A 53482-nucleotide genomic window follows, 5' to 3' on the forward strand; every position below is an offset into this window, starting at 1 on the left:
CCGAACGGTGCCGAACTCGACCGCCATGGCCTGCGGGGTCCGCTCCGCCTGGCGCGCAACCAGCGGCCCGAGCCCGTCGTCGCGCGGATACGGCCTCGCGCTGTCGTTCCAGCCGGCGAGCTGGCGGCGCTCGGCCTCGGTGAGCATCGGCAGCGCCGCGATGGGCGTCTGCGCAGCGGCCGCGGCCGCTTCGAGCAGCACCCGGAAATGGTCGAGCATTCGCGCCGCGGTGGCGGCGTCGAAGCGTTCGGTCGCGTACTCCAGTTCGCCGTCGAGTCCCGCCTCGGCTTCGCGCACCAGCAGCGCCAGATCGAATTTCGCCGAGCGGCGCTCGACAGGAAGCGGCTCCAGCGTCAGATCGTCGAGAGCGAGTGGGCCCCCGGGCGCGTTCTGCAGCGCGAAAACGACGCGCACCAGCGGCAGGTGCAAGGTGTTGCGTTCGGGGTGCAGCGCCTGGACGACGCGCTCGAACGGCGCGTCCTGGTGCGAGAACGCTTCCGACACCGCGGCGCGGGTGCGCTCCAGTAGTTCGGAGAATGTCGGCTCGCCGCCGAGGTGCGCGCGCAGCGCCAGCGTATTGACGAAGAACCCGATCGTCTGCTCGACCTCGGGCCGCCCGCGGTTGGCGACCGGAATGCCGAGCGCGAAGTCGTCCTGCCCGCTGTAGCGGGACAGCAGCGTTTCGAACCCCGCGAGCAGCGCCATGAAGAGCGTCGCGCCGTGGCGTCGTGCGACTCGGCGCAGTGCCTCGGTGGTGGCGCTCGGCAAGGCGAACGGCAGGGAGGCGCCCGCAAACGATGGCAGCGCGGCCGGCGGTCGGTCGGCGACGAGCTCGAGATCGGGAACACCAGCGAGCGTGCGCCGCCAGTAGTCGATCTGCGGCGCGAAGTCCTGCTGCCGCTCCCATGCCACATGGTCGGCGAACTGCAGCGCCACCGGCGGCAAGGCGGGCTGCTCGCCGCGCGCTGCCGCGCGATACAGCGCTGCCAGCTCGGCGACGAAGAGGCCCATCGACCAGCCGTCGAAGACGATGTGGTGCGCCGAGATCAGCAGCAGGTGTTCGTCTGCGGCGAGCCGCAGCGCGCGCAGCCGAAGGGCCGGCCCGCGTTCCAGGTCGAAAGGCCGGTCGGTCTCCTCGGCCACGCAGCGCCGGACTTCGGCGTCGCGTTCGGCCGGCGGGAGCGGCACGAGATCGTCCAGCGGCAGCGGCACCCGATGCGGCGGGTGGATGCGCTGCAACGGCTCGTCGGGCCCGCGATGAAAGGTGGTGCGCAGGATCGCGTGTCGCGCGACCACGCCGGAGACTGCTTCGCCGAAGGCGTCGACGCGCAGCGGCCCGCGGGTGCGCAGCACACTGGTGAGGTTGTAGGCCGGGCTTTGCGGCGCCAGTTCGTGCAGCAGCCACAGCCGCCGCTGGCCCGATGACAGCGGCGCGCGCGCGGCGTCCTCGCCGGTGAACGACGGTGCGAGCGGTCGCGACGCCGCTTCCGCCGCGGCCGCTTCCTCCTCGGCCAGCAGCAGTTCGAGCAGGGCGTCGCGGTCTTGCTGCAGCGCGTCGTGCGACAGGCTCATGTCGGCCTCCCTGGCGCAGCCGCTGCCACGCGGGTCGGACCCCGCTTGCGTTGCAGCCAGTCGCGCACTTCGGCCGCGTCCATTTGCCCGATCTGCGCACGCAGCCGATCGGCCGCGACGTCCCGGGCGAGCGCCCTCGCCTCGTCGACGGCGCACGACAGCGATGCGACCGTCGCGCCCTCGAACAGCAGTTGCGGACTCAGCTCGACGCCGAACGCCTGGCGGATGCGCCCGATGACGCGGATCGCGGCCAGCGAGTGGCCGCCCAGATCGAGGAAGTCGTCGTCGACCCCGACGAGTTCGCGCCCGAGCAGCTCGGCCCAGATCGGCGCGAGCGCGGCCTCGGTCGGCGTGCGCGCAGGCGCTGGTTCGCGGGCCGTCGGGCGCGGCGTCGGCAGCGCCGCGAGGGCCTGCCGGTCCACCTTGCCGCTGGACGTCGTCGGCAAGGCCGGCAACGCCACGAAGGCCGCAGGCAGGGCCGCGTCGGGCAGTCGCGCGCGCAGGTACGCGCGCAGTTCGGCGGCATCGGGCGCCGGGTCGCCGACGACGCAGGCGACGAGCATGGGGCCCTCGGTCGTCGCCTGCAGCGTAACCGCCGCCTGGGCGACCGCCGGATGCAGCGCCAGCACCGCCTCGACCTCGTCGAGCTCGATGCGCACGCCCTGGAGCTTGACCTGCCGATCGGTGCGGCCGAGCAGTTCGAGTTGGCCGTCGGCGAGGCGGCGGACGCGGTCGCCGGTGCGGTACATGCGCGCATCGGCAGGGGCCGGTGTCGAAAAAGGATCGCGGACGAAGCGCTCGGCGGTCCGCTCCGGACGGTTCAGGTAGCCGAGCGCGAGGCCCAAGCCCGCCAGGCACAACTCGCCCGCGACGCCGGTGGGCACCGGCTCGCCTGCGGCGTCGAGCACGTAGGCGCGCATGTTGGCGATCGGCGTGCCGATCGGCACGTTCGCGGCGGACGTGGCAGCGGAGCCCTGCCAGCGGCAGTACGTCGCGTCGATCGTGGCCTCGGTGGGCCCGTACAGGTTGTAGACCTCGGCGCCGGTCGCGGCGGCGCGCCGCGCCAGGTCCGCACTGAGCGTTTCGCCGCCACTCAGGATGCGCCTGAGCGAGGGGCACCGCGCGAAGTCCGGGTGGTCGACCAGCAGATGCAGCAGCGTCGGCACCATTTGCAGCACCGTGACCGCCTGCTCGCGCACGACCCGCAGCAGGTAGGCCGGATCGGCGTGGCGCCGCGGCGCGGCGAGCACCAGCCGCGCGCCGGCGATCAGCGGCGCGTAGAACTCCCACACCGACGCGTCGAAGCCGCACGGCGTCTTCTGCAGCACCGCGTCGCCAGGCCCGAGCGGCAGGCGCTGGGCCATCCATCGCATGTGGTTGCCGATCGCGCGGTGCGGGATCATCACGCCCTTGGGGACGCCGGTCGATCCCGACGTGTAGATGACATACGCGAGGTTCTCGCCGCGCAGTTCGACAGGCGCGAGTCCCTCGCCCCCGTCGCCGCCGGCGTCGCTGTCGACGCAGAGCACCTGCGCGCCACCGGCGCGCAGGCGTGCGGCGAGCGCCGAATGCGTCAGGAGCACCGAGGGGTGGGCGTCTTCGATCATCAGCGCCAGCCGCTCCTGCGGATGGTCCGGATCGAGCGGCACGTACCCGCCGCCGGCCTTCAGCACCGCCAGCAGCCCGGCGACCAGGTCGAACGAGCGTTCGAGGTACACGCCCACCAGGACGTCCGGCCCGACGCCCAGGCGCCGCAGCCGGCGGGCAAGACGGTCGGCGCGGGCGTCGAGCGCGGCGTAGCGCCAGTGGCGGTCGTCCGCGCTCACCGCCACCGCCTCGGGCGTGCGCCGAACCTGCGCCTCGAACAGCCTGTGGACGAAAAGGCCGCCGTCGTCGGCGAGGCCCCAGCCGACTGCCGTGTCGTTGCCGGCCTCGAGCGCGGCCTGGCGTTCGTCGGCATCGAGCATCGCCAGCGTCGCGACCGGGCGTGCGGGATCGGCAAGCGCGGCGTCGAGCAGGTTGCGCAGGTGCCGCGCCATGCGTTGCACCGAGTCGCGGTCGAACAGGGCGGTGGCGTAGATCCAGTACAGGTCGATGGCAGCTTCACCGTCGTAGATCTCGATCGACAGGTCGTAGCGCGCGGTCGGGTTGTCGAGCTCGAACGGCTCGGCGTCGATGCCGGGCAGGCGAGGCGCCGCGTGGCGCGCGTCGAGCATCGCAACGCTGACCTGGACCAGTGGCGCATGGCCGGCATGGCGCGCGATACCGAGCGCCTCGACGACCTGATCGAAGGTCGCTCGCTGATGGTGGAAGCCCTCGGCGACCGCGGTGCGGGTGCGCGCGAGCAGTTCGAGAAACGACAGGGGCTCGCCGGGGTCCGACAGGTCGATGCGCAGCGCGAGCGTGTCGACGAAGAAGCCGACCAGCCGCTCGAGTTCCGGGCGGTCGCGGTGGGTGACGGGGCATCCGATCGCGAGGTCATCGCAGTCGCAGTAGCGCGCGAGCAGCAGGGCGACACCGGCGAGCAGCACGACGTACGGCGTCGCGCCGGCCTCGCGCGCGAGACGCCGCAGCCGCCCGGTCAGCGTGGCGTCGAATGTCCAGTGCACGGCCGCGCCGGCCGTCGAGGGAACCGGCGGCCGCGGCCGATCGGTGGGCAGCGCGAGCAGCGGCGACAAGCCCGCGAGCCGACGCTGCCAGTAGCCGAGCGACTCGCCGAGCGCTGCGGCGTCGGCCGACTCGCGTTGGTGCCATGCGAAATCGGCGAACTGCAGCGCCAGCGCCGGGAGCCCGTCCGCCTGCCCGGCGAGCCGAGCGGCGTAACAGGCGCCGAGCTCGTCGGCGAGCACCTCGATCGATCGACCGTCGGCGACGATGTGGTGCACGACGAGGAGCAGCACGTGGTCGTCGTCGCCCAGCTGCCAGAGCACGCTGCGCAGCAACGGGGCGCTGCCGAGGTCGAACGGCTGCGCGGCCTGGGTGGCGGCTTGGCGGCGCGCCTCGTCGACGCGCTGTCGCGGCGCGAGAGCGCGCAGATCGACCTGCCGCCAGGGCAGCGGCGCTGCGGCGTCGATCCGCTGGTACACCTGGTCGCCCTCCTCGTGGAACGCAGTGCGCAGCGGTTCGTGGCGGCGCAGCAGCGCTTCCAGGCCCGCGCGCAGCGCGTCGCGGTCGAGCGCGCCACGCAGCCGCAGGGCGAGCGCGATGTTGTAGGCGGCGTCCTGGCCGTACACGCGGTCATGCAGCCACAGCCGCTGCTGCGCGAGGGAGATCGGCAGGCGCATGTCGTCACCGCGCGGTTGCGGCAGCAGCGGTGGGCGCGGCGCGAGGGAGCGCGCGCCGCGGCCGCAGAATGCGAGGATCTCGGCCTTGCGCGTGCGCATTTCGTCGAGCAGCCCCGGCGTCAGCGCGCCGCGCGGCGCCTGATACCGCAGGCGCCCGCCGTCGTCCCAGACGTGGGCCTGGAGGCGCTGCAGTTCCACGAACAATTCACCGATCGGTCTCACAGCGCGCCCTCCTCTTCGTGCGCCGCGGCCTCGTGGCGCTCGCCCGCCACCCAGCGCATCGCCGCCACGTGCGCGGCGAGCGCGCTGACCGAGGGCGCCTCGTACAGCACCCGCGCGTCCAGCGGCACCGCCAGGGCCTGGCGCAACCGCGCGGTGAGCCGGATGGCCATCAGCGAATCGCCCCCGAGCATGAAGAAGTCGTCGTGGGCCCCGACCCGATCGATTCCGAACTCGCGCCGCCACAGGTCCGCGATCAGCCGTTGGCTGTCGCCTTCGGGCTCCACGTAGTCGCCGGCACCGTCGGGGCGCGCCGGTGGCGTGGCGGCCTGCGCGCGCTGGCCGGCCGACCCGAGCTGGAATCCGCACGAGCGCGCGCGCTCGGCCATCGGGTCGCGCACCGAGACGACGATCCGCGCCTGCAGCGCCGGCATGGCAGCGATCACGCGTCCGAGCGCCTCGGTCGCCTCGCCGGCCTGCATGCCCGCAGGCAACTCGGCACCGGTCAGCTCGGTGAAGCGGGCCTGCGCGCCGCGGGCCATGCCCACGTTGTCCCAGCGATCCCAGTCGATCGCGACGACGCGCCCGCACGCGCCCTGCGCTGCGCGCGCCTGCGCCCAGGCGTCCTGGAACGCGCAGGCGCCGGCGTAGGCGGCCTGCCCGGCGCCGCCGAGCGTCGAGGTCAGCGACGAGCAGACGATGAAAAAATCGAGCGCCTCGCTCCCCAGCAGGGCATCGAGGTGCAGCGTGCCATCGACCTTGGCCTCGAACTGATGCTCGGCATCCTCGCGCCCGGCCAGCGCCATGACGCGGCCGCCCGGAATGCCCGCGGCATGGATCACGCCGTGGAGCGCGCCGAAGCGCTGGCGGACCTCGGCCAGCGCGACGCGCAGCTGCGCTGGGTCGGCCAGATCGGCACGGACCTGGAGCACCTGGGCGCCCGCTCGTTCGAGCCGCTCGACGTCGCCCGGTGCCGCATCGCCGCGTGCGAGCAGCGCGAGCTTCACGTTGGCCGCGGCACCCGCGAGCCACTCGGCCATCGCGAGCCCGACGCCGCCGGTGCCCCCGGCGACCAGGTACGCGCCTTCCGGCCGCACCGCCGACGCGGCCGCCGGCAGCGGTGCCGGCACGAAGCTCTGCGTCCAGCGGTAGCCACCCCGGTAGGCGATCGGCAGGTCGCTCGTGGCGAGCGAGGCATCGGCGATGAGCAATGCGACGTGCCGCTCGCGGTGCGCCGGGGCCAGGTCGATGTCGAGGCTGGTGCACGCGAGGCGCGCGTATTCCTGCGGAATCACCGTCACGGGCCCGAGCAGCAGCGCCTTCGCGGCTTCGATGGGCGCGTCGCCCGCGACGTCGTGCAGCCGGTTGGAGACCACTGCGATGTGACAGGGCGACGCGTCGGCTGCGCCGCCGAGCGCCTGGGCCAGCGCGACCAGGCTGTGGTAGCTGCGATCCCGGCTCGCGCCGTCCACGGCATCGACGCTCTCGGCGGTGACGTTCCACAGGTGGAGAACGACGCAGGGCGGCGGCGCGGCGGCGGCGCGCAGCGCGTCGAGCACGGCCTCGTGGTCGGCACGCTCGGCCGCACGGACCACGTAGTGCGACGCGTCGCGGCGCGCAAACGCCGCCCCCGCGCTCACCTGCGTGACGCGCACGCCGCAGGCGTCGAGCCGCGCGGCGATCGCCGTGCCGAGGCCGCAGTCGTCGGTCAGCACGAGCCAGTGCGTGCCGGCGCCAGGGGCGGCGGGCGTGGGCGGCGTGCGCTGCCACGACGCGATGTGGAACCAGGCGTCGAGTCCGCGCTGGGCCCCGGGCGTGGCCTTGCCGGGGTCCGGACGCACCACCTCGATCCAGTGTCGGCGGCGCTCGAACGGATAGGTCGGCAGCGGCACGCGGCGCCGACGCTGGCCGGCATGAAACGCGCCCCAGTCGATCGGCCCGCCGGCGAGCCAGACCCGCGCGGCCGCCTCGGCCAGATGCGCCGCTTCAGGCCGCGGATCGTGCGCCGTGCGCAGCGACGCGACGATCCGGCTCGCCAGGCGCCGCGGGTGGCGCCGCGCAAGGCCGCACAGCGTATCGCCCGGGCCGACCTCGATCAGCCAGCGCGGTGCCTCGGCGAGCAATGCGTCGAGGCCGTCGGCGAAGCGCACCGGCTGCATCAGGTGGCGCGCCCAATAGTCGGGGTCGGTCGCCTGCGCCGGCTCGATCCAGGTGCCAGTGACGTTCGAGACAAAGGGGATCGACGGCGCCCGGCAGGCGGTCGCGCGCAAGCGCGCGCGCAGCGGCTCGACCACGGGCGCCATCATCGGCGAGTGGAACGCGTGCGAGGTGGCGAGCGCCCGGCAGGCGATGTCCTGCGCAGCGAGCCGTTCGGCCAGCGCCGCGACCGCCCCGCAGGGCCCGGAGACGACGCAGAGCCCCGGTGCGTTGACTGCCGCGAGCGCGAGCTCGTCGCCGATCCAGGACTGCACCTCGTCCTGGGCGAGCGAGACGGCCAGCATCGCGCCGGCGGGCTGGCGCTGCATCAGCTCGCCGCGCAACGCCACCAGGCCGAGGGCATCGTCGAGCGACCAGACACCGGCCAGGCAGGCGGCCACGTACTCCCCGAGGCTGTGGCCGATCAGCGCCTGGGGCTGCGTGCCCCACGACATCCACAGCCGGGCCAATGCGTACTCGACGGCGAACAGCGCCGGCTGCGCAACGGCGGTCTGCCTGAGCTGCTCGTCGTTGGACGACGGTGAAAAAAGCAGGCCGTGCAGGTCCAGGTCGGCGTGCCGACGCAGCGCGTCGGCGCAGCCATCGAGTTGGTCGCGGAACACCGGCTCGGTGCGGTACAACTCCCGCGCCATCCCTGCGTGCTGCGCGCCCTGCCCCGGAAACATGAACGCCACCGTGCCGGGCTCGGCGTCAGCCACCTCATCGACGGTGGCCCCGCCTCCTTCGAGCGCCGCGATGGCCTCGTCGAGGCTGCCGCAGACGAGCATGCGCCGGTGGTCGAACGCGCGGCGGCCGCAGGCCAGGGTGTAGGCCACGTCGGCCAGCTCGAGCTGTGGCTGGCGCCGCAAGTGATCGGCGAGCCGCGCGGCGGCGGCGTCGAGCGCGTCGGGCCGGCGCGCCGACAGCAGCAACGGATGCACCGTTCGCCGCGCTGGGCCGGGGTCGGCTGGCGCAGCCTGCTCCAGCACGACGTGGGCGTTGGTGCCGCCGATCCCGAACGAGCTGACGCCGGCGCGCCGCGGCACCCCGTCGGGCGTCGGCCAGGGCTGCAGCTCGGTCGGCACGAAGAATGGCGTGCGCGACAGGTCGAGTGCCGGATTCGGGGCGTGGAAATGCAGGCTCGGCGGAATCACGCCATGCTCGACCGCGAGCGCCGCCTTGATCAGCCCGGCGACGCCCGCCGCGCTGTCCAGGTGCCCGACATTGGTCTTCACCGACCCGAGCGCGCAGTAGCCGGTGCGGTCGGTGCCGTCGGTGCGCGTGGCCGCCGCCCGAAATGCCCGCGCCAGCGCGGCCACCTCGATCGGGTCGCCGAGCGGCGTCGCGGTGCCGTGCGCCTCGATGTAACCGATGGTCTGCGGGTCGATTCCGGCCGCGGCGAGCGCGGCGCCGATCACGGCGGCCTGGCCGGCGACGCTGGGCGCCGTGTAGCCGGCTTTCGCGGCCCCGTCGTTGTTCAGCGCCGAGCCCTTGATCACGGCGTGGACGTGGTCGCCCTCGGCGATCGCGTCGTCGAGGCGCTTGAGCACCACGATGGCGACACCGTTTCCCCCGACCGTGCCGCCTGCGTCGGCGTCGAAGGCGCGGCAGTGGCCGTCCGGCGACAGGATCATCCCCTCCTGGTGCAGGTAGCCGCGGTCCTGCGGCAGGGTCACCGAGCACCCGCCGGCGAGCGCGGTGTCGCATTCGCCGCCGAGCAGGCTGCGGCACGCCAGGTGCACCGCGACCAGCGAGGTGGAGCAGGCGGTCTGCACGCTGACGCTCGGCCCGGTCAGTCCGAGCTTGTACGACGCCCGGGTCGGCGCGAAATCCTTGTCATTGCCGATCATCAGCCGGTACAGCTCCGAGGCGTCGAGCGAGTCGGCGAATCCCGGCTGACCCAGCAGGTGGCCCAGCAGGTAGCGGTTCATCCCGACGCCGGCGTAGAGGCCATAGCGGTGTTGCTCGGCCTGCGGGTCATGGCCGGCACTCTCGATCGCGGCCCACGCGCATTCGAGCAGCAGCCGGTGCTGCACGTCCATCAGCTCGGCCTCGCGCGGCGGAAAGCCGAAGAACGCTGCGTCGAACATCTCGACGCCGTCGAGTGCCCCGAACGCCTTCACATAGCGCGGGTCGGCCAGCTGCGATGGCGGGACACCCGCTGCGGCGAGTTCGGCATCGTCGAAGACGCGGATCGACTCGACGCCGGCACACAGGTTGCGCCAGAACGTTCCGACGTCGGCGGCGCCCGGGAATCGCCCGGCCATGCCGATGATCGCGACGTCGCCCTGCGCGCGCGCGGCGGCCGCCGGCGCGGCACGCGTCGCCTGCGCCGCCGGCGTCCCGGCATAGAACGCGGCGAGCTGGCGCACCGTCGGGAACTGGAACATCTCGACCATCGACGGTGCTCGACCGAACGCCTCGGCCAGGCGCGTCTGCACGGTCGCGAGCAGCAGCGAATGACCGCCGGCGTCGTAGAAGTTGTGGCTTGCGCCGACCGTGTCGATGCGCAGCACGCTGCACCAGATCGCGGCGATGCGGTGTTCGATCTCGCTGGTGCCCGCTGCGGCGGGCTGCTGCGCGGGTGCCGCGGTGCGGCGCGGCAGCGCGGCGCGATCGAGCTTGCCGTTGGGGGTCAGCGGCAGCGCTTCGAGGGCGACGAACGCGGCCGGCACCATGGCCTCGGGCAGGCGCTCGCGCAGGAAGCGTCGCAGCTCGGTGGCATCCGGCACGCCGCCGGTGCCGTTTCGGGGCACGAACCAGGCGAGCAGCCGCGCGTCGTCGCCGTGACGCTCGACATCGACCGCGGCATCGCCGACCTGCGGGTGCGCGCGGAGCGTCGCCTGGACCTCGCCGAGCTCGATCCTCTGGCCGCGCAGCTTGACTTGCGTGTCGATGCGACCCAGGTAGTCGATGTTGCCGTCGGGCCGCCACCGGCACAGGTCCCCGGTGCGGTACATGCGCGCGCCGGGCGCATCGGCCCACGGGTCCGGCACGAACTTCTCGGCCGTCAGGTCGAGCCGGTTGCGATAGCCGCGGGCGACCGCGACGCCGCCGATGTGCAGCTGCGCAGGCAGGCCGATCGGCACCGGCTGGCCGTTGCGGTCGAGCAGGTGAATGCGGGTGTTGGCGATCGGCCGGCCGATCGGCACCGTCTGCAGCGCAGTGTCGCGCCGGCATCTCCAGTGGGTCACGTCGACCGCGGCTTCGGTCGGGCCATACAGATTGTGAAGCTCGACATCGAGGCGCTCGAAGACGCGCTGCTGCAACTCGAACGGCAGCGCCTCGCCGCTGCAGAACACGCGCCGCAGCGTCGCCCGGCAACGGGCGAGATCGCGCGCCTCGAGGAACTGGCGCAGCATCGACGGCACGAAGTGCAGCGTCGTGATGCCATGAACGGCGATCGTGTGGACCAGCGCGTCGCGGTCGCGATGGCCGCCGGGGCGCCCCATCACCAGCGTCGCACCGGTCATCAGGGGCCAGAAGAACTCCCACACCGAGACATCGAAGCCGATCGGCGTCTTCTGCAGCACGCGGTCGGCGGGCTCGAGCCGGTACTCGTCCTGCATCCAGAGCAGGCGGTTGCAGATGCCGCGGTGCGTGTTCTCGACGCCCTTCGGCTCGCCGGTCGACCCGGAGGTGTAGATCACATAGGCCAGGTCGTCGGCGGAGACCGGCGAGGCGGCCCGCCGCGCGTCGGCGGCATCGGCATCGGCATCGGCATCGGCGGCTTCGCCGATTTCGAGGTGGATCACCTGCGAGGCGGCCTCGACCACGTCGTTCGCCTCGCCGCCCACCCTGCCATGCGTCAGCAGCACCCTCGCGCCAGCGTCGCTGACCATCCGCGCGAGGCGCCGTGGCGGATGGTCGGGGTCGAGCGGCAGGTAGGCGCCACCCGACTTCAGGATGCCGAGCAAACCGACCACCAGTTCGAGCGAGCGCTCAGCGAGGACACCGACCACTTCGCCCGGACCGACGCCGAGGCGCAGGAGGCGGTGCGCGAGCCGGTTCGCGCGCCGGTCGAGATCGCGGTAGGTCAGCCGCGCGCCGCCTTCGGCAAGCAGCACCGCCGTCGCGTCGGGGCTGCGTTCGACCTGGTCCTCGATCCAGTGGTGCAGGCAGCGCTCGAGCGGATAGGCTCGCTCCGGCCCCCGCCCGGCGCGCAACACCTGGTCGCGCTCTGCCGGGGTCAGCAACGGCAGCCGGCCGACCGGCTGGCGCGGGTCGTCGGCCAGCGCGTCGAGCAGCGTGCGCAAGTGCCCTTCCATGCGCTGCACCGTCTGGGCGTCGTACAGCTCGGGGTCGTACTTCAGCACGCACGGCAACGAGTCGCGTCCCTCGACCACCTCCCAGGTCAGATCGAACTGGCCCTCCATCTGGGGCAGCGCGAACGGCTCGACGTCGAGACCGCCAATGCGGCTCGGGCCTGTGCCGGCCAGCAGCGAGGCGAACTGCTCGGACTGCGGGGGGCGCTGCAGCACGAACATCACGTCGAACACCGGCCAGCGGCCCGGTTCGCGGCGCGGCTGGAGGCGCTCGACGAGCAGCGGGAACGGCAGGTCCTGGTGGGCGAGCGCGTCAAGCACCGTGTGCCGCACCCGGCTCAGCAGTTCCGCGAAGGACGGATCACCGCGAAAGTCGGCGCGCAGTGGCAGCGGGTTGGCGAAGTAGCCGATCGTCGCCGCCGTGTCCGGATGGTTTCGCCCGGCCGCCGGCGAGCCGACGATCAGATCGTGCTGGCCGCTGTAGCGGTGCAGCAGCGTCTGGAACGCCGCCAGGAGCACCATGAACAGGGTCGCTCCATGGGCCTTGCCCAGTTCGAGCAACCGTTGCGTGAGCGCGCGGTCGAATTCGAAGAAGTGCGACGCGCCGCCGAGTCGCGGTGTCGTGGTGCGGGGTCGGCCGAGCTGCAGGTCGAGCACCGGCAACTCGCCCGCGAGTGCGTCGCGCCAGTAGTGCCACAGCCGCTCGCCCTCGGGGCCGTCGAGCACGCGCCGCTGCCAGGCCACGTAGTCCGGGTACTGCGCCGTGACCGGCGGCAGCCCGGCGTGCCGTCCTTCGAGCAGCGCCGGGTACAGCACACCGAGTTCGTGCATCAGCATCCAGATCGACCAGGCATCGCAGACGATGTGGTGCAGCGCGACGACCAGCAGGTGGTCGTCGCTCGCCCGGGTGAACAGGCTGGTGCGCAGCAGTGGCCCGCGCTCCAGGTCGAACGGACGGCGGTAGTCTTCGGCGGCGTGCTCGCGCAGCGTCGGATCGCTCCAGCCGCGGGCGTCGATGACGTCGAGCCAGCCTTCGCCGTGCGCCCTGATTCTTGCCACTGGCGCGCCGTCCACGGCCTCGAACGTCGTACGCAGCGACGCATGGCGCTCGACGATCGCGTGCAGCGCCGCGCGCAGCGCGGCAGTGTCGACCGCAGAGCGAACGCGCACCGCGAACGCGGTGTTGTAGGCCGCGCTCAGCGGCGCGCGCTGGTGCAACAGCCACAGAGCCTCCTGCCCGTTCGACAGCGCAACGGTCGTCTCGGCCGCCGCGGCGCGCTGCTTGAGCAGCGAAGCGAGCAGCGCGCGCTTGTCGTGCGCCGAGAGCTGGCGGTGGTCGCCCTGACGGTCGCGAGGGGTGGCGTTCATGGCGTCGGTGGCACAGGGTCGGCCAAGGCGGCATCGAGCAGAGCGTCGATCTGGTCGTCGCTCAGTTCGTCGAGTCGCGCGAGCAGTGAGGCCTCGTCGGGCACCAGCGGCGCGGGCGGCCTCGGCGGTGCGGGCTGCACGGGCTGCGCCAGTTGCGCGGCCAGGTCGGCCGCGAGCCCGCGGATGCTGGTCTCCTCCATGAAGCGCACCAGCGGCACGTCGAGTCCGAGCTGCGCGCGCAGCCGGTTGCGCAGTTCGACCGCCATCAGCGAATCGAGGCCGATGCGATTGAGCGGCCGCCCGGTGTCGATCTCTTCGACCGCCAGTCGCAACACGCCAGCCACTTGCGCGCGCACATGCGCGGCCAGGCGCTCGCAGCGCTGCGCCGGCGCCGCAGCGGCCAGTTCGAGCCCGAGGTCGAGCGCCGCGGCGGGGGCGTCCGCGCCGACAGGCCGAGCGCCCAGGGGTGTCGCGCGCGGCCTCCCGGCGGCGAAGCGGGCGAAGAACGCCGGGGCCTGCCCGGTGCCGGCACGGCCGGCGAAGGTGGGCCAGTCGATCGGCGCGACGCCGACCTGTGGCGAGGTCCCGGCGAGCAGGTGCTCGAGGATGGACATCCCCTGCGCCGGGGCAATCGAACCCATGCCCTGGGCCTTCGTGCGCTGCTCGACCCGGTGCCGCACCGCGGCGCCGATCTCGGACCAGGCGCCCCAGTTGATGGCGAGCGCGGGCAAGCCGTGCGCGCGACGGTGGTGGGCGAGCGCGTCGAGGAAGGCGTTCGCTGCCACGTAGTTGCCCTGGCCGGGCGAGCCGAACAGCGACGCGAGCGACGAGTACATCACGAAGAAGTCGAGCCGGCGCTCACGCGTCAGGCAGTGCAGGTGCCAAGCCCCGAGCAGCTTCGGCGCGAGCACGCAGCGCAAGCGCTCGATCGTCAGTTGCGCAACGATGCCGTCGTCGAGGACGCCGGCCGCATGCACGATGCCCGCCAAGGGCGGCAGCCGGGCGTCGATGTCTGCGAACACGCGCGCGAGCTGCGCCGCATCGCTGACGTCGGCCTGCATCGGCAGGACGACCGCGCCGCCGCGGCGCAGCTCGGCCAGCTGGGTGGCGATCTCGGCCGCGGCGTCGCTGCGGCCCAGCAGCACCACCGAGCGCGCGCCGCGCCCGACCAGCCAGCGCGCGGTCTCGAGCCCGAGGCCACGCTGTCCGCCGGTGACCAGGTAGCTGGCGTCGGGGCGGATGACCACGGGCCGCCGCGGTGCGCGCGGCGCGTGGCGCGCGAGTCGAGCCACGTGGCGTTGGCCGCGGCGCAACGCGACCTGGGTTTCGCCTCCCGCCGCGCGGCAGATCTCGGCATGCAGCGCGCGCGCGGCGTCCTGCGCGTCGCTGCCGTCGTCCGCGTCAAGGTCAACACAGACGATGCGCAGCTCCGGGTGCTCCAGGGCCGCGACCTTGGCCAACCCGGTCACCGGCGCCTGCAGGAGGCCGGCGAGTGCCGGGCGTTCGCCGACGGGCTGAGCGTCCCGCGTCACGAACCACACTTCGGCAGGCCACGCCGTGCCGGCGCGGGCAACGGCCTGGACCAGCTGCAGCGCGGCTTCGCAGCCCAGGCGAGTGGCCTCGTGCGGATCGTCGGCGGCGGCCGGGTCGGTCGGCCACAGGTCGACGATGCGCGCCGGCGCGTCGGGCCCCGCGAGCAGCCCGGTGAAATCGGCAGGCAGCGCCTCGGCGGCGGCTGGCGGCACGACGCTCGCGAGGTCACCGGCGGCGGCGACCTCGCGCTGCAGCGCGTCGGCGAGCGCCGAGCGCGGGGGGGCGAGGATCAGCCAGCGTTGCGGCGCGCGCCGGTCGGCCGCCGGCGCCCTCTCGGTGGTGTCCGGCTGCCAATCGACTTCGTAGAGCCAGTCGGCGAAGCCCGCGGTCGCGGCGGCGACTTGCCACTGCCCACGCTCGATGCGCTTGAGGTGCAGCCCGTCAATGGCCGCGACACGCTGTCCGTCGGCGGCGACCCACTCGACGTCGACCCGCAGGCTGCGTTCATCGGTGCCGCCGATCGGCTCGACGCGCACGCGGCTCCAGCCGGCGCTGCCGCCCCGGCGGTGGACAACGAGGCGGTCGAGCGCGACCGGCAAATAGACATCCGAGTCGTCGCGCCCGGCGTAGACACCGCCGATCACCTGCAACGCGGCATCGAGCAGCACCGGATGGAGCCGGTACGCGCCGGCACCGTGGAGCACGGGCCGCGGCAGCGCGATTTCGCCAAGGGCCGTGTCGCCGCGCCGCCAGACGCGCCCCAGCGCCTGGAAACGCGGCCCGAGCCCGATGCCGCGATCGCGGCAGCCGCGGTACAGCGCCTGGACGTCGACCTCGGTGCCGGGGTCGTCGAGGAACCGGGCCGGGTCCTGCGGCCCGCCCGGGGCATCACCCGGCGCGCTGCGTCGCAGCGTGCCGGCAGAGTGACGCAGCCAGCCTGCGCCGGCCACGTCCATGCCGCGGCTGTGAATCTCGAAGGCGAAGCGCTCGGGATCGGCAGCGTCGGGCCGCAGCACCGTCTGCACCGTCCGTGCCTGGCGCGCGGGCAGGCGCATCGCGCGCTCGAACGAGATGTTCTCGAGCACCACCGCATCGCTGGCGAAGACCGTGCATGCGGCGGCGGCGGCGATCTCCAGATACGCCGATGCCGGCAGGACCGCCTCCTCGAACACGCAATGGTCCTGCAGGAACAGCGGCGATTCGCGGCCGACGCACGACTCGAAGCAGAGATCACGGCTCGCGGCGAGATCGAGGCTGGCGCCGAGCAGCGGGTGGTCGCCCGGCGCCCCGGCCGCGCGCGACGCCGCCGCGCTGGCAGAGCGCCCGATCGGCAACTCCAGCCAGCAGCGTTCGCGTTGGAACGGTGTCGTCGGCAGTGCAACGCGACGACGCTGGCGGCCCCGATCGACCCCGGCCCAGTCGACGCGCACCCCGTGCAGGTGTGCGCCCGCGAGGCTTTCCAGCATCTGCTGCAGATCCGCGCGTGCGGGCCGCAGGCTCGGCAGCCAGGCGACCTCCGAGGCGTCGCTGTCGAGCACCTGCTGCGCCAGGCCGATCAGGGTCGGCTTGGGTCCGATCTCCAGGAACACCGAGCAGCCGCGGGCGCGCGCGACGGCGACAGCATCGGCGAAGCGCACCGTCGCGCGCAGATGGCGGCGCCAGTGCGCGGGCAGCGCGAGCTCGGGCCCGGCCACCGCGCCATCGACGCACGAGACCAGCGCCATGCGCGGCGCGGCGAGCGCGACCGAGGCGACCGAGCGCTCGAACTCGTCGAGCACCGGATCGACCAAGGGCGAATGGAAGGCATGCGAGATCCGCAGCCGTTCGGTTCGCACGCCCAGGGCGGCAAAATGCCCGGCGATCGCCGCGATCGCGTCGACGTGACCCGAGACGACGGCATTCCCCGGCGCGTTGCAGGCGGCGATCGAGGCGGCCGCGGCATGCGGCCGCAGCGCCCGCTCGACCTCGGCGAGCGGGGCGTCCACGGTGAGCATCGCGCCGTCGCGCGGCAGTCGCTGCATCAGCGCGCCGCGTTCGGCGACGAGCCGCAGCCCGTCCTCCAGCCCGAACACGCCGGCCACGCAGGCGGCGCTGTACTCGCCGAGGCTGTGGCCGAGGACGGCCGTCGGCTCGACGCCCCAGGAGCGCCACATTTCGGAGAGGGCGTATTCAAGCGCGAAGAGGGCCGGCTGCGCGCACGCAGTGTCGTCGAGCGACGCGCCCCGGGCCTCGGACGGCGTGCCGTAGAGCAGTTCCAGCAGCGGGCACGGCAGGTACGGTCTGAGGATCAGGTCGCAGCGTTCGAGCGTGCGCCTGAATGCCGGCTCGGCGTCGAAGAGCCCGCGGCCCATCCCCGGATACTGCGAGCCCTGGCCCGTGAACAGGAACGCGACCTTCGCCGCCACGGACGGCGTCACGCGGTGCAGCCACGCCGCGCTGTCGCCGCCATCGTCGGCGAACGCGGCGAGCCGGTCGCCCAGATCGCCGAGCGAGGCGCCGATCACGCCCAGTCGATGGCTCGCATGGGCGCGACCGGCCGCGGCCGACCCGCACGCATCGCCAGCCGACAGCCCGGGATGGCGCTCGAAGTGCGCGGCGTGGCGTCGCGCCGATTCCCGCAGCGCCGCGTCGCAGCGCCCCGACAGCACGAGCAGGTGCAGCGGTCGATCGGCCGCGGCATCCGCCTCGTTGGCGCGCGGTGCCGCCCTCGGGGCTTCCTCGAGCACCACGTGCGCGTTGACGCCGCTGAAGCCGAACGAGCTGACACCGGCGCGCCGCGGTGACGCAGCTTCCGGCCATGGGCGCGTCTCGGTCGGGACCACGAACGGCAGCTCGTTCCACGGCAAGTGCGGCGTCGGCGCGCTGAAGTGCAGGTGGGGCGGGATCTGCCGGTGCTGCAGCGACAGCACGACCTTGATCAAGCCGGCCATCCCCGCGCAGGCTTCGAGGTGACCGAGGTTGGTCTTTGCCGATCCGATGACGAGCGGACGAGCCGCATCCCGCCCGGCGCCGAACACGCCGGCGAGCGCGCGCAGCTCGATCGGATCGCCCAGCGGCGTTCCGGTGCCGTGCGCTTCGAGGTAGTCGATCGAGCCGGGCTCGACCCCGGCCACGGCCAGCGCGCGGCGGATCAGCGCTTCCTGCGCCGGCCCGTTGGGCACCGTCAGTCCGCTGCTCGGGCCGTCCTGGTTGATCGCACTGCCGCGGATCAGCGCGCGGATGTCGTCGCCATCCTCGATCGCGTGCGACAGCCGCTTCAGCACGACGACCGCGCAGCCTTCGGCGCGCACCATCCCCGAGGCCGCTGCGTCGAAAGCCCGACAGCAGCCATCGGGCGCCAGCACGCGGCCCTGCGACAGCGCGATGGTCGCCGTCGGCGACAGGATCAGGTTCACGCCGCCGGCCAGCGTGCGCCGGCATTCGCCGTCGAGCAGGCTGCGGCAGGCCAGATGCACCGCGACCAGCGACGACGAGCAGGCGGTGTCCACCGCCACGCACGGGCCCTGGAATCCGAAGCAGTACGACAGGCGGCCGGCCGCGGCGTTGTGGGTGTTGCCGGTGATCAGGTGCGCGCCGACCTGCAGCCAGTCGGCGCCGGCCAGGTGCAGGTCGGCGTAGTCGTGCGAAGTGATCCCGATGAAGACGCCGGTGTCGCTGCCAGTGCCGGCGACCCGTTCGCCGGCCTGCGCGCCGTTCTCGAGCGCCTCCCAGCCGACTTCCAGCAAGAGCCGGTGCTGCGGGTCCATGCTCTCGGCCTCGCGTGGCGAGATGCCGAAGAACGGTGCGTCGAAGCGGTCGATCGGCTCGCGCAGGAAGCCGCCGCGCCGGGTGCACATCTTGCCGGGTGCCGTGGGGTCGGGGTCGTAGTGGGCGTCGACATCGAAGCGATCGGCCGGCGTGTCGCAGACCGCATCGACGCCGCCCTCCAGCAGCCGCCAGTAGGCCTCGGGACCGTCGGCGCCCCCGGGCAGGCGGCACGCCACGCCGACCACCGCGATCGGCTCCGAGCGCGCCTGGTCGGCGCGTTCGAGCTCGCGGCAGCGCGCCTGCGCCTGGTCGAGCGCGAGGTAGGCGCGCTTGAGCGGTGACAGCCCGGAAGGCGCATCGGCTCGGAGATCGATGGATGTGCTCATGGCGCCTCAGGATGTCAGTAGCTTCGCCTGCAGGAGGTCTTCGACCTCGGCGTCGGAGAGCCGCGCGAGGTCGACGTGCTCCGGCGCCGCCGGCGCGGTCTGAGGCGACGATGGGGTCGTCGATGGGGTCGTCGATGCCGCCACTTCGGTCTGCGCGAGCACCCGGCTCAGCAGGAAGTCGGCGAGCGCGTCGACGGTGCCGTAGTCGAATGCCAAGGTCGACGGCAGGTTCGCGCCGACGCTGGCCTGCAGCTGCGTGCGCAGTTCGAGCGCGATCAGAGAGTCCATGCCGAGGTCGAAGAAGCTCTGCGCTCGATCGGGCAGGCGTGCGGCGTCGAGCCCGAGGACGCGTGCGAGCGTCGCTTGCACGTGTTCGACGACGATCGCGCGCCGTTCGCCGTGCGGCACGCCGCGCAGCCGCTCGGGGAGCTGATCGGGAAGCCGATCGGGCACCGCGGCCGGGGCTGCCCCCGCTGCGGCGACGGCGGCACGCGCACCGTCGGCGACAACGTCGAACAGCCGGCAGCGGCCGCGCGACTGGTACACATCGCGCAGTCGCGGCCAGTCGATGCGCACCACCGCGGCCTGCGTGACGTTCGCCGCGAGGAGTTGGCCGAGGTCGCGCGCAGCGTCGGACAGCGACGTGGTCGAGACGCCGATGCGTTCGAGCTCGGCGACGTCGGCCTCGGGCAGCATCCCGCCGCCGCCGAGCGGCCCCCAGTTGATACCGAGTGCGGGCAGCCCGAGCATGCGGCGATGGTGGACGAAGAGGTCGACGAAATGGTTCGCCGCGACGTAGTGGCCCTGCTCGCGCGCGCCCCACAGGGAGACCATCGACGAGCAGGCGACGAAGAAGTCGAGCGCGTCGCCGCGCGTCGCGCGGTGCAGCGCCCAGGTGCCGGCGACCTTCGCCGCATGGAGCCTGGCGAGGGTCGGCAGATCGAGCCCGGCGAGAGTGCAGCGGCCCGGCAGGCCGGCAGCGTGCACGATGCCGCGCAGTGCGAACCCGCTCGCGCGGATGGCGTCAAGTGCCTGTCGCACGGCCGTCTCGTCGGCGACGTCGGCGCGCACCACGTGCACGCTCGCGCCGAGGCGCTCGAGCGCGGCAATCGCCTGCTGCGCGTCGGCGCCGGCCGCGCCGCTGCGCCCGAGCAGCGTCAGATGGCGCGCACCCTGCCCGACCAGCCAATGCGCAATCTCCAGGCCGAGCGCACCGCAGCCGCCGCTGATCAGGTAGGTCGCCTGGCCGTGCACCGTGACAGCCAGCTCGGCCGACGCGACGGCACGCTCGCTCGGCACGATGCGCGGGACGAGGCGGCGCCCGCCGCGCAACGCGATGCGGTCCTCGCTGCCCGGTGCGTCGAGCAGCTGGAGGATCGCGGCCGCATCGGCGCCGGGGCCGCGCGGCCGGTCGAGGTCGAGCATCGCACCCCAGAGTTGCGGGTGCTCGCGCGCGATCGTGAGGCCGATGCCGCACAGCGCTGCGGCCGCCAAGGCCGGCGGCGGTTCGCCTGTCCCGCCGGCGACGCAGGCGCCCCTCGTCACGAGCCACACCGTCGATGCCGACCAGGCCGGCACCAGGGCCTGGACCAGGTGCAGCGCGCTCGCCGACAGCGCGATCGAATCGGCGACCATCGCATCGGTCGCGCACTCGCCGCAGTCACGGGCGTCGAGGGCCCACAGGTGCACGACACCCAGCGCTGCCGGCCCGTCCGCGAGGTGACCCAGCAGCCGAGCGACATCGCCCGGTCTCGTCGGGTCGATCTCGAATTCGTCTGCGCCCGTCTGCGCAAAGGCCGAGCCGCGCGACGCCCGCACCACCCGGTCGCCGCGCGCCTGGAGCGAGCGCGCGAGCGCGTGCCCGATCCCGCCTGCGTCGACGAACAGCAGCCAGCTGCGGCTTCGCGGCGTGGCTTCGGCTTGGCCGTTGCGCGCAACGATCAGTGCCTGGCGCGCCATCACCGGATGGCGCGTCGGATCGGCCGCAATGCTCTCGACCTCTGCAAAGCCCTCGGCGGCGAGCAAGTCGCGCCAGCGCCCGGCGTCGAGCAGCGGATACGACGGGCGCAGCGCGCTGTCCTCGAAGCGCCACCAGCCTGGCGTCAAGCCCCAGATCAGGTCGACCCAGTCGGCCGGCTCGGTGTTCTCGAGCAGCAGCAGCACGCCGCCCGGCGCGAGGAGCGAGCGGGCATGGGCGACGCTCTCGGCGAGCGAGCGGGTCGCGTGCAGCACGTTGAACACGATCGCGACGTCGAACGCTCCCTCGGCGAAGCCCTGCGCGCGGGGTGGCCGTTCGATGTCGAGCGTCTCGTAGCGCAGGAACCGATACGGCGCGAAGCGCTCGCGCGCCGCGGCGAAGTAGCCGGCCGAAACGTCGGTGTAGACGTATTCGGAGCGCGGCGGCAATGCCGGCAGGACGTGCGCGGTCGCGCCACCGGTGCCCGCGCCGATCTCGATCACCCGCAGCCCCGGGCCGGCCGGACGCGAACGGGCCATCGCGGCGACGGCGCTGCGCAGCAGGTCGTGCATGGCCGCCACGCCGGGCGAGTCGCCATAGACCGCCGCCGCCTTGCGCCCGCCGTCGCCGAACAGCAAAGGCAGCGGATCGCAGCGCCCGGCCAGCACGTCGCCCAGGCGCGCCGTGCAGCGGTCGAAGAGCTGCGTTTCGACCGCGGCCGCCGTCGTGTCGCCGACTGGATCCTCGACGGGCAGCCCGGCCGTCTGCATCCAGCCCTCGCCGTCACGGCGCAGCGCGCCGTAGCGCGCAAGCATGTCCAACAGCCGCCCGAACAGGCGCCGGTGTCGAGGCACGATGCCAAGGGCGCTTTGCAGGTCGTCGCCGGTGCGTGTCTCGCCGATGCGGTCGCGCCAGCCGAGCAGCCGCAATGCCGCCGCAGCCCGCGCCGGCGCGCGTGCGTCGAGCGCCGCGAGCGCGTCGGCGTACGCGACGATCCCTGGTTCGGCCGTCGACCGGTCGAGCCGCGGACGCAGTTCGGTGGCGATCAGCGCCGGCGACGGCAGCAGGGTTTCGTCGCCGGGAGGCGGCACCCAGCTCAGCTCGTAGTACGCCCCGCCGGGGCGCAGCAACGTCGCGCCGGCCGGTCGGGCGTGCAGGCCGGTCACTTCGATCAGCACCTCGCCCGCATCGTCATACAGCCGCAGGTCGGCGACGCGTACCGCGTCGCTGCCGGGGCGCAGCCGCGCGTGCGCCCACGCCGTGGTGGCGGGTCGGCGGTGGATGCGCAATTCGTCCATGCGCGTCTGCAGCCATGTCGCCCCGCCCTCGGGCGTCGTGGCACCGAGCACCTGTGCGCAGGCGTCGAGCCACAGTGGGTGAAGCCGATAGCGCGGGTCGCGCGCGCCGTCGGTGTCGGGCACGCGCAGCCGGCCGAGCGCTTCGCGCTCGCCGCGCCACAGCCGCTCGACGGCACGCATGGACGGCCCGAACTCGACGCCGTGGCGCGCATAGCCTGCATAGAGCGCGCTGGCGGTCGTCTCGCCGATGATGCGGGAGCGCAGGGTGTCCAGCGTATCGGGCGGCGTCCCGAGAGGGTCGGGCCCGGCGGAGGACAGCAGCCCGGTGGCATGCAGCGTCCAGCCGGACGACCCGGCGGCGCTGCCCTCGGCGGCGCGGCTGTGGACCTGGAGCGGCCGCCCCTCGGACGATGGCGCGAGGAGCGAGGTCTGCACGACGCGAGCGGTCTCGGCCTCGAGCGTGAGCGGACGGTGGAACACGAGGTCCGCAATGCGGCTCGCTTCGACGCCGAGCGTCGCCGCGGCCGCCAGCGCGAGCTCGACGTAGCCCGATGCCGGCATGAGCGGCGCGCCGAACACCCGGTGCTCGTCGAGGAGCTGCGGCTCGCCGGCGGCGAACTCGCCCTCCCAGACGGTCGCTTCGGGCTGGCACGCACGCTCGTGGCGAGCGCCAAGCAGTGGATGCAGCGCGGGATCGCGCGGCCTCGCTCGGCAGGTGGGCGCCGTGGCCGCCGTCGACCAGTACCGCAGGCGCTGGAACGGATAGGTCGGCAGGCGCACGCGGCGGTCCGAGCGGTCGCCGTCGAAACTTCGCCAGTCGACGGGTGTGCCGCGAACCCAGAGAGCGGCGAGCGTGCCGAGCAGCGTCTGCATGTCGTCCTGCCCGCGTCGCAAGCTCGGCAGCCAGGCCTTCTGCGCTGCCGCGTGCGGGACGCAGCTGCGGCCGAGCCCAAGCAGCACCGGATGCGGGCCGATCTCGACGCAGACGTCGACGCCGTGCCGGTCGAGCGTGCGCATGCCCTCGAGGAAGCGCACGGCCTCGCGTGCATGGCGCACCCAGTACCCGGGCGCCGCAACCTCCGCGCCAGCCAACTCGCCAGTCAGATTGGAGACCAGATCGAGCCTCGGCGACGACCAGGCGACGCTTGACGCGACCTGCCCGAAGCCGGTCAGCATCGGCTCGATCAGCGCCGAATGGAACGCGTGCGAGACGTTCAGCGGCTGCGTCGTGACGCCCTGCGCGGCGAGGTGCTCGCGCAGGCGCGCGACGCCGCCGCGCGCACCGGAGACCACGACGTGGTGCGGGCCATTGATCGCGGCGATCTCGATATCGGGGACGGACGCCGCGATGGCGGCGCGCACCTCGCCTTCGCCCGCGAGGACAGATGCCATCGCGCCGCCGGCGGGCAGCCGCTGCATGGCCTGCGCCCGCGCGACCACGAGCCGCAGGCCGTCCTCCAGTTCGAAGACGCCGGCGAGGCAGGCGGCGGCATACTCGCCGAGGCTGTGTCCGACCAGCAGGTCCGGCACGACGCCCCACGACATCCAAAGGCGCCCGAGGCAGTACTCGAGTGCAAACAGCGCCGGCTGGGTGTACTCGGTGCGGTCGAGTGCGCCGTCGGGTGACGCCGGATGCAGCACCTCCAGGAGCCGTCGCTCGAGCTGCGGCGCGAGCAACGCGTCGCAGCGCTCGAGGTCGCGGCGGAATGCGGGCTCGGTCTCGAACAGCCGGCGCGCCATCCCCGGGTACTGCGATCCCTGGCCGGTGAACAGGAAGGCAATGCGCGGCGGCCGCGCCGAGGCGGAGCGGTCGTGGCGGAGCAGTCCCGGAGCGTCGCGCCCGGCGGCATGAGCCCTGAGCTGCGCTGCGATCCCGGCGCCGCCATCGGCGAGCGCGCACAGTCGTTGGCGCAGCTGCGCGCGTCCGACGTTCGCGGCGTGGCAGACATCGCCGATCGGCTGCTGCGGATGGCGCTCCAGGTGGTCGGCCATGCGCGCGGCGAGCGCCTTCAGCGCGTCGTCCGACTGCGCCGACAGCGCCAGCAACTGCAGCGGCCGCTGCGCGGCGGCCGCAGGTGCTGCTGGCGGCGGCGCCGGCGGTGCGTCGGCGAGCACCACATGCGCGTTGGTGCCACCGAACCCGAACGAGCTGACGCCGGCAACCCGTGCCGAGGTGTCCCGAGGCCATCGCATCGCGGCACCCGGCACCACGAACGGCATCCGCGCCCAGGCGATGCGCGGATTCGGGTCGCGAAAATGCAGGTGCGCAGGGATCGTCTCGTGGCCCAGCGCGAGCACGACCTTGATCAGCCCGGCGATGCCGGCCGCGGCCTCGGCATGGCCGAAGTTGGTCTTGACCGACCCGACCGCAAGCGGGCGTCCTTGCGGGCGCGTTCCCGCAAACACCTCGGCGAGCGCCTGCAACTCGATCGGATCGCCGAGCGCGGTGCCGGTGCCGTGCGCTTCGACATACGACACCTCCGAAGGCGACGCCCCGGCGACCGCCAGCGCACGCCGGATCACCGCCTGCTGCGACGGCCCGCTCGGCACCGTCAGCCCGCTGCTGTGACCGTCCTGATTGACTGCCGAGCCACGGATCACGGCGAGCACCGCGTCGCCGGCGGCGCGCGCCGCCGACAGGCGCTTCAACACGACGACGCCGCAGCCTTCGGAACGCACGAAGCCGTCGGCGCGCGCGTCGAACGCCTTGCAGCGTCCGTCCGCCGCGAGCATTCGCGCGCGCGAGTGGGTGATGCTGACGGTCGGGGTCAGCAGCGCGTTGACACCGCCCGCGAGCGCCAGCTCGCACTCGTGCATTCGCAGGCTCTGGCATGCCAGGTGCACGGTCACCAGCGACGACGAGCAGGCGGTGTCGACCGCGAGGCTCGGACCCTCGAACCCGAACACGTACGACAGGCGCCCGGCGGCGACGCTGTGCGCATTGCCCGAGCCCATGTAGGAGTCGATCAGTTCGGGGCCGGCGGCCATCAGCAGCTGCGCGTAATCGGTGCCGCTGATGCCGACGAAGACGCCGGTGGGGCTGCCGCGCAGCCGGTCGGCGGCGATCCCGGCATGCTCGAGCGCCTCCCAGGCGACTTCGAGCAGCAACCGTTGCTGCGGGTCGACGGACATTGCCTCGCGCGGCGAGATGCCGAAGAACTGCGGATCGAACTCGTCGATGCGGCTGAGGAAGCCGCCTGAGCGGCTCGAGATCTTGCCGACCGCGGCCGGGTCGGGGTCATGCAAGGCGCTGGCATTCCAGCGCTCGGGCGGCACCTCGCCGATCGCGTCGCGCCCGTCCGCCAGCAACTGCCAGAAGCTGTCGGCATCTTCGACGCCGCCCGGATAGCGGCAGCCGATGCCGACGATCGCGATCGGCTCGGCCTGGGCCTGGCGCTTCAGCGCGTCAAGCTGCGTGCGCACATCCTTCAACGCCGCCAGCGCGCGCGCAAGCTGCGCGCGTTGCCGGTCGTCGGAAGGGGCGAGAGGGGGCGTGGTCATCGGGCAGGGTCCGCGAGTTCGTCGATCAGGCGGTCGATGTCGACCGCAGAAAGCTCGGCCAAGCTGCTGTCCTCGTGCGCCGCAGCCGCGGCCGTGCCGGGGGCCGATCCGATGCAGCCCTGCACGAAGTCCGCGAGCGCCTCGACGTTCGGATGATCGAAGGCGATCGTCGCCGGCAGCGCGCAGCGCAGGCTCGCAGCGAGGCGGTTGCGCAGTTCGACCGAGGTCAGGGAGTCCATCCCGAGTTCGAAGAAGCCCTGGCCCGGCTCGATCGCTTCGCCACCGGCGAGGCCGAGTACCCGCGCCGTCTCGGCGCGCACGTGGTCGGCCAGCAGCGCGCGCCGCCGGCGCGGCGAGGCGGCCCGCAGTTGAGCGGGCAGATCGGTGTCGGCCTCCGCGTCGACCCGGCACGGCGCCGCGGGCGCCAGTTCGGCCAGCAGGGGCCGGCGCAGCCACGGCGCGACGAGGCGCTCCCAATGCACTGCGGCGACCGCGATCTGCCCGCTCGCGGCATGCCAGATCCGTTCGAGCGCGGCGAACCCCTGCGCCGGCGTCAGTGCATCCGCGCCGCGCGCTTTGAGGCGCTCTTCGACGTCCTGCCGGGCGGCGGCGCCGACGCCGGACCAGGCACCCCAGTCGAGGCTCAGCGCCGGCAATCCGAGCGCGCGACGGTGCAACGCCAGCGCGTCGAGGAACGCGCACGCCGCCGCATGGGTCGCCTGCCCCGGGGTTCCGAGCACCGACGTGAACGACGAATAGAGCACGAAGCAATCGAGCTCGAGCGCCGCGGTCAGGCGGTGCAGGTGCCAGGCGCCCCCGGCCTTCGGCCGCAGCACACGGGCGAAGCGCGACCCGTCGAGCTGGCGCAGCGTGCCGTCGTCGAGCACCCCGGCGGCGTGGATGACGCCACGCAGCGGCGGCAGTTGTGCGGCGATGTGTTCGAGCAGCTGTCGGACCTCGTCGGCGCGGCTGACGTCGGCCTGCCGGGCGATGACCCGTACACCGGCGGCGCCGAGTTCGCGGATGGTGCGCTGCGCGTCGTCGCCGCCGACGCTTCGCCCGGCGAGCACCAGCGTGCGCGCGCCGTGTTTCGCCATCCACCTTGCCGTCAGCAGGCCGAGTCCGCCCAGGCCCCCCGTGATCAGGTAGCTTGCGTCGGCGCGAAACGCGACCGGTCGCGGCGCGACCTCGACCGACCGCACCAGCCGCGAGACCTCGCGTTGCCCGCCACGCCAACGGACCTCGTCTTCGGGAGTGCCGCCGGGAGTGTCAGAGTCGATCTCGTCCCACAGCACGTCGGCCGCCTCGTCGTGCGACGCGCAGGGATCGAGGTCGGCCCGCGCCGCGTGCAGTTCAGGATGCTCCGAGGTGATGACGCGGCCGAGTCCCCAGAGCGCCGCCTGTGCGAGTCCGGCGCTCGACGCCGGCGCGCGCACGCCGCCGACGGCCCCCCGAGTGACAAACCAAGTGCGCGCAGGCAGGCGTGGCGCGCCCGCGAGCGCGCGAACCAGCGCCACCGCGCTGCTGCAGCCGAGTTGTCCGGGCTCGGCCTCGTGCGCCGCGTCGAGCGCCGGTTCGTCCAGGCCCCACAGGTGCACGACCGCGAGCGAGCGCGCCGGATCGAGTGTCGCGATGGCCTGGTCGAAGGCTTCGCCGGGCCGCACCATGGTGGACGATCCGCCGCGCGCCGCGTGCCGCGCGGCAAGGCGGGTGCCGATCCCGTCGCGGTCGGTCAGGACCAGCCAGTGTGGCAGCGCCGCGGCTGAAGGCGCGGTCTCGGCCGCGCGGGCAACGATCAACGCCTGGCGCGCGAGGACGCCCCATTGCGCGTCGGGAAGCGCGAGCGACGCGGCGTCGCGAAACCCGCTTCGCTCGAGCAGCGCGATCCACTCGGGCGCGCCGATCAGCGGGTAGTCCGGGCGCAAGGCGTCGTCGGCGAAGCGCCACCAGCCATCGGTCAGCCCGAAGATCAGGTCGATCGTGCAGATCGGCGCGGTGCCCTCGATCAACAGCAGCAGCGCCCCGGGCGCGGCGAGTCGCCTCGCGTGGCGCAGCGCGACCGAGAGATCGCGCGTCGCGTGAAGCACGTTCGCGGCCACGATCAGGTCGAACGCGGGCTCGTCGGCAAAGCCCTGCTCGGCAGGGTCGCGCTCGATGTCGAAGGCCTTGAAGCGCATGAACGCGCGATCGGCGAACTGGGCGCGCGCGGCGGTCATGAAGCGCGGCGAGACATCGGTGCAGAGATAGTCGGTGCGTTCGGCGGGCAGCGCGTCGAGCAGTGCCGCGGTCGTCCCTCCCGTGCCGGCGCCGATTTCGAGCACACGCAGGCGGCGCCCGACGGGCAGGCGCCCGACCCCCTGCCCGATCGCCTCGCGCGCGATCCGGTTCATGATCTGCACGCCCGGCGCGTGGCGGTAGAGCCGGCTCGCCGCCGTCGTGTCGCCATCGGGGAACAGAAGCGCGAGGGGATCCTCGCGCCCGGCCAGCACGTCGGCGAGGCGCGGCCCGCAGCGCCCGAGCAGCGTCGCCTCGGCCTCGGCGCCCGGGCATGCGGCGAGCAGGCGCTCGAGCCGCGCTGCAGGCGCGGTCGGCGCTGCGACCGGCAGGCTCTCCCATTGGTCGCCGGCGCCATCGACGATGCGACGCAGCACCCCGGCCTCCTCGAGCATTCGCGCGCTGCGGTCGAGCAGGCGCCGCCGGCCCGGGACGACGCCGAACGTCGCGGCCAGGTGGTCGCGCCGGCAACGCTCGCCGGGGGCAAACGTCCAGCCCAACGCGCGCCAGGCATCGATGACGTAGCCGACGCTCACGCGTTCGAGCTCGGCGAGCGCACCGAGGTACGGCGCGTCGGCGTGCTCCTGTGCCACTGCGACCAGCCGCGGCTGCAGCGACGCGGCGAGTTGCTGCGATGCGCCCCAGTCGAGCGCGCTCGACGCAGGCTGCGGGCGCCATTGCACTTCGTAGCACAGCTCGGCATCGGCGCCGTCGCGCGCCGTCGGCTGGGCCTGCGCGGCGGGTGCGGCGCCGGTGGCAGGACGCCAGTGGCGTTCGCGCTGCCACGGATAGGTCGGCAGCGCGGGACGGGCGCGCCGTCGGTTGCGGTCGAGGCCCTGCCAGTCGACCGGCTGGCCGCATTCGTAGAGCCGTCCCAGGCCGTCGAGCATCACTTCCCAGTCGTTCGCGCCCGGCCTGAGGCCGGCGATCCCGAGCGCGGGCCGGGCGGTGCCGGGCGTGCACTGGCGCACCAGGTCAAGCAGCGTGCGCCCGGGGCCGCCTTCGATGTATGCATCGCAGCCCAGCCGGGCCAAGGTGGCCGCACCGGCCGCGAACTGGACCGGGGCGCGGACGTGGCGCACCCAGTACTCGGGCGTTGCGACCTCCGGGCCCGCCGGCTGTCCCGTCAGGTTGCTCACGAGCGGCAGCTGTGGCGGCCGATAGCGCACCTGGCGCGCCGCGTGCTCGAATTCGGCGAGCATCGGCTCCACGAGCGGCGAGTGGAACGCATGCGAGACGCGCAGGCGCCGGGCCACCACGCCCGATGCCGTGAGCGCCGTGACGATGGCGTCGACTGCGTGCACGGTGCCCGAGATCACCGTCTGCTGAGGTGTGTTGAGCGCGGCGATCGACGCTTCGCCGGCATGGCGTGCGACCCACGGCGCAACGACTTCGGCTGCAGTGCCGATGGCGGCCATCGCACCGCCCGCGGGCAGACGCGACATCAGGACCGCGCGGCGCGCGACCAGCCGCAGCCCATCCTCGACGCTGAACACGCCGGCCGCGCATGCGGCGACATACTCGCCGACACTGTGCCCGGCGACCGCGCTCGGCGCGACGCCCCAGGACCGCCACAGCTCCGCGAGCGCGAACCCGATCGCGAACAGCGCCGGTTGCGTGTACATCGTGTCGTCGAGCCGGCCGCCGCCGTTGCCGTGGATCGCATCGGTCAGCGCGATCGGCAGCAGGTCGCGGACGATCTCCGCGCAGCGGTCGATCGCATGGCGGTAGATCGGCTCGGTGTCGTAGAGCGTGCGGCCCATGCCTTCGTACTGCGCGCCCTGCCCGGGAAAGAGGAACGCCGGCCTGGGCGGCGCCGCGGTCGCGCCAGCGTCGGCCGTGGCGCAGCCGGCCCCTGCGACCGCCGCAGCCAGCGCGCGCAGCCGCGGCAGGGCGTCGCGCGCGTTCGCCGCAACGAGCGCGGCACGCACCGGCAGTTGCGCGCGTCCGGTGTTGGCGGCGAAGCAGATGTCGGGCCAGGTCTCGTGCGGATGCGCTTCCAGATGATCGGCGTAGCGTCGCGCCACCGTCCGCAGCGCGCCGCGGGTACGCGCCGACAGCGCCAGCAGGTGCAGCGGACGGTCCGCCTCCGCGGGGGGCGACAGCAACCCGGGAACCGCCTGCTGCACCACGACGTGCGCATTGGTACCGCTCGCGCCGAACGAGCTGACGCCGGCGTGCCGCGGACCGTCGCGCATCGGCCAGGGCCGGCGCTCCGTGACGACCTCGAGCGGCAACCCGGCCCACGGGATGTGCGGGTTCGGCACGCTGAAGTGCAGGTGCGCCGGGATCTCGCCGTGTTGCAGCGCGAGCACGACCTTGATCAGACCAGCGATTCCGGCGGCCGCTTCGGCGTGGCCGAGGTTGGTCTTGGCCGAACCGATGAGCAACGGACACGCCGGGTCGCGTCCGCCGGCGAGCGCAGCGGCGGCCGCCTGCACCTCGATCGGGTCGCCCAGTGGCGTCCCGGTGCCGTGCGCCTCGAGGTAGTCGATCTGCGCCGGCTCGACGCGCGCGTTGGACAGTGCGCGGCGGATCAGCGCCTCCTGCGCGCGGCCGCTGGGCACGGTGAAGCCGCCGCTGGCGCCGTCGTGGTTGACCGCCGAGCCCCGGATCAGCGCGAGCACGCGGTCGCCCGCGGCGACGGCGTCCGACCAGCGCTTGAGCACGATGACGCCGCAGCCCTCGGCCCGCGCATACCCGTCCGCGGCCGCGTCGAAGGTCTTGCAACGGCCATCGGCGGCGAGCATGCGGGCCCGGCAGATCGCGACGCTGTTGTCGGGCGCCAGGATCAGGTTGGCCCCGCCGGCGAGTGCCAGGTCCGATTCGCCGGCTCGCAGGCTCTGGCACGCGAGGTGCACCGCCACCAGGGAGGACGAGCACGCCGTGTCGACCACCATGCAGGGCCCCTGCAGCCCGAGGACGTGCGCGATGCGGCCGGCCGCGCCGTTCAGCGAGTTGCCGGTGCTGTAGTAGGCGTCCAGCGCCGCCGCGCCTTCGCGCAGCAACAGACCCCCATAGTCGTTGGTCGTCAGCCCGACGAAGACGCCGCTGCTGCTGCCCGAAAGCCGGTCGGGGGCCAGTCCCGCATGTTCGAGTGCCTCCCAGGCGACTTCGAGCAACAGCCGCTGCTGCGGGTCCATGCTGGCTGCCTCGCGCGGCGCGATCTCGAAGAAGCGCGCATCGAAGCCGTCGACCTCGGCGAGGAATCCGCCGCGGCGCACGTACATGGTGCCCGCGGCGTGAGGGTCGGTGTCGAAGTATGCATCGACGTCCCAGCGCCCGACCGGGATCTCGCCGGTGGCGTCGACAGCGCCCTGCAGCAGCCGCCAGTAGGCCTCGGGACCGTCAGCGCCGCCGGGAAAGCGGCAGCCGATCCCGATCGCGGCGATCGGCTCGGACTTCGCGCGTTGCAGACCCTCGATGCGGGCCGCCGCTTCGTCGAGCAGGCCCGCGAGTCGGCTCGAGGTCGCAAGGTCGGTGCTCATGGCCGAACCTCCTCTTCGCCTTCGACCCGGTACCAGGTCGGGCTGAGCCCCGGCAGGTTGCCGCGCAGACCGATGCGGTGGAAGCGCCCACCGCGCTCATCCTCGAAAGACAGTTCAGCGCACAGCGCTGCGATGTGAAAGGTCGCGCCGGCGTGCGCGATCAATCGAGTGTGTCGCGCATCGTCAAGGTGCAGGCCGTCTTCGCCGCCCGCGATCACGAGCCGGTCGTCCGAGCCCATGTCGCGAAAGGGCCCGAGGAAGCGAGACGGCGCCTCGATGCGCACGCGCGGCTCATCGAACGGCGGCAGCCCGAGGAACTCGGCGATCCGCCGTTCGCGCGCAGGCCACCCCGGTGCATCCAGCGCGAGCACCGGCATCCCGAGGCGAGCGCACAGTGACTCGGCGAGGTCGCTCCAGCGCTGGTAGAAGCGCACCAAGCCAGCGAAGTCGGCGAGGCCGTGGTCGCGGCCGTAAGGCGTGGCGGCGAGCAGCTTGATCAGCGCCGCCTCGTAGCCTGAATCGCACCGGTCGTCGCACACCGCACGCAGCGCCTGCGCCACGTCGCCCGGGCGAAACCAGACGAGCACGGGCCGCTGACCGGCGACGGCGTGGTCGCAGGCAAGGATGCTCGACGTGATCTCGCGCTCGTCGGCGTTCATCGCCAGCAGCAGCCCGACCGTCGATTGCAGCAGCGCGCTTTCCAGGATCGTCCTCACGCCGCTGGCCGCGCAGTGCAGGGCAAGCCGCCGCCAGCGCATCGGCAGCGTGCGCGTGGCGAAGCCGGGCGCGACCGCCCCGCTCTCGAAGATGCACTGCAGTTCGCCCGCCTCCCAGATCGGGTGCGAGGTGTCGTGCTCGTAGATCCAGCGTGCTGCGACGCCGCAGCGTTCCAGGTGCAGCCAAAGCCGTTGCGCGGTGGTCGACTTGCCGGAGCCGGTCAGGCCGTCGATCAGGATCAGCGTCGTATCGATCATGACGCACGCACCAGTGATTCGAGCCGGGCGATCCGGGCCTCGATGGCGTGGGGCAGCGCCTCGACCGGCGTGGGCGCGGGCGCAGCAGCGGGTGCATCAGCCCAGCCGAGCGCCTCGGTGGCCAGCCAGTCGGCCATCTCGGCAATGGTGGGACGGTCGAAGACGATCGTCGACGACAGGGTGATGCCGAAGTCGCGGGCGAGACGGTTCCTCAGCTCGATGGCCATCAGTGAATCCATGCCCATCCGGAAGAAGCCCTTGCGCACGTCGGGGCGCTCGCTCTCACCGAGGCCGAGGACGCCGGCGACGCGCCGCTGCAGATGGCCGAGCAGCCAGTCGCGGCGCGCGGCCGGTGTCAACGTTGCGTAATCGGCCTCGAGACGGGCGCCGGGAGCCGCCGCTGCCATCGAAGGCTCCGGCGCCTGCGGCCAGAGGCGCGCCAGCAGCGGACGTTCGCGCCCGGCCTCGTAGACCTCGCGGAATCGCGGCCAGTCGACGTCGGCGACCGCGATGTGCGGCTCGAGTGTTCCAAGGTGCCGTTCCATCGCCGCGAGCGCGTCGGCCGGCGCCAGGGCGCGCACGCCGACGCGAGCGAGCCAGTCGCGCGCCCTGCCGGTCGCCATGCCGGCGTCGTTCCAGGGCCCCCACGCGATGCTCAGCGCCGGCAGGCCAAGACCACGGCGATGCGCGGCCAACGCGTCGAGGAAGGCGTTGGCCGCGGCATAGTGCGCCTGGCCTTTCGAACCCCAGGTCGCCGCAACGGACGAATAGAGCACAAACAGATCGAGGTCGAGCGTCGCGGTCAGCTGATGCAACAGCCATGCACCGGCGACCTTCGGCCTCAGCACGGCCTCGATCGCGGCAGGCGTGAGGCTCTCCAGAGGCTCGTGGCCGTAGACGCCAGCCGCGTGGACGATGCCGCCGAGTGGCGGCAGTCGTGAACCGATGTCGTCGAAGACTCGCTGCAGGTCGGCGCCCGAGGCAGTGTCGGCGGCTGTCACGACGACCGTTGCGCCACGACGCTGCAGCTCGGCGACCGCCGCACGCGCTGGCGGCGACGGCAGATTCCGGCCGGCCAGGACCAGGTGAGCCGCGCCGCGCCCGACCATCCAGTCGGCAACGCGCAGGCCGAGCGCACCCAGCCCGCCGGTGATCAGGTAGGTCGCGTCGGCGCGCAGCGCGCGCACTCCCCCGGGAACGCCGGCTTCAGGCAGGGGCTCGACGCGCGCGACAAAACGCTGTCCGGCGCGGATCGCGACCGCGTCTTCGATGCCGGACAGCGCGATCTCGGCCGCCACTGCGGCGAGGTCGGCGTCGCTGGCAAGCGTCGCCACGTCGATCGTGCCGCCCCAGAACTCCGGGTGTTCCAACGCGATGGTCCTGGCAAAGCCTCGCACGCAGGCCGACGAGCACCCCGGCGCCATGGCGGCTGGCTCGACGGCCACCGCACCGCGCGTGACGATCCACAGGCGCGTGTCAGCGCAACGGGTCGCGGACGAGGCCGCGATGGCCCGCACCAGTTGCAGCAGCGCGGCGCAGTCGTGCACCTGCGCCGCGAGCAGCGCCTCGGCGGGTGCGGATGGCCCCAGCGCCTCGGCGCTGTCGCATGCCCAGAGGATGCCTTGGGCGTGCGACTGCGCGAGCAGCCGTTCGACACCTGCATCGGCGCGCGCCACACGCACGCGAGCGCCCTGGCGTGCGAGCGCCGCGGCGGTTCGTTCGCCCAACCCGCCCTCGTCGTCGATGACCAGCCAGTGCCGCAAAGCGGACGACGTTGCAACGGGCGCAGGGGACTGCCGGAGCCACGTCAGCCGATACGCGGGCAGCGGCACGCGAGCCGGTGACTCGGAGGGCGACGCCATGGCCGCGTCGCTCCAGTAACGCTGACGCTCGAACGGATAGGTCGGCAGCGCAACGCGCCGGCGTGCTCGGCCGCGGTCGACGCCATCCCAATCGACCGGAACACCGAGTTCGTGCAGCCGCGCCAATGACGACAGCATCGTGCGTCCGTCGTCACGCCCGGGCAGCAGGCTGGGCAGCAGCACCGGCGGATCGTCGGCGAAGTGGCGCCCGGCCAGGCCGAGCAGGGTGCCGCCGGGGCCGATCTCGACGCAGATCCGCACACCGCACCGCCGCAGAGTGTCCAGTCCATCGGCGAAGCGCACCGGCTGGCGAGCATGCATCGCCCAGTAGGTCGCCCAGTCGTGGGCGCCGAGCGCGCGCGCCTGCAAGCGGCCCGAGACATTCGTGATCAAGTCGACCCGCGGCGCCTGGTGGACGATCTGACGGGCCGCATCGGCGAGCGGTGCCAGCACGGGATCGAGCGTCGGCGAGTGAAACGCATGCGAGACATTCAGCGCGCGCGCGCTGATGCCCTCGGCCGCGAGGCGCGCCAGTACCGCGCGCAACGGTTCCGGCGGCCCGGCGACGACCACGCTCGCGTCGCCATTGACCGCGGCGATGGCGACTTGATGGGCGACAAGCTCCCCGCAGCTGGCGAGGGCGTAGCGCACGCGCTGCTCGCCCGCGTGCACCGCGGCCATCGCGCCGCCCGGCAACGCCTGCATCAGCCGCGCGCGCTCGGCGACGAGCCGCAGGCCATCCTCGAACCCGAAGACGCCGGCGACGCACGCGGCGACGTACTCGCCAACGCTGTGGCCGAGCACCGCGCGCGGCACGACGCCCCATGACTGCCACAGTTCAGCGAGCGCGTACTCGAGCGCAAACAGCGCCGGCTGCGTGAAGCCTGTCTGGTCGAGCCGGCGGTCGTCTGCGTCGCTGTGCATCAGCCGCACGAGCGAAGTCCGCAGCAACGGCGAGAGCACGTCGTCGCAGCGGTCGAGCACGCGGCGAAACAGCGGCTCGGTCTGGTACAGCCCGCGTCCCATCTGCAGGTACTGCGCACCCTGGCCGGAGAACAGGAATGCAACGCCAGGTGCCTCGGCGCCCTCGTCCGGGGCCACGCCCGGCTCGGTGTCGCCCGCGGCGACCGCCGAGAGTCCGCGAGCGAGTTCATCGGGCGACGAGGCGACGAGCCCGACGCGCACCGGAAAATGCGTGCGCCCCGTGTTCGCGCTGTATCCGATGTCGGCCAGCGCAAGCCCGAGGTGCGCGTGCAGGTGTGCCTCGAAGCGCGTGGCCTGCGCGCGCAGCGCCGACGCCGAACGCGCCGAGAGTGCAATCAGGTGCACCGGGCGCCCGCACGCGGCCGGCCGAGGCTCGACAGGCGGAGCGGCTTGCACCACCACGTGGGCGTTGGTGCCGCTCATGCCGAACGAGCTGACGCCCGCGAGGCGCAGCGTGGAAGCGGCATCGGTGCCGGCACGCGGCCACGCGGTGGGATGCGTCGGCACGGCGATCGACAGCGCATCCCAGTCGATGCGCGGGTTCGGCTGGCGCAGGTGCAGGTGCGGCGGGATGGTCCGGTGTGTCAGCGCAAGCACGACCTTGATCAGCCCTGCAATGCCGGCCGCCGCTTCGAGATGGCCGATGTTGGTCTTGACGGACCCGATCCGCAACGCATCATCGCGTCCCCGTTGGGTGCCGCAGAGCACCGCTGCCAGCGCCTCGACCTCGATCGGGTCGCCGAGCGGCGTCCCGGTGCCGTGGGCCTCGACGTAGCCAATCTCGCCGGCCTGCACGCGGGCGTTGGCCAGTGCGGCGCGAATCACCTGTTCCTGCGCGGCCTGGTTCGGCACGGTGAGTCCGCTGCTGTGGCCATCGTGGTTGACCGCCGAGCCGCGGAGCAGCGCGAGGATCGTGTCCCCCCGGTCGAGCGCATCCGAAAGACGCCGCAGCACGACGACTCCGCAGCCTTCGCCCTGGCCGAATCCGTCGGCCGATACGTCGAATGCCTTGCAGCGGCCATCGGCCGCCAGCGCCCGGCTCATCGACATCATGATTGCCACTTGCGGCGACAGGTGCACATGGCAGCCGGCAGTCAGCGCGAGGTCGCATTCGCGCAGCCTGAGGCTCTGGCACGCCAGGTGGACTGCCAGCAGCGACGAGGAGCACGCAGTGTCGACGGCCAGGTTCGGACCCTTCAGGTCGAGCACGTGGGCGAGCCGGCCGGGGCCGTAGCACAGGCCGTTGCCGGTCGCGTGCCAGGCCGTCAGCGACGGCGTTGCTGCGTGCAGCAGGTGTTGCGAGTAGTCGCTGCGCCCGATGCCGACGAACACACCGGTGCGGCTGCCGCGCAACCGGTCAGGTGCCTGCCCGGCGTGTTCGAGCGCCTCCCAGGAGACCTCGAGCAGCAGTCGCTGCTGCGGATCAAGAAGCACCGCCTCACGCGGCGAGATGCCGAAGAACGCCGCGTCGAAGCGCTCGATGTCCTCGACGAACGCACCTTCACGGGTATAGATCGCACCCGGTGTCGCTGGCGTCGGGTCGTAGTAGGAGGCAACGTCGTAGCGCTCATGCGGGATCGGGCCGACCGCATCGAACCCGGCGAGCAGGCGCTCCCAGAAGGCATCGGGGCCATTGGCGCCGCCAGGGAAGCGACAGCCCATGCCAATGACGGCGATCGGCTCGGACGCTGCGCGTTCGGCCGCCTCGAGCCGTGCCCGCGCCTGCCTGAGGGCGGCTACGACGCGCTGCGATGAAGATGGCAGCCCCATGGAAGACTCTCGTCCCATTGCAGACGGCCAGCTCGCGCCGGCATCCGCATGTTCAAACTGTCGCGATGGCTTCGTGCGGGCAGACGCTCGAGAAGGAGTCGGCATTCGGGACGGGCCCAAGAAGACTCGACCGATTCATGCCTGAAGACACTCCCGCACCGTTGGGCGACGAGCGAATTCCACCCTGCAGCGCACCTGCCAGTACCATCGGGTACCTTGCCGTTGACTGGAAGACTCAATCCCTCCAGAACGCGGACGCGTAGGCGCGACATACACCTTCCTCCCGGTTCCGAGAAGCGTTGTTATCACGGTTTGGCCGTGTGTGAATGCTCGCGCTCAAAGCGCGGGGGGGCCAGTGTCGTCGCGCTCGTGACGCTCGTCAATACGACTTGCGATCAATGCCGCAACTCGGTCTTTCGCTTGTTGCTTCTCAGAGTTTGCGACATCCCACACCACCAAAACTGTGCACGCACACGGCGTTGCGCATCGGCACGATTCGCATGGGATGTCCTGCCAAGTTGCGGCGTGCGCGGACTCAAATGCGCCGCAACGACAACGAAGTGACTGGTGCAAAGATTTGAGATCCAGCGCATCCGCACCGTCCACGACGCGGTCAACGTGTCAGACTTCTCGGCACCGAGGAGCACGCGCCGGCCTCCAACTCGGTGAGCAAGTAGTAATTAAGAACTACTTTATTACTCAGTGATTTCGGGTCACTCTCAATTGCGCGAGGTGATCGGTCTAGTACGAATGGAAGGTTGTAGCGACGACCCATCCCCGATACGCAGACAGAGGGGTTTTTGGTCGAAAGACAGTCATGTGCCCCCGCACCGCAGGCTCTTGACAGGCGCACGCGCCAGATCGACGAACCGACCCCTTGCGTAGCAAACCCAATACGCAGCCATTCTCGACTTGTTCAATTCGAGGAGTGTTTGCGTGGCTGACTCTATTTGATAACTAATTCAATGAGATCATTGCCAACGCGCAATACCAGAATCCCCACTCACGCTACGCACGCGAGGATCCTCGCAGCGCAAAGCGCTGCCGACCTATTCCTGCCGACCGGCTGAGAACGATCAGCGCCTCCAGTTCAACAGCGAGCCCCATCCGAAATCCCGCATCGTGACCCGACTCTGTGCTTCGGTCGTCACCGCTTCGTCGCCTGTCAGCACGGCCAGCTTGGACACGACTTCCGGCAGTTGCGCGACTTCCAGCGTGCAGAGTTCGCAGCGACTGAGCCGGACGGTACCGTCGTCGCTGGACGAAAGTATCGTCTTGCCGTCCTTGGCGAACTGCGCGGTACTGACCGTCTCGCTGTGCGCGCGCAGGCTCACAAGCTTCACGACGCGGTGCTTCTTCGGGTCGAAGCTCCAGATGTCGACCTGACCGTCTGCGCTGCCCGTGGCGATGCGCCGGCCTGTCGAGTCGAATGCGGCGGTCATCAAGGTCCCGCTGCCGCCTCCCAGTTCCACGATCTTGTCCGTCGCCGGGTTCATGGGCCAGGCCTTCGCGCTGCGGTCGTTGCTGCTCGACAGCAGCCACTGACTGTCCGGGCTGAAGCTCAAGGACCGGATCGCCCCTTTGTGGGCATGAATGATCTGCGCATGGCCTGACAACCCGTCGCGGGGCCAGAGTTCGATGGTTCGCTCGTTGGTGACTGCGATCCAGCGGCCGTCCGGACTCAGCGCGATGACACCACGCCGAGGATCGGATGTGCCCGAAACGGCCAGCGATTCCGCGTCGTCGTGGTCCAGCGCGGAGCTCGGCCACAACGCCAGAACGCCGTTGTCATCGATCGTGAGGAGTTCGTCGCCAGCGCTCGAGAAGACCGCCTGACGCCATCCGACCAGCCAATTGGGTCTTTGCTCGACACCGGAGACCGCATCGAAGACCGTGGCGCCCGCCAGGGTCGACACGTCTTCCGTCGCCACGCTCGCGGCCAGGAACCGTCCATCCCGGCTCCATGAGGGACGCGAAAGGGTGCCTTTCGAATCGATCTGCAGCGTCGTTTGCCTCGGGGCTTCCTCGATGTCGTGACGCCCATTCAGTTCCAGGATGGCGCTGCCCTTCTCTTCGAGGATCGCGGCGCGGGTGCCGTCCGGCGAATACGCGGCGCCCAGGATCCTGGATTCGCTCGCGCGCAAGAGCTGCGGGATATCGAGACGCCAGCGCAGCGCCTGACCATCGAGGCCCAACGTGACCAGGCTGCTGCCGTCGGCGGAAGTGAAGATCGCACGCAGCACGACGTCGCGGTGTCCTCGCAAGATCGCAACGGGAAGCGCCGTTCGCATCGACCAGACGCGCACGATGCCGTCATGGCTCGCAGTGACGATCAGCGAGTCGTTCGCTGCAAAGTCGATGTCGGACACCCAGTCGTCGTGCTTCAGGACCCGCTCGGAATGGTCGCCGTCCCAGATCTGGACCGTCTTGCCCGACAGCGTGGCGAACAGGTGCCGGTCACCACGCGCGGGCAGGTAACGCACCGCCTCGATCTCGCGCGCATGCGCCAGCGGTTGCCCGGAAGCCCCGTCCTTGTGGCCTTCCGGGCGTTTCGGATCCCCCTTGTCGAGCCGCCACATGATGGCATTGCGGTCGGCACCGGCGCTCAGCAGCCGCCGGTTGTCGGCCGGATCGAAGGCGAGATCGAGCACCTTTTTTCCGCCATGGGTCCGGCGCACGGTGCCGGAACGCGCTGCATTCGACGCATCGATCTCCTGCCAGATGTCCGGCGCTCCCTTCTGTGCTGGCGCCGCGAGTTGCCTGACCTCGATCTGGCCCGATGCATCCCCGATGGCGAGACTCCCGCCATCCGCCGAGAAGGCCAGCGCCGCGATCTCCGGGCGGGCCTGACGCGGCTCGTACGCGAGTGTCGGCGGGCTGCCCCTGTCGAGCTGCCACACCCATACTGCGCCCGAGCAGTCGCCGGCAACGCGCGAGCCGAAGATCGCCATCGTCTTCGTCACGCCGCCGCGGGGACAGACCAACGGCCTGGCCTCGGTGCCATCGAGCCGCTGGTGCTGCGCCTCGCCATCCGCCGTGAGTGTGACGACCGAGTTGTTGTCTGCGCTCATCCAAGCCCGCCGGATCGTGCCGCTGCGATTCATCGGCGTTCCGATCTCGTTCAGCGTCTGTGCATCCAGCACCTGCACGGAATTGGCGCGAACCGCCAGGAGGCGCGTGCTGTCGGGACTGAGCGCCAGGTCGGCAATGGTCGGCGCCCCCGGCAGTGCCAGGTCGACGTGGCTCACCTGCAATGTCGCCAGTGCGCTGCGCAGGGCGATGACGGCACCGCTGTTGGAGGCGTCAAACCGGACTGCGGCCATGGCGAGGTGGGCGGCCTTCGCAGGATTGCGATTGAGCTCGCCGTAGGCATAGCTGGTGAGAATGCGCGCCTTCGTCGCCCCCGCCAGCATGAAACCGGCGGCGCCGATGACCAGGGCGGTGACGAAAATCGTGCCGGCCAGCCCGGTGATCAGCCATCTCCGGTTGCGCTCCCTGAGCGCCGACCGCCGCTGCGCCACGCTGCTGCGTTCCAGGTATCGCTGGACGGCCTCGCAGCGTTGCGCACCGACCTTGGCGCCAAGGTACAGGCCCGCCCAGGCGCCGTTGGGCCGTTGGGTCGCGTGCCATTCGAGCGCATCGGCCAGTGCGGCGCCACGCAGCAAGGAACCCTCACCCTTCGCGTTCTGCTCCTCCTGGTAGACGATGTTCCGGAGGCGCTGTTCCGACTCCGACTCGGCCGCGACCCAATCCCGCAGCCGATCCCACAGCCGGATCAAGCTCTCGTGGGAAATGTTGATGATCGGATTGCCGTCCAGCACCGGGCCGTCCATCAGGAAGCAGGTGTCGCGCTGCCGGAAGCGCTGGACCACCTTGGCCACGTCGTCGCGCGGGCCTGCGACGACCTCGCAGAGCGTGTCGAAGGGGAGTGGCCGCCGCCGCTCGCGCCCCTCCGGCCCGCGCTGCAGGCTGGACCGCTCGGTGACCCGTTCAGTGAGCGCGCGAAACACCTTGGCAACCGTGGCCTCCAGACCCGGCAGGTCCCCGCACGCTTCCTTTCCGTGTTCCGACAGCGCGCGCACCGTCGTGCCCGCCTCCTCGTAGTGAACGATGTCGATCGGCGACGCGCCGCCGGTGGCGCCCGCCCACTTGTTCCAGGTACGGGTCAGCGCGTGCTGCAGCACCGGCAGGTCGTCGTAGGCGTCGGTGACATCATTGAGCAGTCGCTGCACCAGTCGCGGCGACACCTGCTTGCCACGCAGACCCACGGGGCCGGTGATCACCTCCGTGCGCTGGGCGCGGGTCAGCCGTGGCACCAGGTACTGTCCGCGGCTGATGGCCTCGGGGAGCCCGCGAAAATCGGCGCAGCTGCCGAGTTCATCGGATCGCAGCGTGATCATGACGCTGACCGGCGAGTCGCGATCGAAGGCCACGTTCAACAACAGCTTGACGAAAGCCTGGGACTCGTCCGGGTCGAGCTCCTCGCGAAAGATCTCCTCGAACTGGTCGACGACGACCAGCAGGCGCTGCTGCGGGCCCGGGCGCGAAAGCCGGATCGCATCGATCAGCCCGCGACCGCCCAGCCTGAGCCAGCCCAGCAGCCGGGCCTCGGCATCCGGGTCCTCAGCCAGCGCGTTGTCGCCTTCCAGTGCCGGAACCAGCGCGCGCGCCAGGGCGACCGTCGGCTGCGGACAGGCAGACATGATGGCGCTGCGCCACTGCGACTTTCCGTCGCCATTCAGGTCGCGCAGCCGGTGAAGCAGGCCGGCGCGCACGAGTGACGATTTGCCGCAGCCCGAGTCGCCCGTGACGGCCAGAAAGGCCACTTGCGAGATCCGCGCCGCGAGTTCGTCGACCTGTTGCTGGCGGCCGAAGAAGCGATCGGCTTCGCTGGTATCGAACGGACGCAGGCCAGGAAAAGGGTTCAGGTCCCGCAACGACGGGGTGCCGCTCATGATGGCTGCTCTGCCGTCGCTACAAAGGCGCGCAGCGAGGATTCGAAGTCGTCCCCACCGACGCGCAGATGGTGGACGCGGCGCGCGTGAAAGGTGGCCTTCTCGTCGCTGTCGGTCCCGGCGACACACAGCGCCAGCGCCGAACGCTCGCGAAAGGCGCTCAGGGTCTTCGCGTCGAGCACCGCCTGGATCCAGCTCTCGGTCACGTCGCCCCAGATCACCACGCAGCCGCTGCACTCGGCCAGCGCGTCGGCATGCGTCGCGAGTGCGTCACCCGATTCGATCTTGATGCGAAGACTGTCGCGGTCGATCCGCTCGGAGAGCAACCGCGTCAGTTCGCCGCTGGCGACCATGTCGCCCGGCCCGATCACGACGGCCAGCTTCGCCGGCGCCGGGCTCGATACGGCCGGCGCGGGGGCGGACCTCAGTTCCCTGACCTTGTCGTAGACGAGGGTCTTGAACTTCTCGATGCTGTCGCCGTCCAGGTACTCGACGCCCTGCTCGGCGAGGTCGTCGTGGATGTAGTCGACGAGTTCCCGCAGTTCCTCGTGCGGCTCGGATCCCGTGGGAATCCACACCAGCGGCATGGGCCGTCCCGCCTCCTTCATGGCCTTCGCCGCGCGTTCGAGTTGCTTGCGCAGGATCGCTTTCAGCTCGTCATTCGCCCGCGGGGGAATGATGTGCACGCAGAGCTGCGCGCGGGCCAGATCGGCACTGAGGCGCTGCTCCAGGATGGGCGAATTCCAGATGTACTGCTTTTCCGGGAGCAGGAGGATCTCGTCGTGCTGCAACAGATCGCAGAGGAGATCCGTGCGACGGTCGTCCGCACCGTAGCCCATGCTGGCCAGGAACAGCGGGGTCATCCCGTGCTGCAGGATGCCGGCAAGCTCTTGCAGCCTGCGCACCAGTTGGACGCCCAGAACTGCCACCTCGTGATAGAAGCTGCCCTTCTCGTTCGCGCGGTTGCCTGGATCGAGTTCGAGCCCGGACTCCTTGTCGAAGATGCCCGTGTAGTGGTAGGGCGCGAACTCCTCAGGGAGCGACTTGAGCGCATGACGCAGGATCGGGACGACCACGCTCTCGATGCCGTTCGATGCCTCATGGCTCGATCTGCGCAAATAGAGATCGAACTCCCTGGCGCACACGGCGGAGTCGAGATAGTTCTCAGTGAGCACCGCGATGAAGATCGCTGCGGAGGACACCGCCTTCTCGATTTCTTCGTTCCAGTTGTCCCCGTACCTCAGGTCCGACGTGTCACGCCAGATGTCGACGCGGTTCAGGCGGGTCGTGAGTTCGCGCGCCAGCTTCTCGCAAAACTGCTCGATCCATGGGTCGGGAGGCGCGTCAATGTGCCGATAGCTCAGGAAGATGTCATGCTCGAACTTCGGTAGGTAAGGTCCCGTGCTGATCGCAGTCGCCATGGTCCCGCTCCTTTTCCGGCGTTGCGCCGCGAGAGGCGCAACGCGGAATGACTCGGTTCGTTTTACGGCGAGATCGACCCCAAGACAATCGACCAAACAGGGGATGACCCCTGTCCGTTCGGCAATGTCCGGAACCCGGAAAGTACCTCTTGCGTCTGAAGGAGGCGTGCGCAGCCGCAAGCTCGCCCTCAATCGGGCAAGTGGGCAAGAACGGCCTTGACTGCAGCCGCCACAGGGCCTGCCATTTCGCGCACAGACATTGCGCTCTCGATCAACCCCTGGCCCGATAGCTCGAACCATGCCTTTCGCGGCTTCGTCGAAACCGCCTCGGAGGTGAGCATCTCGAGGTCCTTGGATACACGCTCGGCCTCGTCGGGAGGCAGCGTCTTCGCCAGTTCTGCGATCTGCGCCGTGAGCGCCTGGAGTTGCGCCTTGAGATGGTCGTTCACGTCGGCTGCGGAGGCCTTGTTGAAGCTGTTCTGGATATTCGTGGCTGTCGCGGTGTCGAAGTCCCCTGCGACATTGATGTTGGCCCCGACGTGGATCGTGATGGGCGCGCTCATCAGTTCGGGCGCAGACGGCGAAGCGGGCACGACCTGAGCAGTGGGCGGCACCGCCAGCGAAGCGCGGATGCTTCGCTCCAGATCCTCGCGCAGCCGCGTGAAGGGCTCGTCAAACTCGGCGCTGATGATGCCCGGCGCCGTGAAGATCGGCATGGGCTCGTTGGGTCGGTGGGGCGAGAAGAAAGGCCTGACAGAGGCACCGTCCACGGCGTGGTCCGCCAGCAGCCACGCGAACACACGCTGCATCGCCTCCTGCGAGAGTGCCAGGATGTACAGACGCTCCCAAACGGCGTGGCCGTACATCTGGAACAACACTTGGATCTTCTGCCGGCACCCTTTATCGTCCCGATGGTGGCCGACGATCAGGATGAACGAAAAGCTGCGCGCCAGCTGGCGCGAGAGCCTCTCGGCCAAGTCACCTGCCGCGGTGGGCGGAAGTCGCACGCCCCGCAGCCGCGTACGCAACCCGCGCTCGAGCTCGCCGTTGAACTGGGCGACCCATTCCTCGACGTCCTCATCCACGGGTGAGAAGCCGATCCATGCGGTGCAGTCGCACTCATTGATCGACGGCAGCGGACGCACCTGGCTCCCGTGAACCTGCGAGCGCAGGCGAGTGAGCATGTCGCGCGCGAGGCGAACCGGCTCGCCGGTGCCTGGATGCTGCGCCTTGGCCAGCGCCTCGGCCAGCGCCAATGCGCCCGCCATGTCGCCGGCCCGCTCGCGCGCCTGGGCGGCGGCGAGCTGCGCTTCAAGGGCCGATTCGCTGCCCTCGCCTTCCAGTTCGACCGCGGCGCGCCAACACAGCTCCGGCATGCCCCATTCGGCGGCCAACGGAAGCAGGGCCTCGAGCCAGAGGCGACGCTCGCGCTTCAGCGGCTGCCAGCGCCCCATCAGCTTGTCCAAGCCTTCGAGCCAGGCCGCGGCGTCGGCCTTTGCCTCGCCGGGAGGCGGGTCGCCTTGCAGCAGCTTCAGCAACGCAGTCGGCGCACGTGGCGCAAGGCTCGGGGCGGACTCGTCCCCATAGGCCATCGCGGCGGTATCCAGCGCGGTGCGCGCCGGCCCGAAGTCGCCGACATGGGCCAGGGCAAGGGACTGCGCCAAGGTCATGTCGAATCGCCTGTCGGGAGTGATCGACATGATGGGCAGGTCGCCCAGGTCCGCTGTCGCCGACACCCGCGCCGCGCGGTCGAACCACGCCGGCCACCCCTCCTCCGATGCCGGACCGGCGGCCACGCCCGTGTCACGCAGCCACAGCGCCGCGCGCAAGTCATTCAGCCGCTCGACCGGGCGCTCCCAGGGCTGTGCGCCGGTCACGATCCACGGGAGGAAAAGCTCGTAGGCACCCCGGATGCTCAGGCTGTCGCTGCTCGACTGCTGGGCAAAGCACAAGCGCTCGCCGAAAGCGTAGTCGGCGGCATGGGGCACCTGCACCTGGTCGAAATACTCGCCGAGCCTCGGCAGGAGGACATCGTCCTTCACCTGATGGGCCAGCGTGCTCGAGAACACGCTGGCAAAGAGCGGCTGGTAGCCGGGGACCACACCGAAGAGCGGGTGCGCCGGGTCGCCCATGCGCCAGACCTGGCGGAAGTGCTCGACCTGATTGTCCACGCGCGAGGCGAGCGGGTACACCCGCAGCGGGCGCAGGTCCGCCGACTTGGCACGGTAGTCCACCGCCTTGCGCACCAGGTGCTCGATGCCGGTCAGGCTCTGGCTGTTGGGCGTGAAGACGACCACCAGCACGTCAGGCAGAAGCATCGTGCTGATGCCGCTGGTGTCCGACAGGCCGGTGCGCGAATCGACAAAGACAAGGCTGTGTTCGCTCGCCAGTCGCGCGCTGAAGGCGCGGAAGAGCGCCGGCGCGCGTGCATACAGGCGCGGCCAGTCGAAGCGGTGCAGACGGGCATCGTAGTCATGGTCGAAGCGCCCGGCGACGATCAGTTCCTGCGCCACCGACCCCTTCGGCGCAGTGCCCGCCACCTGTGCCGGCAGCCGCACCGGAAGCTTGAACGGCGAAAGATCGAAGTCCATCACGAGCGCCGCAGTGCTCTCGTCGTCCAGCGCCTGCAGCCCGCGCCGCGCGAGCAGCACATCGACTTCCTGCGACAGCGCCTCGAACAGTTCGAGCACACCTTGCTGCTGCTCGCTCACATAGCCTTCCAGGCACGGGGCCAGGTAGCGGTGCAGCCCCGGCGCTTCGAGATCGAAGTCGATCAGCAACAGCGGCTTGGCCCCGCTCGGCAGTTGCTGCGCGATCAGCCCGGCGCAGTTGACCAGACCCATGCTGCGGCCGGTGCCCCCCTTGTACGAGTAGAAGGTGTAGACCTCGCCCGGCTCGCCGAGGCGTTGACGCCCCATCCAATGCGGACCGAAGCTCTGCGGCGCAGTGGCCTGCATCAGCGCACTCCGCCAGCGAAGGGAAAGGCGGCCGGTGTGACGCTGGTTTCGGGCGGGAGCTTGAAGCCTCCGCAGATCCCGGCCGCGTGCAGTTGTGCCGCCCTTCCCGCGTCCTGGAGCCAGGACCAGTGCTCATACACCCGATCGGCCAGTCCACTGACGACCTTGCGGTAGCGATGCATGTTGCGCACCTTCTCGGGCGAGACGCCGCAGTCGAGGAAGTCGCTCACGTCGTAAGGGTCCAGCAACGGCATCTTGATCGTGTCCTTCAGCCGCAGACCGAGCAGCCAGTCGCGCTTGGGCACGCCGAGAACCTTGGTGCGCTCGGTGATCAACAGTTCCATGCCACGGAACTCACTCACACAGGCCGGGCTGCCATTGAAATAGTTGGGCGCGCAGACCGCCATCATCATCGCGCTCGAACAGAGCTCACGCTGGATCCACTTCGTCCAGTCGTCGCCCTGGCGGCGCTTCTCGCACCGCTCGACGTCGAACTTGAAGACGGACAGCGTCTTGTCGATCAAGGCGAGGTGCTGGGTGAACTCCTCGTAGAAATAGTTCGCGAACAGGGTGTCCTTGCCCGGTCCGCGCGAGAAGCTGATGAAACAGGCGTGCTCGATCGTCATGGTGCTTGACTCGACTGGCTGCTGCAAACCCCTATGGGGCTCAAGCATACGGCCGGGCGGCACCGCGTCAATCAAGTCGGACTTGCTCGCGCCGCACCCATCGAGCATCACACCGCTCTGCAGCAGATGGTCGGGCCGGGGTCGGTGCCAACGCGCGATGGCGGCATGACATCAAGCCGGTACGCCGCCGTTCAGGGCCTGCCGAAGATGCGATGGACCTCTTCATTCGTCGTCGGAACTCGCTCCAGCGAGTGGCGGCTTATGTCCATGTCTTCCAACTGAAAGCCGCGCTGCAGCAGGTATTGGGTAGGGCTACCGAAGCGGTTCAACATGCCTTGCTCCATGCGAACAATTCGGGGCTTGATGAACCTGGCGTCTTGGCCGCCAAGGTGGTGTAGCGTGGCGATCGGCGCAGCGCGTAGGCGGTGATGGGAATGTCGAATCCTATGGTGCCAATGCGCTTGTTGAGGATTTTGCGGATGTCCGCAGACAAGCCCTCCGGCAGTTCGAGCGTGCAATCTTCCACCTTCATGCCTGCCTGTTCCACAAGACTCTGGAAATCCTCGATGTCCTTGCGCACGCTCGAGCGCAGCGAGTTGGGAACCAATGTGACTTGGCGGTGAATCTGGGGGGCTTGTGATGGTGCAGGAAATTGGGATCCTTAAGGAGCCGATACAGGAAGTTGAAGTAGTAGCCCGTTGCCAAGCCCATCACGGCCGAAATATCGACCACCGCGGCGTTGTCGTAGCACTGGGAAACCGGATTGATCTCATAGTGGGCCTGGTCGTCCGGCTTGAGCATGTGATCCAGCTCCTCCCTCAGCCTCTTGGCGAACCGCACGCGGTTCGGGTAATTTGCCGCCGGCAGATCGATGCGATTCAGTTGAGCCAGATAGCAAGGCGTGATGGCCGTCTTCTTCTGAATCATGAGGTAGGGCAGTCCCAGCGAATGCACCAGGCCCAGTTCGTACATCACGTTCGGCGAGGGTGAACGCTCGCCGGACCTGGGCGACATATCGAACAAAGCGATGTCAGCCTTGTCGATGGCCATCAACACGTTGGTCTTGATGTCGCTGCCTTTGAAGCCTTCCGGACTGGTCACCAGGGCGGAGGTGAAGCCGCTCGCCGCCAACAATGCCCGCATGCTTCCGCGAGGACCGCGTCGGCGACTTCCTTGATGACTTCGCAGTTGGCACTCAGCTTGACGTCGTCCTCGTCCTCGTCCTCGTCCTCGCTGCCCGTCATCGGCCCGAGCACCACCACATCCAATCGGCCGTCGGAGGTCCAGAACTTCATGTTTGCGCTCCAGATTCGCTTGAAGTCACGATGACCTGCCGTTGCGCCCAAGCGGGCATCCCGGGGGCATCTGCTCACCTGATGGGACCTGCCGTCGGGCAACAGGTCCGCTACGCCCTGCTCGAGTCGGTACGGCGTAGGGAATTGTCGCGCCGGGCTGCCGTTGGGGGAAAGCATGGGGTCACCAGTCCCCTCAACATTGGGGAGAAATGCAACTTGAAGAAGCCTCGACAATGCGTCCCGCGCGCCGCGCGCCGACCACGTCGAGGCGTTCACTCGTCAAGTTCGTAAAGTGCGTCGAACTTCGTGGCCTGGACGGCGTACCTGTCAGTGCCATCTTCATGGTTCGATACAAGGTAGTCGCCCGCGGCAAAGTGCGTTCGCCCTTCCTGGGTCTGAACGCTGCCAGCCTCGGTGCTGGTTTCCGCCCAGACGGGCGTCGTTTTTACGAAGGTGCCTTTGCCGACCTCGCGGTAAGTGCGGTCAAAAGTGGCGCCGTCGACGGTGTAAACGTCCCCGTCGTTGTCCACCAGCCAGTCGCCACTCTTGCAGTGTTGCTGGCCACCCCACTTCCGGTAGTCGAAACCATCTGTGTCGAGTCGGAGCCGTACGGCGACGACCGGACGGTCGGGCCTTCGACGATAGCGATGTCGTTCACCCATGCGGATTGCTCCTGGAAAGTTGAACGTTGAACGTCTACGTTAGAAGTTCGGCGCTCCGAGGCGTCCCAGCGCTCAAGCGCATGAACAGCTCGATGGCCGAGCATTCCGCCTGCTCCAACGCCCGATTGAACGCCCAAGGTCCGTCGCGGCGGGGTCAAGATCGGGTGCGCCGCCCCATGCACCGTCTTCTCCATTCGATTGCGTATGCAGAAGGCCCCTTCGTCCCGCGTTTCTCAGTATAGTGACCCGCCAAGGCTCGCGAGGAGATTCGCATGGGGCAAATGGAGGAATGGCTGAAGCTGGCCCCCCTGCCGGGGCCGCTCGAGGCGGGGCGCAAGTGGCACGTTTTCCTCAGCTACCGCTCGACGGAGAGGAAATGGGCGCTGGCGCTCTATGACGTCCTCACCCAGTTGAAATACCAGGTGTTCATGGACCAGTTCGTGCTGGTGGCGGGGGAGGCGCTCGCATCTTCCATCGGCGAAAACCTCGATGCCAGCCAATCCGGCGTCCTCGTCTGGTCCACGCGCAGCGAAGACTCGGCGTGGTGCAAGAAGGAATACAACTCGTTCGAGGCCCGCGAAGCCATCGGTGATTTTCCGTTCGTGGCGGTGCGCCTTCAGAATGCCCCACTGCCTGCGTTCGTGCAAAGTGCGCTGTGGATCGATGCCAGCGAACAGCGCGATGGGTTGCGTGGGACGCCGCTGCTGCGACTCCTGTACGGCTTGCAGGGCAAGCCCCTGCCGCCCGAGGCCGTGCAGCTGGCTGCGCGCATCGACGACACGACGAACCATGACTTGGCGAGCATCCGCACTTTCGGCAGCGGAAGGGAGGCCGACGAGATCGTGCGCCTCGCCGACAAGCGCAAGGACGACCTCGCCTGGCAGTCGAACCCTGTGCTCGCCTGCGCCGCTGCACAAGCCCTGGTTTCCATAGGCGCGTCGCAAGCAGCCCTGCCGCTGCTGGAAGGCGTGCGCGCCGCATTTCCAGCCGCGATCCGCCCGCGCCAGCTTACCGGCCTCGCGCTTGCGCGATCGCGCAATTGGAAGGAAGCCAAGGCGGTCCTCGGCGAACTGTATGAGCTCGGCGAACGTGATCCGGAAACGGTCGGCATCTATGCACGCACGTGGATGGATGCCTACGAGGCCACCCGAGACCGCCTGATGTTGCGTCGTTCCCGCGACCTTTATGCCGAGGGCTTTGCCAAGGCGCCGGGCGACTTCTACCTCGGCATCAACGCGGCGGCCAAGAGCATCTTCCTCGACGAGATCGATGCAGGCATCCAGCTGGCCAAGTCGGTCGAGCAGCTCGTGGGCACGCAGCCCAAAGCGGGGGAATATTGGCAGTCGGCCACGGTTGCAGAGGTCCAGCTTCTCCAGCGCAACTACGACCTTGCGGCAACCCGCTACGAACAGGCGGTCGCCATGGCTCCTGGAGCGGTCGACGACCACCGCTCGACCTGCAAGCAGGCTCGCCTGCTGCTGAAGCACCTGGGTGCCACGCCCGAGCAAAAGGCACGCGTGCTCGGGGCTTTCCGGCGTGTAGTGGATTCCGGGGATGCGCAGTCGGCGGTCGACGGCATTCGCTCGCAGGGTGGCGCGCGCGTGGTGACCTTCACCGGTTTCTCCGGCACCGGCTACGAGGACGAAGCGGAAGTCCAGGAAACCATCCTCGCGGAGCTCAAGAACTTCACCCCTGCCGACACGCTCATCTGCGGCGGAGCAACGTCTGAAGGCATCGGGATTGTCTACCCCCTTGCGTTGCAGAAGGGCTTCCGGACGGCAGGCATCGTGTCGTCGATGGCGCGCTCGGCAGGCGTGAACTTTTCCACCGAATGCGAAGTCGTGTTCGTGGTGGACGACACCATCTGGGGTGGAAAGCACGGCAACGGTCGCCTCTCGGCCACATCGCTCGCCGTCGTCGGCGCATCCGACGTAGTGATCGGCATCGGCGGTGGAACGATCGCGAGGGACGAGCTCGAAGAGGCGCGCAAGAAGGGCAAGACCGTGCGCTTCCACAAGGCCGACATGAACCATGCGCTGGCCGCTGCGAACGCATCCAAGGAGGGCACCGAGACGCCGGGCGACTTCGGGGGCGAGGCACAGTCACTGTTTCCGAACGACGAGGAGAGACCATGAGGAAGTACGCTGTGGTCTTCGTGCATGGACTTGCGAAGAAGCCGCCGCCCGAGAAACTGGACGAGATCTGGCGCTGGGGCCTGGAGCGCTCCAACGCGCCCGCGCCATTCGACGGAAAGAACCCCGGCATCAACCTCAACACCAAGGGGGTGCCGGCGGTCTTCAACTACTACGCCGATGTGTTCTACGCGAAGGAGTACCAAACCGCTTTCGACTCTTACTACGAGTCCGAGAGCAATGCGGTGGTCAAGGAAGAAAACCTGAAGTCCGTGGCTGGCGATCTTGCGACGCCGATCCCGGCGAATCCGCAGGAAAGCAGTTTCCTGCGTGAGTTCGAGCGCAAGATGCGGATGGCGCCCACGCCCGAGGAGCCGGCCGACATCGAGGACGCGCCGGCGGCGCAGGAGGCAGCGCAACTCGAGATCGCGTCATGGCTGCCAAGGGCCGTGAAAGGCGCCATCATCAAGAAGGCCGCCATGGAGGCTTACTATTTTCTGTTCGACAAGGAATACGTGCGGCCCCAGGATGGCAAGAAATTCAAGGTGCGCGAGGAACTGCGCAACCGGTTGCTGGCCAATCTGCGGGACGCGTCGGAACAGGGCGAAAAGCTGGTGCTGGTCACGCACAGCATGGGCACGATGGTGGCCTACGACGTCCTGCGCAACTGCCCTGATTGCCCGGCGGTAGACACCTTGTTCACCCTCGGATCTCCACTTGGCGTGACGGAGGTGCAGGAGCTCCTCGTTGCGAAGGGCAAGGACGAGGTCGACTTCCCGCCGTTGCTCGGCCGCTGGATCAACGTCTACGACCCGCTTGACCCCGTTTGTGGCGTCGACCCGAAGTTCAACAACTATGCCCCGTTCGAGGGCCGGGCGGTGGAGGACGTGCAGGAAGGCAACTGGGGCAGTTGGCGCCACACCATCACGCACTATCTCGCGGGCACGAAGTTCCGAGCGCTGTTCGCCCAGGCCATCGGCGTGGAGTTGAAATGAAGCTGCTCACGGCGCAGGAGGTGGCCGCCGCGCTCAAGCGGCACGACTATCCCGACGCGTCGCTGCCGCTTGTTGCCGAGGCGGCAAGCCATATCGCGAATGAACTTGCACCAGCCGGCCAGGCGGTGCCAAAGCACGACATTCGCGCTGCCATGGACGTGCTGCGACGCCATCGCCACTTCGACCACATGCACCTGATCGGCACGGCATGGCACGATTCGCGCGGTTGCGATGCCGTGATCCAGCGCCTTCTGGCACAGGCGGTGATAGAACTCGGTGCGTTCGACCGGGCCGACGAACTGCTGGACGAGGGCGACAAGGTGGCGACTGCCAACCCGAACGACCTGGACTTCGCCGTCGAGGCGGCCGACTACCAGGGGCTGCGCGGGCGCGTCCGCAAGCAGAGGTTCGTCTTGACCGGAGAGTTCAAATTCCTCGTAGAGGCGGTCGATCAGTATCAAAAACAGCTGCGGGCCAAACCGAGCTTCTATCTCGGCGTCAACGTGCTGGCGCTGCGCACGCGCCTCCAGGACCTCGGGATCGATCAGCCAGGTCAGCCGCTTGCCGCGTTGGCACAAGACGTTCTGCGCCACGCGACCGATGCGGCGCGCAGGGAGCCAACCGACCCGTGGCCGTTGGCGACGGTGTCGGAGGCATGCCTCGCGTTGAACCGCATCGACCCAGGCCCCGACTGGTGCGACAAGGCCGAGCTGTGGCTGTATCGATTCCTCGGCCATCCGGGGACCGGCCCCTTCGAGGTCGAAAGCTACTACCGACAGGTGCGTGAGTTGTGGAAGGGCAATCCGCTCGATAGCGAGTTGTGCCCCGGACGTCTTGCGAAGATCTTCGAGCGCCATGTGATGCGTACTCAGCGCCGCTGGTCCGCGGACGCCAAACAGTTGCAGCGCTTGCAGGACAATCCCGATGAGTTGGAGAAGAACTTCTCCGGCGAGAAGGCCTTTACCGTGGACGACGTGCGCAAGATGCTCGACGTCAGCCCGAACATCGGGTGCGTGACCAACAGGAAGGGTGTGCGCATGGGTACGGGTTTCCTGGTGCCGGGATCCGTTTTCGGAAAGTCCCATCCCCTGGTGTTCGTCACCAACGCGCATGTGATCAGCGACACCGTTCCGAAGGCACTGCCATGGGAGTCCGCACGCGTCACCTTCGAAATCGAGGCCGCCAATGGGGTGGCGGCGACTCACGAGGTACAGGAGGTGCTGTTCACGTCGGAGCCCGGAAAGTTGGGCAACGTGGCCGATGCGCCCGGGAAGCTCGACGTGACCGTGTGCCTGTTACGCAGCACACCGAAGGACGCCCGCGGCCTGTTTGTCGCGTCGGCCATCCCCTTGCCTTCGCCTCGCACCAAGGTCTTCGTCGTGGGGCATCCGCAGGCCGGCGAGATGCAGTTTTCGTTGCAAGACAGCGTGCTGTTGGATGCATGTCCGCACGAGCGCCTGCTGCACTACCGCACGCCGACGGACCCCGGCAGCTCCGGCAGTCCGGTGTTCAACCAGGACTGGGAGGTCGTCGCGCTGCATCACGCCGGCTCCCAAGCCTGCCCGCGTCTTGCCGGCGACGGCACGTACGAAGCCAACGAAGGCATCACCATGCAATCGATTCGTCGCGCAACGGCGACAAACGTCTAGCTGTGAAGCGTCAAGAGGTTATTTCTTGACTTGTTGAGTCTGGTCATGGGAGCAACGCCTCCTATGCCCTGGTGCGGGCGGTGCCAGTTGTAGTGATGCAGCCAGTGATCCA

20 protein-coding genes and 1 pseudogene are annotated in these 53482 nt (G+C 70.4%); 3 read left to right on the forward strand and 18 right to left on the reverse strand.

Going from position 1 to position 53482, the window contains the following annotated elements; all coding sequences use genetic code 11:
• From QTI04_RS31770 to QTI04_RS31850, 17 genes are all read right to left on the reverse strand, one after another.
• A partial coding sequence (locus QTI04_RS31770; RefSeq protein WP_286619206.1) for a condensation domain-containing protein occupies nucleotides 1-1572 on the reverse strand: 1572 nt, incomplete at its 3' end.
• Complete coding sequence (locus QTI04_RS31775; protein WP_286619207.1) at nucleotides 1569-5060, reverse strand: amino acid adenylation domain-containing protein; 3492 nt, start codon at nucleotides 5058-5060, stop codon at nucleotides 1569-1571. The genes QTI04_RS31770 and QTI04_RS31775, both read right to left, overlap by 4 nt.
• Nucleotides 5061-5074: 14 nt before the next feature.
• Nucleotides 5075-12904 (reverse strand): non-ribosomal peptide synthetase/type I polyketide synthase, encoded by a 7830-nt coding sequence (locus tag QTI04_RS31780; RefSeq protein ID WP_286619208.1) that lies wholly within the window; start codon nucleotides 12902-12904, stop codon nucleotides 5075-5077.
• Nucleotides 12901-18570 carry a type I polyketide synthase gene (locus QTI04_RS31785; RefSeq protein ID WP_286619210.1) on the reverse strand — a complete coding sequence of 1890 codons (5670 nt, stop codon included), beginning with the start codon at nucleotides 18568-18570 and terminating at the stop codon, nucleotides 12901-12903. The genes QTI04_RS31780 and QTI04_RS31785 overlap by 4 nt, the downstream gene beginning before the upstream one ends.
• Before the next feature lie 6 nt (nucleotides 18571-18576).
• Nucleotides 18577-25326 (reverse strand): type I polyketide synthase, encoded by a 6750-nt coding sequence (locus QTI04_RS31790; RefSeq protein WP_286619212.1) that lies wholly within the window; start codon nucleotides 25324-25326, stop codon nucleotides 18577-18579.
• On the reverse strand, nucleotides 25323-31088 hold the full coding sequence (locus QTI04_RS31795; RefSeq protein WP_286619213.1) for a type I polyketide synthase: 5766 nt from the start codon (nucleotides 31086-31088) through the stop codon (nucleotides 25323-25325). The genes QTI04_RS31790 and QTI04_RS31795 overlap by 4 nt, the downstream gene beginning before the upstream one ends.
• Nucleotides 31085-32062 carry a hypothetical protein gene (locus tag QTI04_RS31800; RefSeq protein ID WP_286619215.1) on the reverse strand — a complete coding sequence of 326 codons (978 nt, stop codon included), beginning with the start codon at nucleotides 32060-32062 and terminating at the stop codon, nucleotides 31085-31087. The genes QTI04_RS31795 and QTI04_RS31800 overlap by 4 nt, the downstream gene beginning before the upstream one ends.
• Nucleotides 32059-36678, reverse strand: a complete 4620-nt coding sequence (locus QTI04_RS31805; RefSeq protein ID WP_286619216.1) for a type I polyketide synthase — start codon at nucleotides 36676-36678, stop codon at nucleotides 32059-32061. Before QTI04_RS31805 ends, QTI04_RS31800 begins: the two co-directional genes overlap by 4 nt.
• 1076 nt (nucleotides 36679-37754) lie before the next feature.
• On the reverse strand, nucleotides 37755-41633 hold the full coding sequence (locus tag QTI04_RS31810; RefSeq protein ID WP_286619218.1) for an NACHT and WD repeat domain-containing protein: 3879 nt from the start codon (nucleotides 41631-41633) through the stop codon (nucleotides 37755-37757).
• Nucleotides 41630-43054 (reverse strand): toll/interleukin-1 receptor domain-containing protein, encoded by a 1425-nt coding sequence (locus QTI04_RS31815; RefSeq protein WP_286619220.1) that lies wholly within the window; start codon nucleotides 43052-43054, stop codon nucleotides 41630-41632. Before QTI04_RS31815 ends, QTI04_RS31810 begins: the two co-directional genes overlap by 4 nt.
• 188 nt (nucleotides 43055-43242) lie before the next feature.
• The gene (locus tag QTI04_RS31820; RefSeq protein ID WP_286619221.1) at nucleotides 43243-46011 is read right to left on the reverse strand and encodes a KGGVGR-motif variant AAA ATPase; all 2769 of its coding nucleotides are present in this window, start codon (nucleotides 46009-46011) and stop codon (nucleotides 43243-43245) included.
• Complete coding sequence (locus QTI04_RS31825) at nucleotides 46011-46637, reverse strand: hypothetical protein (RefSeq protein WP_286619223.1); 627 nt, start codon at nucleotides 46635-46637, stop codon at nucleotides 46011-46013. The genes QTI04_RS31820 and QTI04_RS31825 overlap by 1 nt, the downstream gene beginning before the upstream one ends.
• A gap of 191 nt (nucleotides 46638-46828) precedes the next feature.
• Nucleotides 46829-46969: a hypothetical protein gene (locus QTI04_RS31830; protein ID WP_286619225.1), complete on the reverse strand. Its 141-nt coding sequence runs from the start codon at nucleotides 46967-46969 to the stop codon at nucleotides 46829-46831.
• Nucleotides 46963-47169 carry a hypothetical protein gene (locus QTI04_RS31835; protein ID WP_286619227.1) on the reverse strand — a complete coding sequence of 69 codons (207 nt, stop codon included), beginning with the start codon at nucleotides 47167-47169 and terminating at the stop codon, nucleotides 46963-46965. Before QTI04_RS31835 ends, QTI04_RS31830 begins: the two co-directional genes overlap by 7 nt.
• On the reverse strand, nucleotides 47166-47771 hold the full coding sequence (locus QTI04_RS31840) for a hypothetical protein (protein ID WP_286619229.1): 606 nt from the start codon (nucleotides 47769-47771) through the stop codon (nucleotides 47166-47168). Before QTI04_RS31840 ends, QTI04_RS31835 begins: the two co-directional genes overlap by 4 nt.
• Nucleotides 47735-47932, reverse strand: a complete 198-nt coding sequence (locus tag QTI04_RS31845) for a hypothetical protein (protein ID WP_286619231.1) — start codon at nucleotides 47930-47932, stop codon at nucleotides 47735-47737. Before QTI04_RS31845 ends, QTI04_RS31840 begins: the two co-directional genes overlap by 37 nt.
• 272 nt (nucleotides 47933-48204) lie before the next feature.
• Nucleotides 48205-48594 (reverse strand): hypothetical protein, encoded by a 390-nt coding sequence (locus QTI04_RS31850; RefSeq protein ID WP_286619232.1) that lies wholly within the window; start codon nucleotides 48592-48594, stop codon nucleotides 48205-48207.
• A gap of 272 nt (nucleotides 48595-48866) precedes the next feature.
• Between QTI04_RS31850 and QTI04_RS31855 the strand changes: the two genes are divergently transcribed.
• The 3 genes from QTI04_RS31855 to QTI04_RS31865 are packed head-to-tail and all read left to right on the forward strand — an operon-like array spanning nucleotide 48867 to nucleotide 53370.
• Nucleotides 48867-50729, forward strand: coding sequence for a toll/interleukin-1 receptor domain-containing protein (locus QTI04_RS31855; RefSeq protein ID WP_286619233.1), 1863 nt, complete (start codon nucleotides 48867-48869; stop codon nucleotides 50727-50729).
• Nucleotides 50726-51721: a hypothetical protein gene (locus QTI04_RS31860; protein WP_286619234.1), complete on the forward strand. Its 996-nt coding sequence runs from the start codon at nucleotides 50726-50728 to the stop codon at nucleotides 51719-51721. The genes QTI04_RS31855 and QTI04_RS31860 overlap by 4 nt, the downstream gene beginning before the upstream one ends.
• Nucleotides 51718-53370 (forward strand): serine protease, encoded by a 1653-nt coding sequence (locus QTI04_RS31865; RefSeq protein WP_286619235.1) that lies wholly within the window; start codon nucleotides 51718-51720, stop codon nucleotides 53368-53370. Before QTI04_RS31860 ends, QTI04_RS31865 begins: the two co-directional genes overlap by 4 nt.
• Here QTI04_RS31865 and QTI04_RS31870 read toward each other — a convergent pair.
• Nucleotides 53367-53482: pseudogene (locus tag QTI04_RS31870) on the reverse strand (IS481 family transposase); the annotation flags it as partial. The gene QTI04_RS31865 and the pseudogene QTI04_RS31870 sit on opposite strands and share 4 nt — an antisense overlap.

The organism is Variovorax sp. J22R115 (genome assembly GCF_030317005.1).
Classification (GTDB): domain Bacteria; phylum Pseudomonadota; class Gammaproteobacteria; order Burkholderiales; family Burkholderiaceae_C; genus Variovorax.

Coding starts and splice junctions, on each gene's coding strand:
- QTI04_RS31780 (WP_286619208.1), bottom strand. CDS start 12,904: ATGAACGCCACCCCTCGCGACCGTCAGGGCGACCACCGCCAGCTCTCG.
- QTI04_RS31785 (WP_286619210.1), bottom strand. CDS start 18,570: ATGAGCACATCCATCGATCTCCGAGCCGATGCGCCTTCCGGGCTGTCA.
- QTI04_RS31790 (WP_286619212.1), bottom strand. CDS start 25,326: ATGACCACGCCCCCTCTCGCCCCTTCCGACGACCGGCAACGCGCGCAG.
- QTI04_RS31795 (WP_286619213.1), bottom strand. CDS start 31,088: ATGAGCACCGACCTTGCGACCTCGAGCCGACTCGCGGGCCTGCTCGAC.
- QTI04_RS31800 (WP_286619215.1), bottom strand. CDS start 32,062: ATGATCGATACGACGCTGATCCTGATCGACGGCCTGACCGGCTCCGGC.
- QTI04_RS31805 (WP_286619216.1), bottom strand. CDS start 36,678: ATGGGGCTGCCATCTTCATCGCAGCGCGTCGTAGCCGCCCTCAGGCAG.
- QTI04_RS31810 (WP_286619218.1), bottom strand. CDS start 41,633: ATGAGCGGCACCCCGTCGTTGCGGGACCTGAACCCTTTTCCTGGCCTG.
- QTI04_RS31815 (WP_286619220.1), bottom strand. CDS start 43,054: ATGGCGACTGCGATCAGCACGGGACCTTACCTACCGAAGTTCGAGCAT.
- QTI04_RS31820 (WP_286619221.1), bottom strand. CDS start 46,011: ATGCAGGCCACTGCGCCGCAGAGCTTCGGTCCGCATTGGATGGGGCGT.
- QTI04_RS31825 (WP_286619223.1), bottom strand. CDS start 46,637: ATGACGATCGAGCACGCCTGTTTCATCAGCTTCTCGCGCGGACCGGGC.
- QTI04_RS31830 (WP_286619225.1), bottom strand. CDS start 46,969: ATGTTGAACCGCTTCGGTAGCCCTACCCAATACCTGCTGCAGCGCGGC.
- QTI04_RS31835 (WP_286619227.1), bottom strand. CDS start 47,169: ATGAAGGTGGAAGATTGCACGCTCGAACTGCCGGAGGGCTTGTCTGCG.
- QTI04_RS31845 (WP_286619231.1), bottom strand. CDS start 47,932: ATGAAGTTCTGGACCTCCGACGGCCGATTGGATGTGGTGGTGCTCGGG.
- QTI04_RS31850 (WP_286619232.1), bottom strand. CDS start 48,594: ATGGGTGAACGACATCGCTATCGTCGAAGGCCCGACCGTCCGGTCGTC.
- QTI04_RS31855 (WP_286619233.1), top strand. CDS start 48,867: ATGGGGCAAATGGAGGAATGGCTGAAGCTGGCCCCCCTGCCGGGGCCG.
- QTI04_RS31860 (WP_286619234.1), top strand. CDS start 50,726: ATGAGGAAGTACGCTGTGGTCTTCGTGCATGGACTTGCGAAGAAGCCG.
- QTI04_RS31865 (WP_286619235.1), top strand. CDS start 51,718: ATGAAGCTGCTCACGGCGCAGGAGGTGGCCGCCGCGCTCAAGCGGCAC.